The 55862-nt window shown below is 58.0% G+C and carries 52 protein-coding genes, 2 tRNA genes, 3 rRNA genes and 4 pseudogenes (1 of these 61 only partly in view); 30 read left to right on the top strand and 31 right to left on the bottom strand.

From position 1 onward, the window contains the following. Positions 1–237 precede the first annotated feature (237 nt). The 13 genes from ACYZUD_RS18265 (at position 238) to ACYZUD_RS18325 (ending at position 9676) form a co-directional block, all read left to right on the top strand. Positions 238–396 (top strand): hypothetical protein, encoded by a 159-nt coding sequence (locus tag ACYZUD_RS18265; RefSeq protein WP_462019550.1) that lies wholly within the window; start codon positions 238–240, stop codon positions 394–396. Next, on the top strand, positions 393–650 hold the full coding sequence (locus ACYZUD_RS18270) for a hypothetical protein (RefSeq protein WP_462019551.1): 258 nt from the start codon (positions 393–395) through the stop codon (positions 648–650). The genes ACYZUD_RS18265 and ACYZUD_RS18270 overlap by 4 nt, the downstream gene beginning before the upstream one ends. Next, complete coding sequence (locus tag ACYZUD_RS18275) at positions 647–874, top strand: hypothetical protein (protein WP_462019552.1); 228 nt, start codon at positions 647–649, stop codon at positions 872–874. The genes ACYZUD_RS18270 and ACYZUD_RS18275 overlap by 4 nt, the downstream gene beginning before the upstream one ends. After that, positions 871–1215, top strand: coding sequence for a hypothetical protein (locus ACYZUD_RS18280; protein WP_462019553.1), 345 nt, complete (start codon positions 871–873; stop codon positions 1213–1215). Before ACYZUD_RS18275 ends, ACYZUD_RS18280 begins: the two co-directional genes overlap by 4 nt. A 2-nt stretch (positions 1216–1217) precedes the next feature. Beyond that, positions 1218–1490 (top strand): hypothetical protein, encoded by a 273-nt coding sequence (locus ACYZUD_RS18285; RefSeq protein WP_462019554.1) that lies wholly within the window; start codon positions 1218–1220, stop codon positions 1488–1490. After that, positions 1487–3697, top strand: coding sequence for a DUF927 domain-containing protein (locus tag ACYZUD_RS18290; protein WP_462019555.1), 2211 nt, complete (start codon positions 1487–1489; stop codon positions 3695–3697). Before ACYZUD_RS18285 ends, ACYZUD_RS18290 begins: the two co-directional genes overlap by 4 nt. A gap of 355 nt (positions 3698–4052) precedes the next feature. Continuing rightward, positions 4053–4364, top strand: coding sequence for a hypothetical protein (locus tag ACYZUD_RS18295; RefSeq protein ID WP_462019556.1), 312 nt, complete (start codon positions 4053–4055; stop codon positions 4362–4364). Then, complete coding sequence (locus ACYZUD_RS18300; protein WP_462019557.1) at positions 4361–4966, top strand: hypothetical protein; 606 nt, start codon at positions 4361–4363, stop codon at positions 4964–4966. The genes ACYZUD_RS18295 and ACYZUD_RS18300 overlap by 4 nt, the downstream gene beginning before the upstream one ends. Before the next feature lie 112 nt (positions 4967–5078). Beyond that, positions 5079–7844: a phage tail tape measure protein gene (locus ACYZUD_RS18305; protein WP_462019558.1), complete on the top strand. Its 2766-nt coding sequence runs from the start codon at positions 5079–5081 to the stop codon at positions 7842–7844. A gap of 53 nt (positions 7845–7897) precedes the next feature. Beyond that, positions 7898–8185 (top strand): hypothetical protein, encoded by a 288-nt coding sequence (locus tag ACYZUD_RS18310; protein ID WP_204149643.1) that lies wholly within the window; start codon positions 7898–7900, stop codon positions 8183–8185. After that, on the top strand, positions 8182–8541 hold the full coding sequence (locus tag ACYZUD_RS18315; RefSeq protein ID WP_462019559.1) for a hypothetical protein: 360 nt from the start codon (positions 8182–8184) through the stop codon (positions 8539–8541). The genes ACYZUD_RS18310 and ACYZUD_RS18315 overlap by 4 nt, the downstream gene beginning before the upstream one ends. A gap of 38 nt (positions 8542–8579) precedes the next feature. Continuing rightward, on the top strand, positions 8580–9185 hold the full coding sequence (locus ACYZUD_RS18320; protein WP_462019560.1) for a tail assembly protein: 606 nt from the start codon (positions 8580–8582) through the stop codon (positions 9183–9185). 62 nt (positions 9186–9247) lie between these two features. Continuing rightward, positions 9248–9676 (top strand): hypothetical protein, encoded by a 429-nt coding sequence (locus tag ACYZUD_RS18325; protein ID WP_084318218.1) that lies wholly within the window; start codon positions 9248–9250, stop codon positions 9674–9676. Between the two features lie 164 nt (positions 9677–9840). Here ACYZUD_RS18325 and ACYZUD_RS18330 read toward each other — a convergent pair whose 3' ends face one another. Further along, positions 9841–10074, bottom strand: coding sequence for a hypothetical protein (locus ACYZUD_RS18330; RefSeq protein ID WP_462019561.1), 234 nt, complete (start codon positions 10072–10074; stop codon positions 9841–9843). A gap of 1842 nt (positions 10075–11916) precedes the next feature. On the opposite strand from ACYZUD_RS18330, the gene ACYZUD_RS18335 reads away from it, so the two are divergent. From ACYZUD_RS18335 to ACYZUD_RS18350, 4 genes and pseudogenes are all read left to right on the top strand, one after another. Next, positions 11917–12117, top strand: a complete 201-nt coding sequence (locus tag ACYZUD_RS18335) for a hypothetical protein (RefSeq protein WP_462019562.1) — start codon at positions 11917–11919, stop codon at positions 12115–12117. Between the two features lie 636 nt (positions 12118–12753). Continuing rightward, positions 12754–12951, top strand: a complete 198-nt coding sequence (locus ACYZUD_RS18340; RefSeq protein ID WP_462019563.1) for a helix-turn-helix transcriptional regulator — start codon at positions 12754–12756, stop codon at positions 12949–12951. 67 nt (positions 12952–13018) lie between these two features. Next, a pseudogene (locus ACYZUD_RS18345) lies at positions 13019–13282 on the top strand (pyocin activator PrtN family protein); the annotation flags it as partial. Between the two features lie 129 nt (positions 13283–13411). Continuing rightward, complete coding sequence (locus ACYZUD_RS18350) at positions 13412–13552, top strand: helix-turn-helix transcriptional regulator (RefSeq protein WP_462025068.1); 141 nt, start codon at positions 13412–13414, stop codon at positions 13550–13552. Between the two features lie 957 nt (positions 13553–14509). Here the strand turns inward: ACYZUD_RS18350 and ACYZUD_RS18355 are convergent. After that, positions 14510–14665: pseudogene (locus tag ACYZUD_RS18355) on the bottom strand (DUF2817 domain-containing protein); the annotation flags it as partial. Positions 14666–14829: 164 nt separating this feature from the next. On the opposite strand from ACYZUD_RS18355, the gene ggt reads away from it, so the two are divergent. The 3 genes from ggt (at position 14830) to ACYZUD_RS18370 (ending at position 17621) form a co-directional block, all read left to right on the top strand. Continuing rightward, on the top strand, positions 14830–16662 hold the full coding sequence (gene ggt, locus ACYZUD_RS18360) for a gamma-glutamyltransferase (protein ID WP_462019564.1): 1833 nt from the start codon (positions 14830–14832) through the stop codon (positions 16660–16662). Positions 16663–16943: 281 nt separating this feature from the next. After that, a complete protein-coding gene (locus ACYZUD_RS18365) occupies positions 16944–17246 on the top strand; it encodes a type II toxin-antitoxin system HigB family toxin (RefSeq protein ID WP_462019565.1) in 303 nt (100 codons plus the stop codon). Positions 17247–17249: 3 nt separating this feature from the next. Continuing rightward, a complete protein-coding gene (locus ACYZUD_RS18370; RefSeq protein ID WP_462019566.1) occupies positions 17250–17621 on the top strand; it encodes a helix-turn-helix domain-containing protein in 372 nt (123 codons plus the stop codon). Positions 17622–17652: 31 nt separating this feature from the next. Here ACYZUD_RS18370 and ACYZUD_RS18375 read toward each other — a convergent pair. From ACYZUD_RS18375 to ACYZUD_RS18385, 3 genes and pseudogenes are all read right to left on the bottom strand, one after another. Continuing rightward, positions 17653–18080: pseudogene (locus ACYZUD_RS18375) on the bottom strand (TOBE domain-containing protein). Positions 18081–18117: 37 nt separating this feature from the next. Next, on the bottom strand, positions 18118–19212 hold the full coding sequence (gene ddlA, locus ACYZUD_RS18380; RefSeq protein WP_462019567.1) for a D-alanine--D-alanine ligase: 1095 nt from the start codon (positions 19210–19212) through the stop codon (positions 18118–18120). 10 nt (positions 19213–19222) lie between these two features. Further along, complete coding sequence (locus ACYZUD_RS18385; RefSeq protein ID WP_462019568.1) at positions 19223–19864, bottom strand: LysE family translocator; 642 nt, start codon at positions 19862–19864, stop codon at positions 19223–19225. A gap of 153 nt (positions 19865–20017) precedes the next feature. On the opposite strand from ACYZUD_RS18385, the gene ACYZUD_RS18390 reads away from it, so the two are divergent. Both ACYZUD_RS18390 and ACYZUD_RS18395 read left to right on the top strand, forming a co-directional pair. Further along, on the top strand, positions 20018–20827 hold the full coding sequence (locus ACYZUD_RS18390; protein WP_462019569.1) for an AraC family transcriptional regulator: 810 nt from the start codon (positions 20018–20020) through the stop codon (positions 20825–20827). 76 nt (positions 20828–20903) lie between these two features. Next, positions 20904–21272, top strand: coding sequence for a cupin domain-containing protein (locus tag ACYZUD_RS18395; RefSeq protein WP_462019570.1), 369 nt, complete (start codon positions 20904–20906; stop codon positions 21270–21272). Positions 21273–21284: 12 nt separating this feature from the next. Here ACYZUD_RS18395 and ACYZUD_RS18400 read toward each other — a convergent pair whose 3' ends face one another. The 4 genes and pseudogenes from ACYZUD_RS18400 to ACYZUD_RS18415 all read right to left on the bottom strand — a co-directional run bounded on the left by ACYZUD_RS18400 (position 21285) and on the right by ACYZUD_RS18415 (position 24700). After that, positions 21285–21884 carry a flavin reductase family protein gene (locus ACYZUD_RS18400; protein WP_462019571.1) on the bottom strand — a complete coding sequence of 200 codons (600 nt, stop codon included), beginning with the start codon at positions 21882–21884 and terminating at the stop codon, positions 21285–21287. Between the two features lie 57 nt (positions 21885–21941). Further along, positions 21942–22550, bottom strand: coding sequence for a methyl-accepting chemotaxis protein (locus tag ACYZUD_RS18405; RefSeq protein WP_462025069.1), 609 nt, complete (start codon positions 22548–22550; stop codon positions 21942–21944). Next, positions 22530–23258: pseudogene (locus tag ACYZUD_RS18410) on the bottom strand (PAS domain-containing protein); the annotation flags it as partial. The gene ACYZUD_RS18405 and the pseudogene ACYZUD_RS18410, both read right to left, overlap by 21 nt. A 128-nt stretch (positions 23259–23386) precedes the next feature. Continuing rightward, positions 23387–24700 (bottom strand): MFS transporter, encoded by a 1314-nt coding sequence (locus ACYZUD_RS18415; RefSeq protein ID WP_462019572.1) that lies wholly within the window; start codon positions 24698–24700, stop codon positions 23387–23389. 201 nt (positions 24701–24901) lie between these two features. On the opposite strand from ACYZUD_RS18415, the gene ACYZUD_RS18420 reads away from it, so the two are divergent. Continuing rightward, the gene (locus tag ACYZUD_RS18420) at positions 24902–26320 is read left to right on the top strand and encodes a short-chain fatty acid transporter (RefSeq protein WP_462019573.1); all 1419 of its coding nucleotides are present in this window, start codon (positions 24902–24904) and stop codon (positions 26318–26320) included. A gap of 36 nt (positions 26321–26356) precedes the next feature. Here ACYZUD_RS18420 and ACYZUD_RS18425 read toward each other — a convergent pair whose 3' ends face one another. Both ACYZUD_RS18425 and ACYZUD_RS18430 read right to left on the bottom strand, forming a co-directional pair. After that, positions 26357–26701, bottom strand: a complete 345-nt coding sequence (locus tag ACYZUD_RS18425) for a HepT-like ribonuclease domain-containing protein (protein WP_462019574.1) — start codon at positions 26699–26701, stop codon at positions 26357–26359. Then, positions 26698–26988 (bottom strand): nucleotidyltransferase family protein, encoded by a 291-nt coding sequence (locus tag ACYZUD_RS18430; RefSeq protein ID WP_462019575.1) that lies wholly within the window; start codon positions 26986–26988, stop codon positions 26698–26700. The genes ACYZUD_RS18425 and ACYZUD_RS18430 overlap by 4 nt, the downstream gene beginning before the upstream one ends. 142 nt (positions 26989–27130) lie before the next feature. On the opposite strand from ACYZUD_RS18430, the gene ACYZUD_RS18435 reads away from it, so the two are divergent. Both ACYZUD_RS18435 and ACYZUD_RS18440 read left to right on the top strand, forming a co-directional pair. Next, positions 27131–28303 (top strand): hypothetical protein, encoded by a 1173-nt coding sequence (locus tag ACYZUD_RS18435; RefSeq protein WP_462019576.1) that lies wholly within the window; start codon positions 27131–27133, stop codon positions 28301–28303. Between the two features lie 181 nt (positions 28304–28484). Then, positions 28485–29009, top strand: a complete 525-nt coding sequence (locus ACYZUD_RS18440) for an SET domain-containing protein-lysine N-methyltransferase (protein ID WP_462019577.1) — start codon at positions 28485–28487, stop codon at positions 29007–29009. Between the two features lie 5 nt (positions 29010–29014). On the opposite strand, the gene can is transcribed toward ACYZUD_RS18440, so the two are convergent. Next, positions 29015–29659 carry a carbonate dehydratase gene (gene can / locus ACYZUD_RS18445; RefSeq protein WP_462019578.1) on the bottom strand — a complete coding sequence of 215 codons (645 nt, stop codon included), beginning with the start codon at positions 29657–29659 and terminating at the stop codon, positions 29015–29017. Between the two features lie 152 nt (positions 29660–29811). Here can and ACYZUD_RS18450 point away from each other — a divergent pair, with 152 nt between their 5' ends. Continuing rightward, entirely contained in the window at positions 29812–30201 is a 390-nt protein-coding gene (locus ACYZUD_RS18450) for a serine kinase/phosphatase (protein WP_462019579.1), read from the top strand. A gap of 111 nt (positions 30202–30312) precedes the next feature. Here the strand turns inward: ACYZUD_RS18450 and rimI are convergent, their stop codons facing one another. Continuing rightward, the gene (gene rimI, locus ACYZUD_RS18455) at positions 30313–30765 is read right to left on the bottom strand and encodes a ribosomal protein S18-alanine N-acetyltransferase (protein WP_462019580.1); all 453 of its coding nucleotides are present in this window, start codon (positions 30763–30765) and stop codon (positions 30313–30315) included. Next, positions 30758–31498, bottom strand: coding sequence for an energy transducer TonB (locus tag ACYZUD_RS18460; protein WP_462025070.1), 741 nt, complete (start codon positions 31496–31498; stop codon positions 30758–30760). Before ACYZUD_RS18460 ends, rimI begins: the two co-directional genes overlap by 8 nt. A 237-nt stretch (positions 31499–31735) precedes the next feature. Here ACYZUD_RS18460 and mksB point away from each other — a divergent pair, with 237 nt between their 5' ends. The 3 genes from mksB to mksF are packed head-to-tail and all read left to right on the top strand — an operon-like array spanning position 31736 to position 36553. Further along, positions 31736–33025, top strand: coding sequence for an Mks condensin complex protein MksB (gene mksB, locus ACYZUD_RS18465; RefSeq protein ID WP_462019581.1), 1290 nt, complete (start codon positions 31736–31738; stop codon positions 33023–33025). Continuing rightward, positions 33015–33716: an Mks condensin complex protein MksE gene (gene mksE / locus ACYZUD_RS18470; protein WP_462019582.1), complete on the top strand. Its 702-nt coding sequence runs from the start codon at positions 33015–33017 to the stop codon at positions 33714–33716. The genes mksB and mksE overlap by 11 nt, the downstream gene beginning before the upstream one ends. After that, the gene (mksF, locus tag ACYZUD_RS18475; RefSeq protein WP_462019583.1) at positions 33713–36553 is read left to right on the top strand and encodes an Mks condensin complex protein MksF; all 2841 of its coding nucleotides are present in this window, start codon (positions 33713–33715) and stop codon (positions 36551–36553) included. The genes mksE and mksF overlap by 4 nt, the downstream gene beginning before the upstream one ends. Before the next feature lie 194 nt (positions 36554–36747). Here mksF and ACYZUD_RS18480 read toward each other — a convergent pair whose 3' ends face one another. The 14 genes from ACYZUD_RS18480 to ACYZUD_RS18545 form a co-directional block, all read right to left on the bottom strand. Next, the gene (locus ACYZUD_RS18480; RefSeq protein WP_462019584.1) at positions 36748–39051 is read right to left on the bottom strand and encodes a PqiB family protein; all 2304 of its coding nucleotides are present in this window, start codon (positions 39049–39051) and stop codon (positions 36748–36750) included. Further along, entirely contained in the window at positions 39044–39667 is a 624-nt protein-coding gene (locus ACYZUD_RS18485; RefSeq protein ID WP_462019585.1) for a paraquat-inducible protein A, read from the bottom strand. The genes ACYZUD_RS18480 and ACYZUD_RS18485 overlap by 8 nt, the downstream gene beginning before the upstream one ends. Next, positions 39654–40313 carry a paraquat-inducible protein A gene (locus ACYZUD_RS18490; RefSeq protein WP_462019586.1) on the bottom strand — a complete coding sequence of 220 codons (660 nt, stop codon included), beginning with the start codon at positions 40311–40313 and terminating at the stop codon, positions 39654–39656. The genes ACYZUD_RS18485 and ACYZUD_RS18490 overlap by 14 nt, the downstream gene beginning before the upstream one ends. Before the next feature lie 149 nt (positions 40314–40462). Further along, a 5S ribosomal RNA gene (rrf, locus tag ACYZUD_RS18495) occupies positions 40463–40578 on the bottom strand. A 155-nt stretch (positions 40579–40733) separates the two neighbouring features. Then, positions 40734–43625: ribosomal RNA gene (locus ACYZUD_RS18500) — 23S ribosomal RNA — on the bottom strand. A 235-nt stretch (positions 43626–43860) separates the two neighbouring features. Further along, positions 43861–43936 (bottom strand) — tRNA-Ala (locus ACYZUD_RS18505). 28 nt (positions 43937–43964) lie between these two features. Further along, a tRNA-Ile gene (locus ACYZUD_RS18510) sits at positions 43965–44041 on the bottom strand. Between the two features lie 82 nt (positions 44042–44123). Further along, positions 44124–45662, bottom strand: a 16S ribosomal RNA gene (locus ACYZUD_RS18515). Together the 16S, 23S and 5S rRNA genes with 2 tRNA genes alongside form the textbook arrangement of a ribosomal RNA operon. A gap of 544 nt (positions 45663–46206) precedes the next feature. Beyond that, positions 46207–46827, bottom strand: coding sequence for a protein-methionine-sulfoxide reductase heme-binding subunit MsrQ (gene msrQ, locus ACYZUD_RS18520; protein WP_462019587.1), 621 nt, complete (start codon positions 46825–46827; stop codon positions 46207–46209). Then, the gene (gene msrP / locus ACYZUD_RS18525; protein ID WP_462019588.1) at positions 46827–47840 is read right to left on the bottom strand and encodes a protein-methionine-sulfoxide reductase catalytic subunit MsrP; all 1014 of its coding nucleotides are present in this window, start codon (positions 47838–47840) and stop codon (positions 46827–46829) included. Before msrP ends, msrQ begins: the two co-directional genes overlap by 1 nt. Positions 47841–47904: 64 nt before the next feature. Further along, positions 47905–48762, bottom strand: a complete 858-nt coding sequence (gene pssA / locus ACYZUD_RS18530; RefSeq protein WP_462019589.1) for a CDP-diacylglycerol--serine O-phosphatidyltransferase — start codon at positions 48760–48762, stop codon at positions 47905–47907. A 143-nt stretch (positions 48763–48905) separates the two neighbouring features. Next, a complete protein-coding gene (ilvC, locus tag ACYZUD_RS18535; protein ID WP_003212125.1) occupies positions 48906–49922 on the bottom strand; it encodes a ketol-acid reductoisomerase in 1017 nt (338 codons plus the stop codon). A gap of 48 nt (positions 49923–49970) precedes the next feature. After that, on the bottom strand, positions 49971–50462 hold the full coding sequence (gene ilvN / locus ACYZUD_RS18540; protein ID WP_003176102.1) for an acetolactate synthase small subunit: 492 nt from the start codon (positions 50460–50462) through the stop codon (positions 49971–49973). Between the two features lie 2 nt (positions 50463–50464). Beyond that, positions 50465–52189: an acetolactate synthase 3 large subunit gene (locus ACYZUD_RS18545; RefSeq protein WP_462019590.1), complete on the bottom strand. Its 1725-nt coding sequence runs from the start codon at positions 52187–52189 to the stop codon at positions 50465–50467. 400 nt (positions 52190–52589) lie between these two features. Between ACYZUD_RS18545 and ACYZUD_RS18550 the strand changes: the two genes are divergently transcribed. Continuing rightward, positions 52590–53006 carry a DUF4124 domain-containing protein gene (locus tag ACYZUD_RS18550; RefSeq protein ID WP_462019591.1) on the top strand — a complete coding sequence of 139 codons (417 nt, stop codon included), beginning with the start codon at positions 52590–52592 and terminating at the stop codon, positions 53004–53006. Positions 53007–53123: 117 nt separating this feature from the next. Here the strand turns inward: ACYZUD_RS18550 and ACYZUD_RS18555 are convergent, their stop codons facing one another. The 3 genes in view from ACYZUD_RS18555 to mrcB are tightly spaced (at most 16 nt apart) and all read right to left on the bottom strand, a layout consistent with a single transcriptional unit that may run on beyond the window. Further along, positions 53124–53459, bottom strand: a complete 336-nt coding sequence (locus tag ACYZUD_RS18555) for a YqcC family protein (protein WP_462019592.1) — start codon at positions 53457–53459, stop codon at positions 53124–53126. Beyond that, positions 53459–54193, bottom strand: coding sequence for a tetratricopeptide repeat protein (locus ACYZUD_RS18560; protein WP_462019593.1), 735 nt, complete (start codon positions 54191–54193; stop codon positions 53459–53461). The genes ACYZUD_RS18555 and ACYZUD_RS18560 overlap by 1 nt, the downstream gene beginning before the upstream one ends. A 16-nt stretch (positions 54194–54209) precedes the next feature. After that, on the bottom strand, positions 54210–55862 hold the 3' portion of the coding sequence (mrcB, locus tag ACYZUD_RS18565) for a penicillin-binding protein 1B (protein WP_462019594.1). It continues 672 nt past the right edge of the window; the window shows 1653 of its 2325 coding nt (coding positions 673–2325); its start codon lies off the right edge, out of view — the gene reads right to left on this strand; its stop codon occupies positions 54210–54212.

Below are 55862 nucleotides of genomic sequence, written 5' to 3' on the forward strand. Positions count from 1 at the left end.
TGTCACATTGCTGACAACGACCTTGGCGGGTCGACCAGAAAAAGGCGCAACAGCGCCCCCATTACGATTGCAGGCGCTTTTTTTGTGCCCGCATTCTCGCGTTATGGCGGGTTGCGCAGGAGCACCCTCGGGTGCGTCGGGTTCCTTTTTCCCCGATCCGCCAATCCTGTGCAATTCGCCACCCTTCTCTGCTTGGCGGCAGGCCGCGGTGGTTCCTCTGAAAAAGGAGCTACACCAATGACCACCCTCATTCCGTCCAAAATTCGCGCTATTGTTCACCGCCACATGGCGCTGAGCTCACTCCGCGCAAACTATCCGCTGTCCGTCCGTCTAACCCGCTACAACGCCAACATGAGCATTGCCCGCACCTTGGAAGCTGCTGGGGGTGCCAAATGAGCACCAAGCTGAAAGTCGACGTTGTGAATGATGTCGCAAGTGCCGCAGTTGACCAGCTCCACTGTGACAAGGCCTACGCCGTGTGGCTTGATGCCCTGATGCGCACCATCAAACACAACGCAAAACACTGTGAGGGGCGGGACTGCGCGACCCTTGCAGAAATCGGTTCCTACCTGACTGAAGGCATGCTGTCGGGCCTGGGTGACGTAGACGAGATGACCAGAAAGCTGGAGAGCGCAGGGGGTGAAGCATGACCTTCCCCATTCAGCCCATCGCAGCACCAACCCATTGCACTCTCGATGACCTGCGAGACGTGCAAGGCGTCCTTGTATTGCTGAGCCTGGCGCTTGCCGTCATCGCCTCGCCCACCACGCCAATCATCCTTGCCCGCGTTGCCGCCGTAATGGCGCAGCACACCGCTATGGCCTGGGCTGAGTTGCTGAATGGCGTTATCGCTGAGCAAGGGGGTGAACTATGAATGCCGTAGCCAAACGCCCCATCCTATGCCGTGACGACCTGAGCTTCACAAAGCGCGATGACGAAGGCCGACTCATCAACTGGCCTCGGTACAACTACGGGGTGCCGGCAGACTGGAAAAAGGGCATCGCCTGCTTCGATGGCGAAGTTGCCGAGCTGGCTGCTCACGATGAAACCGAAGCGTTCCACGCCATCAAGTCCGCAATTATTGATATGTGCGGTCGCGCCACCTGCCTTGAAATCGGTTTTGCTGATTCAGTAACGAGGGCGGCGGTACTTGGCCTACGCGCTATTCGCAGCGGCGCCGAGCGGTTCGAACCTAAAGACTCCGAGGAGGCTTAACCATGACTAATTTTCAACAGCGCCGCGATGCGCTGGTGGGTTCGCTCACCCCGAAGAAAGCCACCGAACTGTTTTACGTCACCCACCCGAAGGTGCCTAAGGCGCTGCTGGGGCCCTTCCTGACTAAGGCTGACGCGGAAGCTGGCCGCATTGTGATGCGTAGTGCTGATGCTCTGGTGACGGCCTGCCCGGTCGATTCAATCGACGAGATCACTCACTGGCACGCCGTGAACAATGGTCGGGTCTGTCGGGCATTCGCTGGGAGCAACGCATGAGGAGCTCTCCCAAGCTAACCGTCGTCGCCGATGATCCCCTTCATTGCCTTGTGCTTCCCCGGCTAGACGGAGTGAAGAAATCCGGAGCCGATAGCTACATGGCTAAATGTCCTGCGCATCAGGATAAGTCGCCGTCATTAAGCGTCGCGTCCGGCACTGACGGTCGCGTGTTAATTCATTGTTTCGGTGGCTGCCATACCTCTGACGTTCTCGCAGCTGTAGGCCTTGAACTGAAAGACTTGTTCGCTGGAAATTTGAGCGACACAGCACGACTCGACTACCGGCGTAGATCACTTGAGAGCGCTCGCAGCCAAGCGAGACTTATCCAGAGCATCGCTGCCGCGCAGTTGGATCGCGGCGAAGCTCTCAGCGCGATCGATATGGAGCAATTGCAGACGGCTGTAACGAGAGAGCGCGAGGTGTGTGACCAGCTTGCTGGATTCGATGTTGATCGGACGGCGAGAGTAACCCCAGATCGTCCCTGCTGGGCCGTATACGAGCATTGGGTGACCAATGAGAAAGGCCGCAAGCTGCGCCCGGGCGTTTACTGGCATAGCTTTAAGCGCTCTTCGGCCGATCAGGACGACGCTGAAAGCGATGTCGGCGATCGGCCTATCACAGATGAATGGATCTCCAGTCCCGTCACGGTATTGGCTCGCACCACCAACAGTGACGACGGCAGCGAGGGCCGGCTGCTCCGACTGGTGACCGAAGGCGCGATCAAGGAATGGATCATTGCCATGGAAGTGTTCGGCGGCAGCGGAGAGGACGCCAGGCGCGCGTTGTTCGGCATGGGCGTCATCATTGCGCTCAAGAAGCGCGGCACGTTCATGGAGTACCTTCTCGATCAGCAACCTGCAGAAGTATTTGCCACCACCAGCCGGCCGGGCTGGCATGAGTCGGGGGCGTTCGTTCTCCCCGGGCGGACAATCGGCGGTGCCAATGTGCGGTACCAGGCCAGCAACAAGGCTCAGGTGTTATTCAGTCGACGCGGCGAGCTGGCGCTGTGGCAGTCGGAGGTGGCCGTCAAGTGTGCTGGCAACCCGGTACTGACGCTGGCGATCGGCTGCTCATTGGCCGGCCCCCTGTTGAGCCTAGTCGGCGTGCTGGGTGGAGGTGTTCACCTTGTGGGCGACAGCTCGAGCGGCAAGTCGCTGGCGCAACTGATCGGCTCGTCAGTGTGGGGTGACCCGGGCGTGTTCGCCGCCAGTTGGGACATGACCAAGGGCGGGCTTGAAATCGAAGCGTCGAGCCGTAACGACACCATCCTGCCGCTGGACGAGATCAAGCGCGCCGACCCCAAGCGAGTACAGGAAATGGCCTACTCCCTCGCCAACGGCCAGGGCAAAGGCACCATGACCCGCGAACGTGAGGGCCGCGCCAAACTGAGCTGGCGCCTACTGACGCTCTCCAGTGGCGAGCGGTCCCTCTCCGAACACGCCGCCATATCCGGGAATGCAGCCCACGCTGGCGCCGAGCTGCGCATGGTCGACGTGAACGCCGGCACCCGCACGCACCGGGCCTTCGATGAATTGCACGGCCTTGAGGGAGCGGACTTTCACCGGCAGCTCACTGTGGCGGTTGGCGCTCACCATGGCCACCTTGGGCCAGCCTTTGTAGAGAAGCTGATCGAGAGCGATGACCGACCAGGACTACTGAAGGACTTCGCCGGGATTCGCGCCAGCTTTGTGGAAGACAACGCCCAAGCCGGTCGTGTCGCAGACCGGTTCGCTGTGATTGCGCTCGCCGGCGAGATGGCGACCGCTTACGGCCTTCTACCTTGGGAACCTGGTAAAGCCCTTGCGGACTGCCGTTTGTTGTATGGCGAATGGCTCAGCCGGGTTGGCAGCGGCAATGCCGAAGATCGCCAGATCCTAGCCGGCATCCATGACTTCATCGACCGCCACGGCAGCAGTCGCTTTTCCGACGTCGACGACCAAGTACCTGACACCAAAGTGTTCAATCGTGCGGGCTACTGGGAGCTGGTCGGCACCAACCGGTTGTACCTCTTCAACAAGCCGGCGCTTATCGAGGCCGCTAATGGCTATGGCCTGAATCGCATCATCAAGGCACTGGAGGGCGCCAACGTTCTCGCTTGCCATAACACCGAACGCAAAACCAAAAACTACCGACTCCCAGGTGGTGGCCAGGCGCGTCTCTACGTGATCGATCCAGAGAGCATCGATCGTGAAGGAGGTGGAGCATGAACGCCCCCCAAGCACCATCCACCCGGAATGCCCGACTTCACAGGAACCTAGAATCACTGGCAACAGTGGCAACACCGGCAACGGCCTTGTTGGACGGGGCTTGCAGCCGTTGCCACCCTATAAAAAAAGTGGCAACAACTGGCAACACACACATCAGTTTCAATATAAGAGGCCGGCTCCCCCCTTTCATTTGGTTATCACTGTTGCCAGTAAAAAACCGGTGGCAACGGTTTGGCATCATCAGCCACGCCTGGAGACCACGGTTTACGGGACTGTTGCCAGTGTTGCCGCTGTTGCCGGTGTTTTTGAAATCACAGGAACATTGGACTACTAGCGAGCAGGGCGAGGTGTCGCAATGAGCCTACTTTCACCACTGCTCGATCACATGTCGCCAGCCTTTATCGGTACCGAGCCCGAGAAAGCCGGTAAGCCCATGTCACGCACACATCTGGCGCTGGCCAACAAAGTGGAGCGCCCTCCTCAGTTCGTCACCGGCCCGCATGCGAACGCCGCCACCGCCACACCGGAATGGCGAAAGGCTCGCGACCAATACCTCAGCCACGTCATGGTTTGCAGCGCCTGCTATGCGCCTACAGGGCGCCATTGCACGGCTGGCGCCACCCTGCGCGCCAGCTACGACCGCATACCCATGGAGACACATCCATGAACACCAACGTCGTCATCGCCCTACTGAAGATCGCCCAGAAGCCAGGCGCCAGCATGAGTACGAGCCTGATCACCACGCGCCGAATCTGCCGAATCTTCGGGCAGAGGGCAGATTCCATCCGTAGCGAGCGCCAAGCCATGCGCCGCGACGCCAGCAAACTGCGTCACTACCTCCCCTTCACCGCCGACAAAATCTACGAGATCCAGCGGCAGGCCACTGAGCACCGGAGCGCCGAATGGAACGACTTGCGCAAGGTGCTGGGCGCTTTCGGCCGCTCGCTAATGCTGGACACCGAGAGGCTGGCAGATGGCCTAGGGTTCGACCGGTTATGCGATCTGCTGGCAGTCAACGCCGTGGAGCGGGAGGAAGCGCGGGAGGATGGCGCGACCGGTTTGGCTGAGCTGGTATTCGCCTATGCGCTCGAGGACAGCGCCGCACGCCGACGGCAGGAGTGGAATGACGCGCCGTTGTTCAACGCCTGCCAACTCGCTACCGCGACTTTCATCAGCGAATGCCCGGAGCAACTGTTGCCCGACCCATTCGCCCCTGGTGCGCCATTCGGCCCGAAGCTGCCGCCCACCCTGAGCATCGTCGGCAAGTAAGCGACCTGACACGCGACACGTTTTGCGAATAACGAAAACGTGTCGCGGCATCGAGCAACACCAACGGGCATCAGCCCATGACCAGCGCCAGCAGCGCTAAAGAGGTAAAGGTATGACACAAGATATAGCCAGCCTTGGGATCAAGGTCGAAACGGGGGACGTGGCCAAGGCCTCCACGGAATTAGATGGGCTGGCTCAGGCTGGCGCAAAGGCCGAAAAGGCGACGGAGAGCTTGGCCGGCGGGACTAAGAAGGTAGGCATCTCCATCAAAGAGATGGCCGAACAAACCAAAGGGGCTGAGCAAGCCACCGAAAGGTTTACCAAGAAGACCGATCAACTCGGCATGTCGGCGAAACAGACCGCAAACGCCCTTCGCGGCGTGCCGGCGCAGTTCACCGACATCGTGACCAGTCTCCAAGGTGGCCAGGCTCCGCTGACAGTTCTCCTGCAGCAAGGCGGTCAGCTAAAGGACATGTTCGGCGGGATTGGTCCTGCTGCGCGGGCTCTGGGCGGTTACGTTGGTGGGCTGGTTAACCCATACACTCTGGCCGCGGCCGCTGCTGCTAGCCTTGGCATTGCTTATTACAAAGGCTCGCAGGAAGCGACCGCCTATAGCACCTCGCTGATCCTCACCGGAAATGCGGCCGGCACCAGCGCTGATCAGTTGGCATCGCTCGCACGCCAGGTTAGCGCGACGGTGGGCACCACTGGTGCCGCGGCAGAAGTCCTCGCCCAGTTAGCCGGCAGCGGTAACCTCGCCGCCTATAGCTTTGAGGAGATCACCAAGTCCGCCTTGACGATGAAAGACGCTACCGGCAAAGCGGTGGAAGAAACCGTGGCGCAGTTTGCCTCGATCGCCAAGGAGCCGGTATCGGCGTCGATCAAGCTCAACGAGCAATACCACTACCTGACCGCATCGGTTTACGAGCAGATTGTTGCGCTGGAGAAGCAAGGCCGGCAGGCCGAAGCAGTTCGCGTCGCCACTGATGCGTTTGCCGAGGCCATCGAAGGACGTGGCGAACAGATCACTAAGCGCCTGGGATCGATTGAGAGGGCTTGGAGCAATGTGGCCAAGGCTGCAAAGTGGGCATGGGATGCCGCGCTTGATGTTGGTCGCGAAGCCACCTATGAGGAAAAGCTCGCCAATTTGGAGGAGGCTGCTAAGAACGCCGCCCGTCTTGGCGCAGGTCCTCGCGGAACAGGTGCTCAGGGTGCTCAGAGTATTGAGGCGCAACGATCCTCCTTGATGCTTGAGGAGCAGGAACGCCGCAACCGGGTTCAGGCCAACAAGGATGATCAGGACGCTAATGAACGATCGATCCAAGCCCGCCAGCGTCTGAACCTGCTGGTCGACAAAGGCAAGTCGCTCACCCAGCAAACGGCTGACGCTTACGAGAAGATCAACAAGGACGCGGCCGAAGCTGCCAGGAAAGGCACTGCTTACACTGCCGATCAGATTGCTCAAGCGAAGAAAACCGAGTTCGAGCGCATTAACGGCAAGCCTGCCAAGGGTGGCGGCGCCAAGCAACTCAACCTGAGCGGCTACAACGACGCCCAAAACGCAATCAAGGATCTGCAAGCCACCTACTCGAACTCCGAGAAAGAGCTTGAGGCGCGGCAGAAGGCCGGGCTGATCACGCAGCAGAACTACCTTGACCAGCGCACCGCGTTGATCCGGGCAGAGCGTGAAGAGGTCACAGGCGCCTATCAGGCTGAGATTGCCGCACTGGAGGCCGTCAAGGATCGCACCGGAACGACTGGCGCCCAGCGTATCCAGTTGGACCAGAAGATCGCTGACGCGCGCACCAGCATGGTCAAGGCGCAGAAGGATGCCGACGGCCAACTCAACATTCTAGCCATCAATGAAACTGGCAGGGTAAATGCCCAGACAGCGGCCTCTGAGGCGTATGTCGCTCAGCTTGAGCGTCAACGCGCCGCGCTCGAAGCATCTGGCACACGTGCTGCTAACGGGCTAGGGCTGGGCGATCGTCAACAAGGCCTGCAAAACAGCCTTGATGGTTCCACTGACAAGTTCAACGAAGAGCGCGCCAAGCTGCTGGATCGTCGCCGTACGGCCCCGGACAAGTACAGCAAGGCAGACTACGAGAAGGATCTCGCCAGCCTTGAAGTTGCTGAGGACAAGTATCGAGCAACGGTTGTTGGCAACTACGACAAGATGTCCGTAGCCCAGACTGACTGGCAGTCCGGTGCGACATCAGCGTGGGCAAACTACCTAGACTCGGCGAGAGATGTGTCGGGCCAAACGAAAAGCCTCTTCACTAATGCGTTTGGCGAGATGGACGACGCTTTGGCAAATTTCGCGTTGACCGGGAAGCTGTCTTTCAGTGACCTCGCCAAGTCGATTATTTCGGATATGGCGCGCATTGCCGCGAAGCAGGCCAGCTCCTCGGCCTTGAGCGGGTTGTTCGGCTTGGCAGCCAGCGCAGTCGGGTCATATTTCGGCGGCTCTACTGGCGCCACTCAGGGCGGCTACACCGGATCGGACTACTCGAACTGGGTGAAAGCTCAGGCCAAGGGTGGGGCGTGGTCCGGCGGCGTGCAGATGTTCGCCAATGGCGGCGCATTCACCAACAGCGTTGTCAGTTCGCCAACCGCCTTCGGGATGTCTGGCGGGAAGACTGGCGTCATGGGTGAGGCCGGTCCTGAGGCGATTGTCCCGCTTGCGCGCGACTCACAAGGGCGCCTCGGTGTACGTGGCGGCAGCAGCGCAACCCCGATCACCATGACCTTCTACATAGACGCTGCCGACAACGGCGCTAGCACCATCCCAGACCCCGCTAAGCTGGCTGAAGCGATGAAGACAGTCGCCCGACAGGAGATCGCCAACCAAAGGCGCAACGGCGGTCAACTAGCCTAATAGGGCTTGGGTTATTAGGCGGCTCCCGCCATCCAATTCAATGGAGATAAGCGATGACAATTGAGTACGACAAGCAGGTCCTCGTCGGAGTAATAAGTGACGCAGTGACCAATCACTTCCTGAAAATGCTGCCCAAGCAACCGGACGCTATTCGGGTTCGGGAGATCCTAGAGGAGGCGATCGAGATCGTTGTTCGGACGACTTCGGTTCTACATGAAGACTTTGAAACGCGCCCCGCGGAGATCCTGCAAGAGGGGCGAGAACACTCGAAAGCTAATGTAGACCGATACCTGAAGATCATTTTAAGCCCAGGCAGCAAAGCATGGAGACCTCGAAAATGACTGGTCAAGAACGCTTCGCCGAGGCGTGCAAGACAAGCCGCTTTGAGTCGTACCCATTGAAGCAGGGGCCGGATTCTGGATACCTGGTATGGGACGTCCAGCATGTCCGTGATGGGCAGAAGGTGCCCATCGACGGTCCTTTCTTCACCGAGGAAGAAGCGCGGGTATCGGCCGATCTGCTTCGCGGGACATTCCGCGGCGCCCGGGCCTATAAGACGATCCGCGATCGGATTTGGAATTATGACCCGAGGGATGAACAGGTGACATTCGATCAGGCGCGTATGTCGCGATCTCTTCTCGCCATTCGCCTTGGCGTGAAAGCCCCCACCAACAGCGCCGCCGGCGCACCGGAGTAAATCATGACCCTTTCCATGAACCAGTTTGAGGTGACGCGATGAGCGCTATCGTTAACCCACCGATGACCCGCATCCTTTTGTCTGGCAGCCTGGCCAAAACCTTCGGCCGCGAGTTTTTCCGTCAATTGGAAACGGGCACCACTCGCGAGGCGTTCAGCGCTTTGCAGCACACCGTCGAAGGCTTCGCCGACTTCATCCGCGACTCGGCTCGCCGCGGCCTTCGTTATGCCATTTTCCGCAACCGAGAGAATGTCGGTGAAGACAGGTTCACCATGAGCGGGACGACAGAGATTCGCATCGTCCCGGTCATCGCTGGCAGCAAGAACGGCGGCCTGTTTCAGACAGTTTTAGGTGTCGCACTGATCGTTGTCGGCGCATTCCTATCGGCAACACCATTCGGCCCACCATTAATCGGCATGGGCATTTCATTGGCTCTCGGCGGCGTCATGCAAATGCTGTCTCCGGTACCCAAGTCGCCGAGTCAACAAGACCAGGCCGGCACTGAAAACAAACCCAGCTACCTATTCAACGGCGCGTTCAACTCGACGCAGCAAGGCCTGCCAGTGCCTGTGGTTTACGGCCAGATGCTGGTCGGCTCAAGCGTGGTTTCGGTCGGCACCTGGGCGGAGGCTATTCCGACATGAGGTAAGGCCTGCAATAGGTCGAGGCGAGTGATACATTCGCTCTTTTCCAGGAGAGAAAAGCCATGCAAAGGATTATCGCGGCTGGACTAGTCGTACTGGCTTTGGGCGGATGCGCAACGTCACCAATGCCGGTTTCCGAGGCGAAGCCGGTTCCCTCCGATGAGATTTATGGTTTCAAAGGCCCAGCCTCGAAAGACTCGGGAGGCCTCACGGTTTTCAGGGATGATGGTTTTGTTGGATCAGGTTGCGACATCATTCTGTACATCGATGGACAGCGCGCAGCTAAGATCGGACCAGGCCAAAAGGCGTCTTTCAATCTGCCCACTGGAGATGTGAATCTCGGCACCGGGCTCGCCGAATCAGGGCTATGTGCTGGCGCTGCAATCAAAACCGTCGCAGCCAACATCAAATCTGGAAGGGAAGCCATCTATCGAATCAATGGGGATATGCAAGGTTTCTACCTCGGCCCATATGTTGATTACGGTCGGTAGGGTAAAGCGTACTAAATCCGCCTACGGGCGGTTTTTTCATGCCTTGAGATAGATTATATGATCCCACTGAGACGATATCGTCTGTCTCGCTGCCGGAACCGCAAGATGGTAACCACTCCGGCAACCACCAAAAGTAACCAGTTGGGGGTGGCTGCCGGCTCGCATTAAACCCGTTTCAACCTCTCGCCACTGAGAAAAACTACGAACTCTGAATCACTGATTTGGCCAACCGGGCCAAAATTCACCGCTCTAAAAAATCTGGAATCGTCCGCCCAAAGCGTCCTGCCATCCTTCGTTGCATCCATTGAGATCTGCTGTGTTGACTCAATGATTGTGTAGCGCTGTCCGGACTGTCCTACTGCCTCAAAGCGGTTGGTTTCTTGAAGTCGAGCTGCCATTCCATAAGCCTCCTGTCGATTGCAAGAAATTCAAACGATAGCATCGGCATAGCACTCTGCCTTTGCGCTCACTTCCTGACCGACAGATGGCGCCGCCCAGCGCCTCCCAACCTTAACAATTGTTAACAGGCTGACACCGTGCTCATGGGCCAGTAACGCCCCGCCAGGCCGTGATGACGCGGATTCGATGTCAACATTTGTCACCATCCCGCTGGGCTGCCACGCCTCAAACTGCTACTTCCGTAGCATTTCCCAACGTTAGGTTTTGTTAGGTTCTGGTGCGCGCTCGATGTCAGGTTTTGTCAGGTTTCCACGCCGATCAGATGTCAAGTTTTGACAAGTTCTAGAGTCGGCAGAACGTTAAGTTTTGATAAGTCGCTGGCGCAGGCCAAGTCGCCCGGTATCCACTCTGGTATCCACGGTTTGGGGGCATTCCGGGGCGGATACCCTGGCTGGTGACCAGGCGCGGTGACCACCATCAGTGACCACTTTTCTCTGGTCACAAAACCATCAAACCCATTTGGGGAAACACAACCCCATGAATGACCCGCGTCAAGTGCCTGTCGGGGGTGTTTTAACGCAGTCGTCACGCACGACCATCACGCACCGTGAGAGCCGGCAGCCTGTTATGGATTGTTATGGTTCGCACCCAAGGTTCGCACGATAAGTTCGCACTTCTGGTTCGCACCCTCCATGGCGCGAACCTGGCTGGCGGTTACCAGTGCGGTTACCAGCAATAGTTACCAGATCGAACGGTTACCAGGCGCGAGGTTTCCACGGTGGTTTCCACTGTTGGTTTCCACCAAAAGCAGGTGTTTTCACTGGCCAAACGCAGGTTTGCGAAACAACCCCATGGATGAAGTGCAAAGGACGCGAAAGCTACGTTGAATGAGCGTTGCGAAAACAAACCCCATGAATGAAACCAGCTCTGCGAAAACCGAACCCCATGAATGAGGCTGATCTAGGTCGAATGCCCCCGTTGCGGAAACACCCCATGAATGACCAGCGCTAGCCGTTCCGATGTCAGGTTTTATCAGGTTCCAGCGTGTTGAAAACAACACACTGTGTAGGAATCAACACGGTGTCGAGCGCCCGCTACTTTGACCACGCTTTGACGGAATGTGAGACAGGCATGAGACGAAACCCGCACCGTGTAGACGTCTGAGGCTTATTCCACGCGGGAGCCGTCAAACAAGCCGCCCTAGACGTCTCATACCCCTGACAGACCCCAGACAAATTCTGGACAGGCTTTAGACGGATTGTGACCCTGCCGAACAGCCCGACCACCCGGAAAGCAGCGCCCCACCTGATGCGCGAAGGATCACGCCGCATCCGAGCACCGCACCCCGTCAAGAATGCCAAAAACCTTGACCAGCCTTGACGAAATTTTTGACAGGGTTGGACGGATTTCTCGAGCGCCACCACCGGCTGGCGCGCTGAAAGCCACGCAGTACAATGCTTTGCGAGCATTCGCACAGCTTGTCCAGCACCAGCCCCGTCTAAAATTCTGGAGGTGGCGGTCAAGGAAGCTGCTCTATCGATTGCCAGGCCCTCGCTGGCGAGTTAGACAGGTGAATACCGGAGCAGATAAACCCTTAACGCACCAAGCAATACTAGACAGGCCCTAGACGGATTCCCTCCAACAGATACCCTCGGAATCGTCCGCAGCCCAAGCATTGCGCCGCCTCCAGCGTGATAGCTGCGCGCTAGCGCTCAATACTCGTCAAGTATTAACTGGGGCGTCTGATGACCTGATAGCAGGTCGGAACAGGTAATATCTGCCGGCAATAGTTGGCGTCATCCAAATAGCGCCAGCTTCAGCCGCACACCGAGGATTAACCCATGTCCGTTATCGATTGCGACTACCTGCCCGCCGACAAGGTAGTGTTTCCGCCCGAGCTGGCGTTGCTGATCGTGAGGAAGGCCGCGGCTATGGCAGCAGCCTTTGAAGACCAGGCGCTTGACCAGCTCACCAAGGACGCCAGGCGAGCGCTTTCCCAAGGCGTGGAACCTAGGCGAGTCATCCGGGAAATGCGGTTGTAGTCGGCCCGCCGGGGCTCACTCAACCGCTGGGCAGCTAGTCGTCCCGTCTTCCGAGGCAGTGCTAGATTTGAAGCTGGTGCGACCTCCAGCCACTTAATCAAGCGGGGCGCTCGCTGCGGAGCTCGAGGGGGTCGTGCCCAACCTTAAAGCGTACGCATACATGAGCAACCTCCTCATTCAGCCTAGAATTCTTAGAGCTAGCGAAGCACCGAAGTATTTGGGCATGTGCCGAGCCGTGTTCGAACAAACAGTTAGGCCTTACGTGAACGAGTTCCCTATCGGCACACGCGGGGTAGGCTTCGACCGAATTGAGCTGGATAAATGGGCAGACGCATACATCTCGGCGCACTCGATCGATAAAAGAACGAAGGTAGAGTCATCGTCGACTCCGATCGTCACTCCACAATCGGGGCGTAAAAAGCGCGGTCCGGTTATGGCAGGCTCGGCCACTGGCAAAGCTACCTATAAACCACCCACATCAGAGGACTTCTACAAATTGGTGGATGGGCTCCTGGGGAGGTCGGCGGACAAGAAAGATCGTAGGCGGAAAAAGCATGAGAACCAAAAGCCACCCACTGAGGAATAGCTCATCACTGTTTTTCGACAGCAACCACCCGCTTCGACGAGGTGAAGGGTATGGCCACGACGGAAAGCATTGATCGTTTCCTGCGTCTCGACGAAGTGCTTCACATCACCGGCTTGGGCAGAAACACGGTTTATCGTCGGATCAGGGAAGGCACCTTCCCCAAACAGATCAGGATAGGGCCAAACTCGGTGGCTTGGCGTCAGTCAGCAATCGCTAAATGGATGTCCGATCTGAGCCCGAGCGACTGACGGATTTGGCGGCGTGAATTTATCGGCTCGCACGTGGGTTAACGACGTTGTTGCGAGGAGTAGACCGATGAACACCCTTTTCCTTCTGATGGCTCAGTATGACGGCCGGGTCATTGTTCCCTTGGACCAGGTGTGCGCCGACTACTTCACTCACCTGACGCCTGAGAAGCTGAAAGCGAAGGTGGCGGCCGGCCAGATTGACCTCGTAATTGTTCCCATTGAGCAGAGCCAGAAGTCTGCGCGTGGAGTACACGTGAACGACCTAGCGGACTATCTGGACATTCAGCGCGATAAGGCCAAAACGGAGCATGATCGGCTGATGGGACGCCGCCCCAAAACGCTGCCCCGTCAATCGGTCAGCAAGGTGGGAATGAAGACTGATCGACCTGTTGAACCTGTTGAACCTGTTGAACAATCAATTCAGTTCATCAGGCTGCCCGAAGTGAAGCGGCTTACGGGAATGAGCACTACCACGATTTATGAGATGGCCAACGCCGGCCTTTTCCCTAGACAGGTAAAGCTGGGCGGGCGGGCTGTGGCCTGGGTCAAGTCAGACGTGCTGGCCTGGAGCAAGGACAAGATCGAAAAGGCGAAAAAGTAGAAACTCTGGCCAGAAGGTAAAGCTGATCGAAACTGCAGAGTGCGAAAAATGCGTTATTTGACCGTGAGAAAGTTTTCCAGTGAGTCGGGATACACAGAGGCCGCGACTCGCTCAAAAATCGCAGACGGCACATGGGTGAAGAATTATGTTTGGCGGAAGGCGCCTGACGGGCGCGTGCTGATCGACGTTGATGGCTACGAAGCCTGGGTAGAGATGGGCGCACCATCCAAGGCTGATCGAGTGCACAGGTACCAGTCCGAAACGTGCTCCGCCCCGCCAATGAGTAAAGCTTCAAAAGTCGGAAGTCCAAAGCCGCTGGTGTGATGCCGTTCGTCGGAGCGGCCCGGATAACCAAATGGTCACTTTTGGGTACCTTCTGGATAAAAGAAAAAGCGGCCAAAATCCACCTAGCAGCGGGCATCGTGTATCCCCACATGTATCCCTTACACAAACAACATAACAAATATCTAGTAAATACATACTCTTAAGCGATCAGTTCAAATGCCTGTGTACCACCAAGTACTAAAAACGGCTTACCGAAAGGTAGGCCGTTTTTTTATGCCTCGAGAAAAGTGCCCCGAACCACAGAGCGGTAAATGTATGCCTGTAGCGGTTCTCTCCTACAGTTAAGGCCAATGACTGAGCGCAGCGAGACCACCCTATGCACGGGGGGCCTGGACGAAATCATTCTGTTTTTCATCGTGGTCGCCATCTTCTGCGTGGTGCTGGAACTCGCTTTTCGTCTCGGGCGTCATCACCGGACCCGCAGCAGTGATTCAACCCGATCCCACCTCAGTGCATTGCAAACCGCCCTCCTCGGTTTGCTGGCGTTGTTGCTCGGTTTCAATTTCGCCATGGCGACCTCACGCTTCGAAGCACGCAAAACACTGATTCAAGATGAAGTCACAGTGATTGGCTCGACCTATCTGCGGGCGAAGTTACTGCCGTCTGACCTGCGCCGAGCACGGCCACATCGGTGCTCAGGGATTCACCGAACGGTCCCTTGAGTGGATGCGGGTACTCGGTCAGCGACGCACCGGCCGCAGTCGCCGCCGCCAGAAATTGTTCACGCTGGGTGCGGTAGCCGGGCTGGGTGGGGAACTCGGTCTGCATGTCTGCCTCGTGTTGATTTTCTGGTCAGTCTGATGCCCTCGACCCTACAGAAAATCCATCGACTCATGAAGGACAAAAGCGTCGTTGCCATAGGCCATGGTTTGCGTCACTCCCTGTCGGCCGATAAAGTCCCCAGTACTTTTCCCACGGACGGAGTGCCGCGCGTGTTCTCAGCCTTTCACTTGAGCCGCTATCGCCTGTCAGCGCTTTCGCTGATCGCCACGGCGTTGACCCTCGCCGCGTGCAATGTTCCGCCCTCTTCGACGTTGCCGCTCGCGCCGGAAATCGCTTCGGGTTATCGCACCGATCTCCAGACCCGTCATGCCGCTAAACACATGGCAGCAGCGGCCAATCCACTGGCGGCCGAGGCCGGGCGGGAGATGCTGCGTCAGGGCGGCTCGGCGATCGATGCCGCCATTGCGATGCAAGCGGTGTTGACGCTGGTCGAGCCGCAATCCTCAGGCATCGGCGGCGGCGCACTGATCGTCCTGTGGGATGGCAAAACCGTGCGCACTTACGACGGTCGCGAAACCGCGCCGGCCGGCGCCACCGAGAAGCTTTTCCTGCAGGCCGACGGCCAACCGATGCCGTTCACCCAGGCGCAGATTGGCGGCCGCTCGGTGGGCACCCCAGGCGTATTGCGTGCGCTTGAATTAGCGCATCAGAAACACGGTCGCCTGCCTTGGGCGCAGTTGTTCGAACCGGCCATCAAACTGGCGGAACAAGGTTTCGCTATCTCGCCACGCCTGCACCGGTTGATCGCCTCGGACTCGTCCATCCGGCGCTCGCCAGATATGACTGCGTACTTCCTGAATACCGATGGCAGCCCGAAAGACGCAGGCACGCAATTGAAAAACCCGGCACTGGCCGCCGTGTTCAAACGCATCACCAAGGAAGGACCTGATGCATTGTACAAAGGCGCCATCGCGCAAGAGATCGTCACCAAGGTTCAGGGCCACGCCAACCCTGGCAGCCTGTCGCTGAATGATCTTCAAGGCTACAGCGCCAAGGAACGCGCGCCGCTGTGCACCGACTACAAGCGCTGGCAGGTCTGCGGTATGCCGCCACCGTCGTCGGGCGGGATCGCCGTGGCGCAGATCCTCGGCACGTTGCAGGCCCTGGAAACCCGCGACCCGCGTTTCGCCCTGGCGCCACTGAAGCCGGTCAAGAGCACAAAACCCGCCGGCATCGAACCGCCCCCTGAAGCCGTGCACCTGATATCCGAAGCCGAGCGTCTCGCGTATGCCGACCGCGCCTTGTACCTCGCCGACACGGACTTCGTGCCCGTGCCCATCAAAGGTCTGGTGGACCCGGCCTATCTGGCCGGCCGCGCAGCCCTGATCGGTGATCACAGCATGGGCATGGCCAAACCCGGCACCCCGCCGGGCATTCAGGTCGCCTACGCACCGGACCGTTCACCGCTGCGAATCTCTACCTCGCAAGTGGTGGCGGTCGATGACCTGGGCGGTGCGGTGTCGATGACCACCACCGTCGAAGCCGCGTTCGGCTCGCACCTGATGGTCCAGGGTTTCCTGCTCAACAACCAGATGACCGACTTCTCGTTCATCCCCGAAGAGAACGGCCAGAAGGTCGCCAACCGCGTCGAACCCGGCAAACGCCCGCGCTCGTCCATGGCGCCCACCCTGATTTTCGACCGCCAAAGCGGCGAATTCCTCGCCACCCTCGGCTCCCCCGGTGGCTCGCAAATCATCGAATACGTCGCCAAATCCACCATCGGCCTGCTCGACTGGAACCTCGACCCGCAAGCCGCCATCAGCCTGCCCAACTTCGGCAGCCGCAACGGCCCGACCGAGCTGGAACAGGGGCAGTTCAGCGCGGAGCTGATTCAGGCGTTGAAGGACAAAGGGCACAGCGTGAACGAGATCGACATGACCAGCGGGACCCAGGCGATTGTTCGGGTCAAGGACCCGCAGGGGAAAGCGTCGCTGGCGGGTGGGGCCGATCCGCGGCGTGAGGGGGAGGCGCTGGGGGATTGAGTCCTACGTGGGAGTGAAGAAGGGCTTACCGGGAGGTAGGCCCTTTTTTATAGACATTGTCCCGTCCTGATCGGCCACCTCGCGCTGCCCTTTCCTACCCGCAAATGACTGCTTCAAGGATAGAGTTTGAAGATTGGTTTTTCCCAACGCTGTCTCAACCCCGGCTCATCAAATCAACTGTCGGGGCAGCCATTGATTACAAACCTCGAACTCGCTCCCCCGCACATCGGATGTGCCTCCACAGACTTGCATCAGTCCCACCACGGGACTAGGATCATGCCATGAGAATCATCGCTATCAGTCAGCTAAAAAGGTTTTGGGAGAAGTATCCGGACTCGGGACAATCTTTTCTGGCCTGGATTGACGAGGCAAGAATTGCTGAGTGGAAAACGCCAGCGGACATAAAGGCGCACTTTGCGACCGCCAGTATTCTCAAAAGCCGCAGAGTCGTGTTCAACATCAAGGGCAATGACTTTCGGTTGGTAGTCGCTGTGGCCTATCGCTTCGGCGCCGTATACATAAAATTTGTCGGCACTCACAAGCAGTACGACGCGATCGACGCTGATACCGTCGAAATGGAGTAACCCATGAACATTCGTCCGATTCACACCGACGAGGATTACCGCGCAGCCCTCAAGAGCGTGTCAGCGCTGTTCGACAACGAACCAGAGCCAGGCACCTCTGAGGGCGATTACTTCGACATCATGATCACGCTAATCGAAGCCTATGAATCGAAGCAGTTTCCGGTCGAGCTACCCAATCCGATCGACGCGATCAAATTTCGTATGGAGCAGTCCGGCCTGTCCGCTGCGGATCTTGCACCGGCCATTGGTCGGACAAATCGGGTCTACGAAGTGCTCAATGGCAAGCGCGCATTGACGCTCCCGATGATCTGGAAACTTCATGATTTATTCGGGATACCCGCTGAGAGCTTGATCAAGCCGGTGAAGCAGGCTTGATCTTTATCCTATTTGTTGCTGAAACCTCAAATCACGCCGGCACACCCAAAATGATATGCGACGCCTTGATCACCGCCGTCGCACTCACCCCCGGCGCCAGGCCCAGCTCTGCGACGGCCTGGCGTGTCACGATCGAATAGACCTCGGTGCCGCCGTCGAGCTGGATGACCACTTCGGCGTTGACTGAACCATCGATGACGCTGGTGACCTTGCCTTCGAGGCAGTTGCGCGCCGAAAGGCGAATGTCGCTGGATTCGGTCATCAACATGACCCACGGGGCCTTCACCAGCGCGATCGCTTCCTTGCCGACCGCCAGGCCGAGGTTTTTCACGCTTTCCATGGTCACCACGGCCACCAGTTCATTACCGCCCGACAGTTTCAGCGAAACTTCGGCGTTAACCGCGCCTGCTGCAATTGACTGATGGTGCCTTTGAATACGTTACGTGCGCTGACTTTCATGATGTCGTCACCTCGATTACCCGTTTTGGTATGCAGCTTAGCGAGTGATCTTCAACGCTTGCCGCGCCTTGTGCTTATCCAGCGCCAGCTCGATCAGACGGCTGACCAGTTCGCTGTAAGTCATGCCGGTGGCCTGCCACAGCTTGGGGTACATGCTGATGCGAGTGAAACCGGGCAGCGAGTTGATCTCGTTGATCAATACTTCGCCGCTGTCGGTCAGGAACACATCGACCCGCGCCAGACCGGAACAGCCTAAAACCTGAAACGCCTCGACGGCCAAGGCACGAATGCGTTCGCTCGCCTCGACACTGATGTTAGCCGGGACCACCACTTGTGCCGCTTGATCATCGATGTATTTGCTGTCGTAGGAATAGAACCCGCTGCGCACCACGATTTCGCCACAACCGCTGGCGATGGCCTCTTCGTTGCCGAGTACCGCACATTCGATCTCGCGACCGCTGACAGCGGATTCAACCAGGACTTTCTCATCGAAACCCAAGGCCATTTCGACCGCCACCACGTACCCGGCTTCGTCGTTCACCTTGCTGACGCCTACCGAAGAACCCTGGTTCGCCGGTTTGACGAACAGCGGCAGACCGAGCTTGCCCTGGACCTCGGCGAACCCGATGCGCGCCGCCGTAGCGCGGGTCAGCGTCACGAATGGCGTGACGGCCAACCCGGCATCGCGCAACAGGCGTTTGCTGATGTCCTTGTCCATGCACACGGCGGAACCGAGTACGTCCGAGCCGACAAACGGCAAGTCGGCCATGCGTAGCAAGCCTTGCAGGCAACCGTCTTCGCCCAGGGTGCCGTGGACGATCGGGAAAATCACATCGACGTGACCCAGCAGTTCCTGGCTGGAGGTTTCCACCAGTTGCTGACTGGCCTTGCCCGGCACCACGGCCAGTTCGCGGTTGGACTGGTTGAGGGCGATCAGCGCCGGGTTTTCCTGATTGAGCAGGAAGTTCGACGGGTCGTTGAGGTGCCAGTGACCTTGCTTGTCGATGCCGATCAGCACCGGCTCGAAGCGCGACCGATCCAGCGCGTCGACGATGTTCTTCGCCGACTGCAACGACACTTCGTGTTCAGCCGAACGGCCGCCAAAAATAATCCCTACACGCAACTTGCTCATTAAAAACTCCTCAACGATTAGCCACCAGATGTGCACCAAACAACAGGTAGCAACTGCCGGCAAAGCGATCCAGCCATTTGCGCGAACGGTCATAAACCCCCGCCACCCGACGGCTGGCAAACAGCAGCGCCACGCTGCAATACCAACCGAAGGACAAGGTCACCATGGTCAGCACCGCCAGCGCCAGCAACATCGGCGGTACGGAAGCGGGCATGGCCGTCGCGAAGATCGTTGCGACGAACAGTGCGGATTTTGGATTGGTCATATTGCCCAGGAAGCCCTGGCCATACACCGACAACAACGTGCGCCCCGCTCCGTCAACCGAGCCGCTATCACCCGCAACCAACGGAGGCTTGCGCTTGAACTGCTTCAAGCCCAGATAGATCAGGTAACAACCACCGGCAATCTTGAAGCCCAGGTAGAGCGTCGGCGCCGCACTGAACAGGGACTTGATTCCCAGCCCGCCTGCAAGACCCCAAAGCACCGTGCCTGTCGCCACGCCCAGCGCAGCCACCACGCCGTGGCGCTTGGATTGACTGGCCGCCAATTGCGCGATGTTGAAAAAGTTCGGCCCCGGCGTCACCACCGCAACCGTCCACAACAGCGCAAGCGATAACAACGGAGCGGCGTAGCTCAGGTGGGACATTTCCATGGTGGAGATCGCCTTCGCGGCTCTAGAGAATGTGCAACACATTGCTACATTTGCCCCCGGTTTTCTACTCGCACCGTGGGTTCTATCGGCAAGAAGACAGCCGACCGTTCCCTGGGTTAACGTGTTCTGCACCGAGCCCAAGACCACGACACCATGGCCAAGCACACGCCTCCCATCGACTGGTTCCACCGCGCGCCCGACGTCGGCGGGCTACAGCGTTTCGAGGCGTTTTTTGCAGGCCACGGCTACGACCTTCATCGCCATGACACCTACGCCATCGGCCATACCCTGGCCGGTGTGCAAAGTTATCAGTACCGCGGTGGCTGGCGACACAGCCTGCCTGGCGCGACGATGGTGTTGCACCCGGACGAAGTCCACGATGGCGAAGCCGGTACCGAGACCGGGTTCCACTACCGGATGATGTACATCGAACCTGCGCTGATCCAACAAATGCTCGGCGGCCAGCCGCTGCCGTTTATCAAGAACGGGCTGTCGAACGACCCGCGCCTGTTCGCCGCCACCACCGTGCTGCTGCGAAGTCTGGATTGCCCCCTCGAACCGCTGGAGGAACAGGATGCGCTGTTCGATCTGGCGCAAGCCTTGAACAGCGTCTGCGCAGTCACCACCCGCCGCACGAGCTTCGACTACGTGGCAGCAGAACGCGCGAGCGAGTACATCCACAGCGCACTGGATCGCACCGTGACGCTGGAGGAACTGGCTCGACACAGCGGCCGGGATCGCTGGAGTCTGTCGCGGGATTTTCGCCTGCTGTTCGGCACCAGCCCTTACCGTTACCTGACCATGCGCCGCCTCGACCTGGTCCGCTCGCTGCTGATCCAGGGCCAGCCACTGGCCAGCGCGGCGCTGATTGCCGGTTTCACCGATCAGAGCCACATGACCCGTCAGTTCAGCAAAACCTACGGTCTGTCGCCGGCCCGCTGGATGAAAATGCACCGCCGCTGAGCCACGCACAATCGTACAAGAAGCATGACAATACGCTGGCTATCGTGGGTTCACGATCAACCACGAGAGCAGCTTCATGAAAGCGTACGAAAGTCTGAACTTCGCTGAGAAAATCGCCCGGATCGACCCGCACTGGACACCTCGGGTCATCGCCGAAATGAACGACTACCAATTCAAGGTGGTAAAGCTGCTGGGGGATTTCATCTGGCACAGCCACCTCGATACCGACGAAACCTTCATCGTGCTCGAAGGGCAGTTGCGCATCGACTTTCACGATGGCCACGTGCTGGTGAACGCTGGCGAAATGTATGTGGTGTCAAAGGGGGTCGAGCACAAGCCGTTCGCCGAGCAGGAAGTGAAACTCTTGCTGATCGAGCCTAAGGGTGTGCTGAACACCGGCAGCGAAGGTGGTGAGCGCACGGCGCAGAATGACGTGTGGGTGTGAAACGCAGACGGCTTACGACGCTAACGTCTTGCCGTCCACCGGGTCGCCGATCTTCAAGAAGTGCCCGCCAGCCACGTGGTGCAAGGTGCGCAACGCATCTTGCCCCTCGAAGTGCCAGCGTCCGTCACTGAACACCCGCTCGTCCGCCTGGGCGGCAATCACCTCGGCCAGGAACAGATCGTACTGCTGGTGATTACCGGGCTCGGGCAACAGTCGACATTCCAGCCAGGCAACGCAGCCTTCGAGCATCGGTGCGTCGATCAACTCGGCGCTGAAGGTCGGCAAGCCATAGACCTGGAACTTGTCCAGGCCTTGGCTCTGGGTCAATTCCAGGCCGGAGGTCGAGCCAACGGTTTGCACGATGTCGGCCTGGGCGGCGCAGGGAACGTTCAGCACAAACGTACCCGAGGCTTCCAGCAGTTGTCGGGTCCAGGTGGACTTGTCCAGCACCACGGCAATGTTCGGCGGCTCGAAATCCAGCGGCATGGCCCAGGCCGCCGCCATGATATTGCGCTGCCCGTCATGGGCCGCGCTGACCAGCACGGTCGGCCCATGATTGAGCAGGCGATACGCCTTGGACAGGGGAACCGGGCGGCGGTGGAATGCGCTCATGAGGTCTGCTCCAGGGAAAAGACCCGATTGTAGCGATTTACGCCGCGATGGCAGCCATCAAGTCGCCAACTGATTGGCAAACTGCCCGACCGCGTTCACCACTTTCTGCGCGCCGTCCTGGATCTCGACAATCACCGTACCCGCTTCCGCCGCCAGCGCCAGCCCCTGTTCGGCCTGGAGTTTGCCGTCGGTCATCAGGGCCACGGCATTGCGGGCCATGTCCTGGTTCTGACGCACCACCAACACAATTTCATCGGTGGCCTGACTGGTGCGCGAAGCCAATTGCCTGACCTCGTCCGCCACCACGGCAAACCCTCGACCCTGCTCACCGGCACGGGCCGCTTCGATGGCCGCGTTGAGCGCCAGCAAGTTGGTCTGTTCGGCAATGCCGCTGATGGTTTTAACGATGGTGCCGATCACCAGCGACTGCTCGTTCAGGGCCTCGATACCCTCGCCGGCGGTTTGCATGTGCTTGGCCAGGTCGCGCATCACGTTCACCGCCTGAGTCACCACGGCCGTGCCGCGCTGGGCGCTTTGATCGGTTTGCTGCGAGGTGCCGTAGGCAATGTTGGCCGCTTCGGCGACGGCCTGTTCCTGATTGACCTGATCGGTAATCACCGTGGCGAACTTCACCACCTTGTAGAGGTTGTTGTTGGCATCGACCACCGGGTTGTAGGAGGCCTCCAGCCAGACCACACGACCGTGGCTGTCAATGCGTTTGAAGCGACCGGCCACAAACTCACCGGCATTCAGACGACGCCAGAAGTCCTGATACTCGGCGCGGTTGTATTCTTCCGGCTCGCAGAAGGTGCGGTGATGTTTGCCCTTGATCTGCGCCAGGCTGTAACCCATACCGTTGAGGAAGCGCTCGTTGGCCGCCAGCACGTTGCCAGCAAGATCGAACTCGATCACCGCCGTCGAGCGCACCAGCGCACCGATGAGGTTCTCGTGTTCACGGGACGCCTCGATGGTGCGGGTCAGGTCGCTGGAGTAAATAGAGAAATGCTTGATGCGCCCGTCCGCAGAGCGCACCGGCTGCAAAATCGAGCGCAACCAGGCTTCCTGGCCATTGCCACGCAACAGGCGCACCGTACCGGCAAAGTGCTCGCCACGGGTCAGTGCGGCCTTGAAGCGGTGGTGAAATTCGTCGGACTTCACATGGGCCGGGACGATCTCTTCGATGTGCCGACCGATCAGATCGTTGCTCTTGTAGAGCATCTCATTGATGAAGTTCTGATTGGCCGTTTGAATCCGCCCGTCGGTATCAAGGGTCAGGACCAGCATCTCGCTTTCCAGACTTTCCTTCACTTGCTGAAGGCTGGAGAGTTCTTCGCGAAGAGCCGACAACTCTTGCTTCAAGCGTTTGTTGAACATGGGGATACACCGATGGACAGGGATAGAAAGCGATATGCTGCCTAGCCATCGGCCTTGGAGACGTTTTCTGAATAGTGTTTCAGAGTTGTCCTACAAAAATAGTTGCGGCACGCCTACCGCCCTTTCATTCAAACCGCGCCAGCCGCTGAACAACCGCCGACTCTCGGCATTCGCGTCCCGAAATACGCCGCGCTGCTCACGCCCACCGCCCCCATCACCGCGCAGAAAATCACGCAGATCCACGGACTCCACGGCATCAGACCGATCAGCAACAGCGGTGTGACACTCGCCCAGGCCGCGTAGGCAATGTTGTAGGTGAAGGAAATGCCCGAGACACGGATTCGCGCCGGGAACAGGCTGACCATCACCGACGGTACCGCGCCGACCACGCCGCAGCTCAGGCCGGCTATCGCATACGCCAGACCGATCCAGCTACCGCCAATGATCAGGCAGGTGTAGAGCACGCCGATGCCCAACGGCAGCAGCAGGCTGTAGAGCATGACCGTGCGCCAGGCGCCAATGCGGTCGACGAGCAACCCCGCCAGCACGCAACCGATGTTCAGGAAAACGATGCCCAGCGCACTCAGGCCGAATGTGTAGCTGGCAGTCATGCCGAAGGTTTTCTGCATCATGGTCGGGGTAATGACCACGAATACCACCACCGCCGACGTCAGCACGCAGGTGAGGATCATTGCCGGTAGCATGGCCACGCGATGTTCACGCAAGACCGTGCGCAGCGGCAATTCGACGGCCGCCTCGCGCTTGGCCTGCATCGCCATGAACACAGGGGTTTCGCTGAGCCAGCGGCGCAACCAGACGCCAATCACTCCGAACGCGCCGCCCAGCAGGAACGGGTAACGCCAGGCGTAATCGAGGATCTCTGCCGGGGTAAAAGCCTGAGCCAGAAACGTCGCCGTCAATGCGCCGATCAAATAGCCGAAGGTCAGCCCGGCCTGCAGAAAGCCCAGGGCATAACCGCGATGCCCGACCGGCGCGTGCTCGGCGACGAACACCCAGGCACTCGGCACTTCACCGCCCACCGCCGCGCCTTGCAGGATCCGCAGGGCCAACAGCAGCAAGGGTGCGAAATAGCCGATTTGCGCGTAGGTCGGCATGATGCCGATCAGCAGGCACGGCAGCGCCATCATCAGGATACTCAGGCTGAAGACCTTCTTGCGCCCCAGCCGGTCGGCGAAATGCGCCATCAGAATCCCGCCCAGCGGTCGCGCCAGGTAACCGGTGACGAAAATCCCGAAACTCTGCAGCAGCCGCAACCACTCGGGCATTTCCGGCGGGAAGAACAGCTGGCTGAGGGTCAGCGCGAAAAATACGAAAATGATGAAGTCGTAGATTTCCAGCGCACCACCCAAAGCCGCAAGGCCCAGGGTCTTGTAGTCCGAGCGGGTGAACGGCGCCGGGCGCGAATAGGTGTTGGCAGTCATGAAAAGAACTCAGGCATGGGCAAAAAACCAAGGCGCCCATGGTCTACGCAAACGCGCCCACGGACAACCCGTTAGACCAAAGTCCCAAACTCGTAAAACTTCGTCACAAAAAAATATCGATTGATTTACTGTTGGCAGCTGTCCAGACGGGCTTGTGCGGCCCTGAGGACCACAACAAACATAAAAATTCGAGGTACTCCCGTGGCCGCTGATATCGAAGATACCCGCTCTGCCCGTTTTGCCCTGCGCTGTTCAAGCTTTGCCGAACGCTGGTTCCCCGATTCCTGGGTGTTTGCTGCACTGGCGGTCATTATCGTCGCCGTCGCCACCCTGTTCATGGGGGCCAAACCCACCGACGCCGCCATGGCGTTCGGTGACGGTTTCTGGAGCCTGATCCCGTTCACCATGCAGATGGCCTTCGTGGTGATCGGTGGTTACGTGGTCGCCAGCTCACCACCGGCAGTGAAGCTGATCGACCGGCTGGCGCGGCTCCCGAAAAACGGACGCTCCGCGGTAGCATGGGTGGCGCTGATCTCCATGGTCGCGTCGCTGCTGAACTGGGGCTTGTCGCTGGTGTTTGGCGGCTTGCTGGTACGCGCCCTCGCCCGCCGTGCCGACCTGAAAATGGACTACCGCGCCGCGGGTGCCGCCGCGTATCTGGGTCTTGGTGCGGTATGGGCCTTGGGCCTGTCGTCTTCCGCTGCACAATTGCAGGCCAACCCGGGCAGTCTGCCGCCGTCGATTCTGTCGATCACCGGCGTGATTCCGTTCACGCAAACCATCTTTCTCTGGCAGTCCGGCGTGATGTTGCTGGCGCTGATCGTGATCTCGCTGATCATTGCCTACGCCACCGCGCCCGGCCCGAACTCGGCGCGTGATGCCCAGGCCTGTGGCATTGACCCGAGTTTCAACCTGCCACCATTGCAACCGCGCACCCGCCCCGGCGAATGGCTGGAACACAGCCCGCTGCTGACCATTTTGCTGGTGCTGCTGGCGGCCGGATGGCTGTTTCATGAGTTTTCGACCAAACCGGCGATCAGCGCGATTTCCGGGCTGAACACCTACAACTTCCTGTTCATCATGCTCGGTGCCCTGCTGCACTGGCGCCCGCGCAGCTTCCTCGATGCCGTGGCGCGTGCGGTGCCGACCACCACCGGCGTGCTGATCCAGTTCCCGTTGTACGGCTCGATCGCTGCGCTGATGACCACGGTCAAAGGCACCGATGCCCAGACCCTGGCTCACCACATTTCGACCTTCTTCGTCAGCATCGCGTCCCACGACACCTACGCGCTGCTGATGGGCGTGTACTCGGCGATCCTTGGTTTCTTCATCCCGTCCGGCGGCGGTAAATGGATCATCGAAGCGCCGTACGTGATGCAAGTGGCCAACGACCTGAATTACCACCTGGGCTGGGCCGTACAGATCTACAACGCCGCCGAGGCCCTGCCAAACCTTATCAACCCGTTCTACATGCTGCCGCTGCTGGGCGTGCTGGGGTTGAAGGCACGGGACTTGATCGGCTTCTCGTTTGTGCAGCTGCTGGTGCACACGCCGATCGTGTTGTTTTTGCTGTGGGCGTTGGGGACGACGCTGACGTATACGGCGCCGGTGATGCCGTAACCGGAGTTGATTGCACCTGCTGCGGAGCAGGTGCAATCAGATTTGATCGGTGGGTAACACCTTCAGCAATTCAGGCAACGCTGACTGAACCGTATCCCACACCACGTCAAGGTTGATATCGAAGTAACCGTGAGCAATGCGGTTACGCATACCCCGCATGCTGCGCCATGGCACTTGAGTGTTCTGCGTGGCGTACTCGGCGTAGCGATCCATGATTTTGGTCGCTGCCTCTCCAATAATAATGAGGCGCATGATGACCGCTTGCTGGGTACGCTTGTCCTCGAAGAATTCTTCATTACTCAATCCGTCAACAAAGATCAACGCATCACCGGCGGCCTGACGCATATGGTCAAGATAGTCGCCAAAACGGTTATCGGTCATACAGGACGAGCCTGTTCAAGCACTTGCTGACGAAACTTCAATGGAAGATCGCCAGGAGTCAGCAGGTCAACGCTCACTCCCAGCAGATCTTCAAGTTCAACTTGAAGCCCACCAAGATCAAAAAGCGTGGCGCCTGGCAAGGCATCTACCAGCAAATCAAGGTCACTCCCCTCTTTATCCGTCCCCAACAATGCCGAGCCAAATACACGGGGATTGGCGGTACGAAAGCGGCCTACAACTTCGCGAATGGCTGCTCGTTGTAAATCAAGAGCGGTGGAGGGCTTCATATTTCACCTGTACCCAGTGCAGTATTGCGCCAGTCTAGCAGTGCTTGAGTGAGGTAAACACTGCGCCACTTGTAACCCGCCTGTCGTATCCAACTGTACCCGCCTCCGCTTCGGGGGCCCACACGCTGAAAAGGATCTGAGCATGTTCAAACTCGCAGGACTCACCCTCGCCGCGCTCACCCTGAGTGCCGCCGCCCATGCCGATGTCGACCTGAAGCTGGGCAGTACCGAACGCGTCACCCGGCTGTTCGCTTACCCCAATAACTGCAATGTGATCTGCTTTCGCAACTGGACGCTGGAGCAAACCGTCGAGCATTACCTGACCCAAAGCGTACAACGCGATGGCTACAGCGCGGCGAAAGTGCGGGTTAAAACCGATAACGATCAGCTCTACGCCGACATCAGCGGCGTACCCGACGGCTATGAAAAACCGTTGGCCGCGCTGCTCGACGCCGGCGAACTGGCCTACACCGGCGCCCGCAAACTGAATGCCGACGGCAAGTGGGCCTATAGCTGGTATCTGTTCCTGCCACTGGGCATGGCCCTGGAAAACCGCAAAAGCGTTGAGCTGCTGCACTTCCCGCCGGATTATTCGTTGACCCAGGCTCAGGATTACCTGAAGTCTGCTACCACGGATCGCTGGGCCACACTGCTCACCGTCAATGGAATCCCGGCCGATCAGACGCCGGGTTACCAGACCATCATCGACATCGCCCCGATTGCCGCGCCATCCAATGCCGGCAAGGACCTGGAAGGCGTCTACGACTACTTCAAGGACTACCAGACCACCATGGTCAAGGAAGTCAGCCAGAACGCCAAAGGGGCTGCATTGCCAATGGTTGCCTTCGGCGCGCCGGTGCGTAACTGGATCAAACAGCAATACGGGCCGACCGTGGACGTTCTGGGGCTGGCCACCATCAGCCCGAGCGAAGGAGTGAAGGTGCCCGTGCTGGGTTCCAACCATCCGAGTTACATCTGGTACGCCGCCAACCCGGACAGCTACACCGGCGACGATACCCAGGCCAAGGCTGACGCCGCGGGCCTGAAAGTCATGGGGCAGGATTTGAGCGCCGCGTGCTGGCAGGCCGGAATGGGCAGCAAACCGGGCAGCGACCCTAACGTTCAGCTCAAAAGCTGCACCCAGACCTGGCAAGTGACCCAGAAGGAAAAAACCTGCGAGCTGTTCTACACCTCGATCCGCGACCTGACGCCCGAACAAGCCGCCGCCAAGTGCGCGACGCCACCGGTCAAGTCCCAGCTCAAACAGCTGCAAGCGCCGGCCCCTGTGACCGCAATCCCCGCCCCGCTCCTGTAGAACGACGAACGGCTTTTCCGCGTGAGCCATGGCTGACGCGGAAAAGCGCACTTTTCTCCTGTCAATTATGCCAGTAGACCGGTTGTTTGATTTGCGAGAGGCTTGAAGCGCACCCAAGTGTTGCAGAGCTGACAGGACGTCAGTTGACGGAGGTCGCAGCACCCAGTCGACAAGGATTGTTATGAGAACCCACGCTCAACAAGAACCAACCTCACCGCCATCCAATGGCATCTACCCATTTGCAGAGTTGCCCCTGCGCCTTGGATTCCCCTCCAGGGACGACTTTGAAATCATCTACAACACCCAGGAATCGGCAATGGCCGTCGCCGCACGGCGCGAGTTCCCGCGCATCAGCCGAATCTGCCGGGTTTCCGGACATCTGTTGCCCTATCGCTGCCGGCATACCCGGCAGCTTGCGCCGGGCATTCATGTCTACGATCCGCGTTTCTGCGGTCTGCTCAGCCACTCCTGCGACCCCAATGTCTTTCTCGACATGAGTGAGCTGTGGTTATGGGCGCTGAAAGACATCAAAAAGGGTGACCGGCTGACGATGGATTTCGCCGCGACAGAAGACAAGCTGCTGCGGCAGTTTGCCTGCCGCTGCGCTTGTCCCGATTGCCGTGGCTGGATCACCGGCTACGACGAATCGCCGAATGCCAACGGCCAGCTGTTTTTTCAACACTGGCGCCGACGAAGCCTGATCTGAAGGCTTTACAACGCTTCGACCGGACGCAGGCGGTACTGCGGCGGCAACTGTTCGAAACCGCTGATGGTCGCGTTCAGGCTTTTCCAGCGTCCGTCCTTGATGCCGTAGATACAACCGTGAATCGACAGGCTCTGCCCGCGATGCCAGGCGTTTTGCACAATGCTCGTATGCCCGACGTTGGCCACTTGCTGGACCACGTTGAGTTCGCAGAGACGGTCAACCCGCTCTTCTTCGGTGGGCAACTTGGCCAGCTCTTCGCGCTTTTCATAATAGAGATCGCGAATCGAGCGCAGCCAGCCGTCGATCAGGCCCAACTGGCGATCCTGCATCGAGGCACGCACGCCGCCGCAGCCATAGTGGCCGGTGACGAGGATGTGTTTGACCTTGAGCACGTCCACCGCGTACTGAATCACCGACAGGCAGTTGAGGTCAGTGTGCAGCACCACGTTGGCCACGTTGCGGTGGACGAACAAGTCGCCGGGCAGCATGCCGACAATCTCGTTGGCCGGCACACGTGCATCGGAACAGCCGATCCACAGATATTCCGGCGTCTGTTGACGTGCCAGCTTGGAAAAGAAGTCCGGATCTTCCTGTTTGATCGCCTCGGCCCAGCGTTCGTTGTTATCAATCAGATCTTGTAATTCGTTCATGCTGTGAAGCCTCAAGAATGATGCGCTTCTTTGACAGACAACCGCCTGTCGGGGTCACGCGCAAGATGCAGATACCCGGTGTTCCATGCCGGTGGAATTCTGAGCAGTCCAGTGGGTCCACCCTAGTAAGGCCCACAGTATGAGGAATTGCCATGACTGATTCACGCCGTCCGTACGATGCGGTGCAACCCGAGCCCATCGACGACAACGAAGACCGCATGGGCTCGATGCATGAACTGGATTTCGATGAAGAAGAACCGAGCGCCAAAATCGGCGATGAGCTATCGCAAACAGAGCGCGAGCGACTGATGCCCCAGCACCGCGTGCGTGAAGCCTCAACCGATGACAATGAATCCACCGACGATGACATGAGCCCGGAAAACCTGATCCATGAAGATGGCGCAAGGGACGCCCACGAAGCGGGTGAAGGTGAACAGGCGGATTGGGAGTTGAGCATTGTCGATGAAGACGACATCGGCGGTGGTAACGGGCTGGATGAGGCAGAGATGGCGCAGCGCGATCCGATCGATGGCAATCGTTGATGCTCTGGCGCCTGACAAAACGCCATCGCGAGCAGGCTCGCTCCCACAGGTTTTATGTACGACACAAATCCATTGTAGGAGCGAGCCTGCTCGCGATGCTTTGAAGGGCCATCAATCGACGAGGGTGCATGCCATGACAACGGCGTCTTCCCGCCCGCCAACGGCCGGGTAGTAATCGCGTCGACGGCCAATCTCGTTGAACCCATACCGCTCATACAACCGAAACGCCGACCGGTTACTGTCGCGCACTTCCAGAAAACACTCTCGCGCCTCTGCCTTATAGGCAATCGACATCAAATGCTCCAACAGCGTCAAACCCAGGCCACGGCCCTGATTTTCCGGTTTGACCGTGATGTTCAGCAGATGCGCCTCATCGAGAATGATCTGCACCACACCATGACCGACCTGTTGCTGGCCTTCGAACATCAGCCAGATCTGGTACTTGCCCAGGCCATCAAGAAAAATCCCGCGGGTCCAGGGATGGCTATAGGCCGCGTATTCGATTTTCAGTACAGCGTCCATGTCCGCCTCGGTCATCGGGCGGAACGATACAGCGTCACTCATTTGATTCTTTCCAGCGCGCCATCAGCCGACGCATGGCTTGCCAGACATCAGCCTTACGCTGTGGCTCTTCCATTAAGAGTTCCAGACCCGGCAGGGCCCAGACCGAGCCCAGGCCTTCGACCTGGAGTTCACGGTTGTAGGATTCGGCGTTCGCCTCACCGGCAAAGCGCACCGCCGGCAAGCCGATCAGCCACAGGCAGACGCACGGCGCATCTTCCAGCCGGGCCGAGAGGAAACCCTGGACGAAATCGCGGGCCGCTTCCGGGCCTTGATCCATGGTGCCCCGGGCCAGCAGCGGCCAGCGTACCGGTTCGCCGACGATCTGCGGGCTGTCCGGCAGACCGGCGGCGCGCAGCATGTCTTTGAGCAACAGGTAGGCGGGATCGCGAGTCTGAAAGGTTTCGCCTGTGGGTAACTCCACCAGCAGCAGGCAGCGCCCCGCGCGCAGCAATTGCAGGGCGAAACGCGGTGGCGGCACGATCGGCGCCTTGACCGCGACTGGCGCCTCCTCTTCTTCGACCTTGGCGTTCGTGCGCGTGCTGGCCAACGATGGCCGTGGCACGTCGATCTTCACCCGTTCGGCCGGTTTGGCCACAGGTTCCACCGGTGCATCGGCCACAGGCGCCGGCACAACCGGGGCGACGACCAACGGCTCGGGCATCTCCAGCAGTTCGGGGCGCGAGGGCGCAGCAAAGGGCAATTCGGTGCGCGGCAGCCAGTTGACCACCTGCATGGCGGTCAAATAAGCGCGGCGACGAGACTCGATAAGCAAAGGTCGGCCACTTGTGGATAACTAAAGTGCGGTGATTCTACCGCCCTTCGCTCAAGATCGCGCGCTGTTGATCGAATAGACTTCACCGATAGTCTTTCCACCTATGAAAAATGGCGACAGCCCGTCCCGAGAGTGAATCGACACGCCTGCGATGCAGTACAATCGCGGCTTTTAATCGTCAACCAGCCGGCCATTCCGATGATCGAACCCAAGCGCGTCTTGCGCGCCCTCGCTGAACACTGGGCACTTCTGGAGCCACTGTGCGAGCACTTCGACCAAGGCACCTTGAGCCTCAACGAATTGCGCACGCAACTGGCCGCCCAGCAACTCGACAGTACGCCGCAGGACATCACCAGCCTGCTGGACGTGTGGATCCGCCTCGACATTCTGGTTCCCGTGGCGAAAAGCCCGAACCGTTTCGAGCTCAACGCGCAGATTCACGACTTCCTCGCTTACCTGCGCCGTGAGCACCGCCTGGGCCTGTGCCTGGAAATCGAAGCCTATTTGCGCCACCTCGAACGTCTGGCCGGTTACATCCAGGACGCCTTCGACATCCGCGACGGCAACGATCTGGCGCGCCAGTTGCGCCTGCTCGACATGCGCGTGCGGGACGTTCTGAAGAAACTCGCCAACGACGAACAGGCCCTGGTGGCCGTCGCCGAACGCGCCAAGACCAGCGACCGGCAGATTCCGCTGCGTCAGCGATACGCTGAAGTGCTGGCGACCTGGGACGAATATGTCGAGCCGATGATTCAGCTGGTGAACGCCGACGGCGCCTTCGAACAAGGCGTGCGCAAGGTCGAGAACGTACTGCTGAAGATGCTCACCGAACAGCAGCGCCTCGGCCATCTGGTCGATGACGACATGCTGCTGCGCACCCACGCACGCATCCTCGAAATGCAGACCAGCGCCCAACTGACCCTGCGTCATGCCCGCGAGCTGCTGTTGCCGCTGCGTGAAGAAGCCCGCCGTCACAACGCCGTCACCCGTGGCGCCGCGCTGGCCCTGGCGGCCATCCGTCGCAAAGGTATCGATGCAGTGCCGCAAGCGGCGATGCCGATGTTCACTCGCCCGCAAAGCACGTTCCTGGGCAGCGCCAGTCAGGTCGAAGCCTACGTTTACGCCCTGGCCCGTTTCGAGCCGAAACCGGCGCGTTTCCCCAAGGCCCACAAGACCCAGAAAGGCGAGGCACCGCGCGCGCCACGCACCGTTCGCGAAATGCTCGAACGCTGCGAAGACGCCCTGCCGATGCCCGACCTGATGACCTGGTTGCTGGAGCAGGAACCGGACGGCGCCACCGACGAATTGCTTTACTGGTTCTCGCGCCTGTCGCGGGAAAAACGCTTCAAACGCGAGCGTCTGGAACGCCGCGATTACCACACTCATGAGCACCAGGTCAGCCTGCGCTCCTTCGCCCTGCTCTCGGCCCGCGACAGCGCCGAGGATTCTGCGAGCACCCTCTATGCAAGTACTCCACATGCAACTTGATCTATCCGAACTGTCCCAGCTGGCGCCGATCTTTCGCGAGCTGTTCAAGGGCTACCACGTCAGCCGCCGCGACCCGGAACTGTACGCTCAACTGTCGAACTTCCAGGACCAGTACCGCACGCTGTTCAAGGCACTGGGCTTTGAACTGGTCTGCGACACCCGGGGTTTCTACTACTTCGTACCGGATCTCGCCGCAGCGGCGGTGAACAAGACCGCGCAACGTCTGGCGCTGTTCACCTTCATCCTCGTCGAACATCTGGCCGACCAGGGCCGCGACCCCATTGCCGTGCTCGACGGTGGCAGCCTCGGTCGCGATGAACTGCCGTCGCTGCTGGAAAAGTACCGCGACCTGTTCATCCAGGCCGAAGTGCAGACTGTCGAAGAACTTGAAGAAAAAATCATGCGCCGCATGACCCAGCTCGGTTTCGCCAGCGAAGAGAACGGCATTTACCGTTTCCTGCCGCCGATGCACCGCTTCCTCGATGTCTGCCTGTCGGTTCAGCAGGACCGCGATCTGGCGGCCAGCCTGCACAGCGTGTTGCCGCTGCCGGTTCCGGTGTTGATCGACGACGATAGCGACGAACAATTGCTGCAAACCGATGATCCGCTGGACTTGAGTGACTTCGCGGAAGAAAGCGAAGAAGACGCCCTGGCCCGCGCCATTGCCGAAGAACAGGAGACCGACGCATGAGCAAGGAACGCTACGGCATTCGCCGCTTTGCCCTTTTGAACACCGCCGGTTACAGCCTCGGTCTGTTCCCGCTGGAAGAACCGTTGTCGGTCTACGGCGCGAACAACCTTGGTAAATCCGCCTCGATCAACGCCTTGCAGTTCCCGATCCTGGCGCGCATGTCGGACATGAGTTTCGGCAAGTACAGCCTGGAACAATCCCGGCGTTTCTACTTCGCCTCGGACACCAGTTACATCCTGGTCGAAGTCTCGCTGCCCCACGGCCCGCATGTGATCGGTGTGGTCGGGCGTGGCCCGGGCGGTGGTTTCGGTCACCAGTTCTTTGCCTACGCCGGCAAACTGGATCTGGCCCACTACCAGAAAAACGACACCTGCCTGCGGCAGAAAGAACTGTTCACCAACCTTGAGCGCGAAGGCCTGAAGGCCTACGAACTCAAGCCGGATGAACTGCGTCGTTTGCTGGTCGGTGGTCACACTTCGATCCCGCTGGACCTGACGCTGATCCCGCTGCGCTCCACCAGCGAGCAGAGCCTGAAGACCTTCCGCGCGTTGTTCATCAACTTGCTGCACATGCGCGAAATTACCGCGGCCAAGCTCAAGCAATTATTCCTCGATGCCTTTGAGCACAGCCTGCGTTCCGGCAGTGTCGACTACATCGCTGCGTGCGAAGAAGCCTTCCGCGATGTACGTCGCATGGAACAGGACTACAACTCGCTGGTCGCAGCCGGCCCACTGGTCGAAGCCTTGGCCAACGGCGTGAAACAGCGGGACATCCTGCGCGGCAAACTGCATCGCCTATCGCCGCTGCTCGATTCCCTGCTTGGCACCTGGTCGGACTATGCCAGTGCGCGCAAGGAAGAACTGACGATTCAGGCCGAGCACTACCGCAACGAGCAGGACGCCCTGCAAAACGATCAGCGCGGCGGCACTCAGGAACTGATGCGCCTGGAGCGGGAAATCACCGGTATCCAGCGCTGGCTCGGCGAGTTGTCGGTGCTCAAGCATCGCTTCGCACTGGTCGATGACGTGAAAGTCCTGGAGCAGCAACTGCTCGCGGCCAAGGATGCACACGACGAACTGGCCGGTGCGCTGGCTCAGTCGCGGCAGTTCAGCGCCGAAGACCTGGACGAGCGTCTGCGCGATCTGGAAAAACGCCTGAAGTCGGTCAAGCAGCAACTCGATCACGCCGACAACAACAGCTACGCCCGCCTGCGCGAAGAATTCTCGCAGCAGGACGTCGAGCGCCTGATGCGCCTGTTCAATAGCGCACTGTTCAGCCTGCCATTGGGCGAGCACGGGATTGCGCTGGACGAGGACGGTCAGTGGGTCAAATCCATGGAGCTGATCCTCGACGGCTTCAAAGGCGAGCGCTTCGAAGTGCCGGGGCTGTCCATCGATCTCTCGCACATCGAGCCGCCGGCCCTGCAAGCCCTGGCTGACCGTGCCGCGCTGCGCGATCAGAAAGAGCGTCTGGACAAAGAACTCAAGCAACTGAAAACTCAAGCGGCCGTGGCCGCTGACCGCGCAGCCAGCAAGACTCAGACCGAAGCGCTGTACCAGCAAGTGCTGGATGCGCAGAAAGCCCTGGAAGACTTCCGTCGCTCGCAAACCCTGAGCGCCGAGGAAGGTGACAAGCTTGAGCAGTTGGCGCAGATGGAAGCGGCACAGGAAGAACTGAAGCGCTCCAGCGACGCCTTCACCGAACGCGTCCAGCAACTGTCGGCCAAGCTGCAACTGGTCGGCCGGCAGATCGGCGACATGGAAGCCAAGCAACGCACCCTCGACGACGCCCTGCGCCGCCGCCAACTGCTGCCGGCAGACCTGCCGTTCGGCACGCCGTTCATGGACCCGGTCGACGACTCCATGGACAACCTGCTGCCGCTGCTCAATGACTATCAGGACAGCTGGCAAGGTTTGCTGCGCAGCGACGGTCAGATCGACGCGCTGTATGCTCAGGTTCGCCTCAAGGGTGTGGCCAAGTTCGACAGCGAAGACGATATGGAACGTCGCCTGCAATTGCTGATCAACGCGTACGCGCACCGCACCGACGAAGCGCTGACCCTCGGCAAGGCGCGCCGTGCGGCGGTCACGGACATCGCCCGGACCCTGCGCAACATCCGCAGCGACTACGACAGCCTCGAACACCAACTGGCGCTGTTCAACCGCGAAATCAACAAGCGTCAGGTCTCCAACCTGCAGAGCTTCCGCATCGTGCTTGCGCCGAACAAGGAAGCCCTAAAGCACATCGACCAGATCATCCACAGCGCTGGCCAGTATGAAGAAGGTGAAACCCTCTCCGTCTTCGACCTCAGCCAAAGCGCAGATCAGGACAACAAGAACGAAGAAGCCAAGGAATACCTGGCGCGTCTGGTAGCGGCGAACCACAACCAGCTCGGTCTCAAGGACTTGTTCGAACTGGCGTTCGAGATCACCAAGGTCAACGGTCAGCCGGTGATTCACACCGACATCGATGGCGCGGCGTCCAACGGCACCACCATGACCATCAAGGCGCTGACCAACATGTACTTGTTGCTGCACTTGATGGACCGCGACCAGGCCGGGCGTGTGCGTCTGCCGTACTACCTCGATGAGGCGGCGGACATCGACGAGAAAAACCAGGCAGCCTTGCTGGAAACCAGCCTGCAACTGGGCTTCGTGCCGATCCTGGCCAGTGTGAAGCCGCAGGTCTGCGCCAGTGTCGCCATCGACCTCGAAGGCGGCAGCGGACCGAACGGGATCTACATCGACGAGGCGGACTGGAAGTACATCCGTCGTCACGATGAAGTGAAGGCTGCCGTTAACGTTGAGGCAGATGAGCCGGAGCTGGATTCGGTTTGATTTGACGTAATCCAAGGCAAAAAAAGAGGCCGCGATCTGAATGGATCACAGCCTTTTTTGTTCGTGCCTTTTAGGTTTTCAGTGCGTTTGAGGGCCTCTTCGCGAGCAGGCTCGCTCCACACTGGTTCGGTGTGCACCGGACTTAATGTGGGAGCGAGCCTGCTCGCGAAAGCGGCGGCTCAGACACCAATGGACTATTTACCGAGTGAAATCTTCGGTGCCCAGGTCAGCCATTCATCTTCGAACTTGTCGAACAGCGGAAATGTCTGCTCGGGCCGCGCCGGGCTGCCCATTCGGTCCCCGTCCGGCGTAGCAAAAGCGATCCCGCCCTGAATCAGCGTCTCCAGCGATTCGGTGCGTACCGTGGCGCCTTTGAACAAGCCGTAGTCGAAACCGAAACCGCTGGTGTTCCAGAAACGCGTGCCGCTGCGCACCAATGGCGCGTACTTCGGCTCGATCAAAATGTGCACCAGCACGCGATCAGCAGTCTGGCCCAGTTCATAGCCCGTCACCTTGCCCACGGTGACTTCGCGATACGTCACCGGCACACCGGTTTTCAACGAACCACGGCGAGCGGCGCTCAGAACCAGACTTAAACCGGCTTCCTGTTTCGCGGTTTCCGGCGGGGTAGTCAGGGCCACGAAGTTCTTCTGCGGACCGAGGTTCTTCGGCGCGGGTTGCACTTCGATGTATTGGCCAGTCACCAGGGTTTCGAGGTTCGACGTCTTGAGCAGGCCCAGTTCAGGCTTGACCACCCAGAACTGACTGCCGACCCGAGCGATTCGCTCCGGCACTTCAGTGATCCGCGCGGTGAGCATCACCGATTGCAGGTCATCAGTGAGGTCAACGTCTTCAATCTTGCCGACATCCAGACCTTTGAATCTCACCGGTGTGCCGCTGTGCAAGCCATCGGCGCGATCTACCTTGATAGTGACGACGGTGCCTTTCTGATTGGCTTCTTCATGGCTGGCGAACAGACGGAAACGTGGGATTCTCTTTTGCAGCGGTGCCTTTGCTTCCGGCGTTTCGAACGCGATCCCCCCAGCCATCAGGCTTTGCAACGATTCACTTTTGACCTGAATTCCACCGGTCAATCCACCCGTGAGGGTTATGCCGCTGGCATTCCAGAAACGTGTCGAGGCGTTCACCAACCCTTCGTATTCCTTCTCGATGTGGACGCCGATCACCAACTGTTTCTTGGTGCGCGAGAACTGATAGCTCTGCACCGAACCGACCTTGACCTGCTTGTAGAGAATAGGACTGCCGACTTCCAGCGAACCGAGGTTTTCGGTGAACAACACCAGGTGCAGCCCCGGCGAACGCAAGTCCAGCGGCGGCGCCTTGGGCCGTGCCACAAACTCGCGTTGCGGTGCAGCACCTTTGTCGCCGGGGCGTACGGCGATGTAGTTACCCTTGACCAACGCTTCCAGGCCGGTGATCCCCGCGAGGGAGATCGACGGTTTGACCACCCAGAACTGAGTGCCTTCGACCAGGTAATCCTCGGCCAGCGGATCAAGGGTCAACTCAGCACTGGCACCGGAGAGATCCGGATCAATCTTGAGTGCTTTCAGTGTACCGACCTGGATGCCTTTGTACATCACGGGCGTGCGACCGGCCTGCAGGCCTTCGAAATCGCTGAGTTTGACCTTGACCCGAATACCGGCGGCGGCTGCATCGAAGTCTTCGTAAAGACGGAACGGCAGGCTCGGATCGGTGGGTGGGCTGTCCTTGCGGTTTTCCGGCGTGGCGAACGCAATACCACCGGCGACGATGCTGGCCAGGGACTCACTGCGCACTTTCACACCGGACAGGTTAGCGTCGATACTGATGCCGCTGGCGTTCCAGAAACGCGTGTGTTTGCGCACCAACTTGGCGTAGGTCGGCTCGATGAATACTTTGAGTTCGACCGTGCTCTGGTCTTCGGACAGCAAGTAACTTTTGATCTGGCCGACCTTGATCTGCTTGTAGAACACCGGACTGCCACGGTTCAGCGAGCCGAGGCGATCAGCCTTGATCGTCAGGTGCAATCCGGGCCGCGCGTCCGACAGCGGCGGTTCTTCGGCCAGGGCCTTGAACTTGCGAGTGGGCTCGCCCTCCCCCGGGCTGATTGCCACGTAGTTACCCGAAACCAGGGTTTCCAGGCCGGTGATGCCGGCCAGTGACACGCTCGGTTTGACCAGCCAGAAGCGCGTGCTGGTCCTGAGGTATTGCTCCACGTCCTTGTTCATCTCGACGGTGGCGATCACACCTTTGGAAGCGCCCTCGTCGTCGAGTGTGAGGGTTTTCACCTTCCCGACCGACATGCCCTTGTAGACCACTTCGGTCTTGTTGGCCTGAATGCCTTCACCGCTTTCAAAACGCACCTGAATCTCGATGCCGGTCTCGTTGTAGGCACGCCAGCCGAGCCAGCCACCGATGATCAAGGCGATCAGGGGCAACACCCAAATGGCTGACCAGTTCGAGGCCGGTCGGGTTTTCGCTGTAGGCAGATCAGTCATGGTCGTCGTCCGACTCCGTGTTATCCCAAATCAGTCGGGGATCGAAAGTAACTGCGGCAAGCATCGTCAAAATCACCACACTGGCGAAAGCGATGGCGCCAAGATTGGCTTCGACACTGGCGAGCCGTCCGAAATTCACGACCGCCACCAGGATGGCGATCACAAAGATATCGAGCATCGACCAGCGGCCAATGAACTCGATGAAGCGGTACATCCAAATGCGTTGGCGAGCCGAGAGTGGCTGGCGGCGCTGCACGGAAAACAGCAGCAGTGCGATGCCCACCAGTTTGAACGTCGGGACCAGGATACTGGCGATAAAAACCACGGCAGCGATTGGAATCATTCCGTGCTGAACCAACTGGATCACACCGGACATGATGGTGCTGGGATCGCCCTGCCCCAAGGAGCTAACGGTCATGATCGGTAGCACGTTGGCCGGAATGTAGAGGACCGCGGCAGTGACCAGCAGCGCCCAGGTCCGCATCACACTGTTTGGGCGACGGGCATGGACCAGCGCACCACAACGATTGCAGACTTGCTCGTCAGTGTCGGCTTCCTGCTTGTTTAATTCGTGGCATTCAGTGCAAATCAGAATGCCTGCATCAATCGCCCGCATGGGCATCCTCTCCTGATAGAGCCTGCCAGATCTGATGAGGCGACATCACAACCTCCAACCAGACCTGGACCAACAACAAACTGATAAAGCATGCCAGGCCAAGACCTACGGTGATTGCTGCCATATCTGCCAGTTTGACGATCGCCACCAGTACGCCCATGAGGTAGACCTCGAGCATCCCCCAATCTCTTAAATGGTGATAAATACGATAGAGCAGCAAACCGTAACTACGGCCGATATCAAAACGAATACTCAGGAGCACGGCCAGCTGGCAAAGCAACTTGAGCAGCGGGATTCCCATACTGCACAAAAACACAATCACCGAGACGCCTTGCATGCCGGTATCGAAAAGGCCGACAACGCCGGTCCAGACCGTATCTTGCGACGACTGCCCGAGTAGATTGAGCTGCATGATGGGTAAAAAGTTCGCCGGGACATACAACAACAGAGCGGTGATAACCAAGGCGAGACTGCGTTGCACAACGTTGTGCCGATGGGCGTAAAGCTCGTAACCGCAGCGCGGACAAAGCGCTTTCTCGCCATGGGCGAGCTCGGGCTTTCGCATCAGCAAGTCGCACTCATGACACGCAACCAAGTCGTCCAGCGGTAATTCTGACAGCCTGCGGGCGTCAACCAGGTCTGGCATAAAGGCTCTGGCTCCGAAAAAGTTGGACCTATTCTAGTGTCATGAGTCGAAAATAACTGTGCAAATTTGTGCTGCGACCGGACCGTGCTTTTATTCAGGACAAAACAAAACCCCTACCTGCATACGCAGATAGGGGTTTCGGAATTTAATCTTGACGATGACCTACTCTCACATGGGGAAACCCCACACTACCATCGGCGATGCATCGTTTCACTGCTGAGTTCGGGATGGGATCAGGTGGTTCCAATGCTCTATGGTCGTCAAGAAATTCGGTAGCCAGTTCGTGTTCTCTTGCGAGATCACGCGCCAGCGAATGGGTATGCGATAGATTTGTGTGTTTGTACTCGAACTTTCGGTTCGTTTCGTCTTCACACACCGCAATCTGGCCTCTTTCGAGTTCACAAATTGCTTGGGTGTTATATGGTCAAGCCTCACGGGCAATTAGTATTGGTTAGCTCAACGCCTCACAGCGCTTACACACCCAACCTATCAACGTCGTAGTCTTCGACGGCCCTTCAGGGGACTCAAGGTCCCAGTGAGATCTCATCTTGAGGCTAGTTTCCCGCTTAGATGCTTTCAGCGGTTATCTATTCCGAACATAGCTACCCGGCAATGCCACTGGCGTGACAACCGGAACACCAGAGGTTCGTCCACTCCGGTCCTCTCGTACTAGGAGCAGCCCCTCTCAAATCTCAAACGTCCACGGCAGATAGGGACCGAACTGTCTCACGACGTTCTAAACCCAGCTCGCGTACCACTTTAAATGGCGAACAGCCATACCCTTGGGACCGGCTTCAGCCCCAGGATGTGATGAGCCGACATCGAGGTGCCAAACACCGCCGTCGATATGAACTCTTGGGCGGTATCAGCCTGTTATCCCCGGAGTACCTTTTATCCGTTGAGCGATGGCCCTTCCATACAGAACCACCGGATCACTAAGACCTACTTTCGTACCTGCTCGACGTGTCTGTCTCGCAGTCAAGCGCGCTTTTGCCTTTATACTCTACGACCGATTTCCGACCGGTCTGAGCGCACCTTCGTACTCCTCCGTTACTCTTTAGGAGGAGACCGCCCCAGTCAAACTACCCACCATACACTGTCCTCGATCCGGATAACGGACCTGAGTTAGAACCTCAAAGTTGCCAGGGTGGTATTTCAAGGTTGGCTCCACGCGAACTGGCGTCCACGCTTCAAAGCCTCCCACCTATCCTACACAAGCAAATTCAAAGTCCAGTGCAAAGCTATAGTAAAGGTTCACGGGGTCTTTCCGTCTAGCCGCGGATACACTGCATCTTCACAGCGATTTCAATTTCACTGAGTCTCGGGTGGAGACAGCGCCGCCATCGTTACGCCATTCGTGCAGGTCGGAACTTACCCGACAAGGAATTTCGCTACCTTAGGACCGTTATAGTTACGGCCGCCGTTTACCGGGGCTTCGATCAAGAGCTTCGCGTTAGCTAACCCCATCAATTAACCTTCCGGCACCGGGCAGGCGTCACACCCTATACGTCCACTTTCGTGTTTGCAGAGTGCTGTGTTTTTAATAAACAGTCGCAGCGGCCTGGTATCTTCGACCGGCATGGGCTTACGCAGTAAATGCTTCACCCTCACCGGCGCACCTTCTCCCGAAGTTACGGTGCCATTTTGCCTAGTTCCTTCACCCGAGTTCTCTCAAGCGCCTTGGTATTCTCTACCCAACCACCTGTGTCGGTTTGGGGTACGGTTCCTGGTTACCTGAAGCTTAGAAGCTTTTCTTGGAAGCATGGCATCAACCACTTCGTGTTCTAAAAGAACACTCGTCATCAGCTCTCGGCCTTAGAATCCCGGATTTACCTAAGATTCCAGCCTACCACCTTAAACTTGGACAACCAACGCCAAGCTGGCCTAGCCTTCTCCGTCCCTCCATCGCAATAACCAGAAGTACAGGAATATTAACCTGTTTTCCATCGACTACGCTTTTCAGCCTCGCCTTAGGGACCGACTAACCCTGCGTCGATTAACGTTGCGCAGGAAACCTTGGTCTTTCGGCGTGGGTGTTTTTCACACCCATTGTCGTTACTCATGTCAGCATTCGCACTTCTGATACCTCCAGCAAGCTTCTCAACTCACCTTCACAGGCTTACAGAACGCTCCTCTACCGCATCACCTAAGTGATACCCGTAGCTTCGGTGTATGGTTTGAGCCCCGTTACATCTTCCGCGCAGGCCGACTCGACTAGTGAGCTATTACGCTTTCTTTAAAGGGTGGCTGCTTCTAAGCCAACCTCCTAGCTGTCTAAGCCTTCCCACATCGTTTCCCACTTAACCATAACTTTGGGACCTTAGCTGACGGTCTGGGTTGTTTCCCTTTTCACGACGGACGTTAGCACCCGCCGTGTGTCTCCCATGCTCGGCACTTGTAGGTATTCGGAGTTTGCATCGGTTTGGTAAGTCGGGATGACCCCCTAGCCGAAACAGTGCTCTACCCCCTACAGTGATACATGAGGCGCTACCTAAATAGCTTTCGAGGAGAACCAGCTATCTCCGAGCTTGATTAGCCTTTCACTCCGATCCACAGGTCATCCGCTAACTTTTCAACGGTAGTCGGTTCGGTCCTCCAGTTAGTGTTACCCAACCTTCAACCTGCCCATGGATAGATCGCCCGGTTTCGGGTCTATTCCCAGCGACTAGACGCCCTATTAAGACTCGCTTTCGCTACGCCTCCCCTATTCGGTTAAGCTCGCCACTGAAAATAAGTCGCTGACCCATTATACAAAAGGTACGCAGTCACCCAACAAAGTGGGCTCCCACTGCTTGTACGCATACGGTTTCAGGATCTATTTCACTCCCCTCTCCGGGGTTCTTTTCGCCTTTCCCTCACGGTACTAGTTCACTATCGGTCAGTCAGTAGTATTTAGCCTTGGAGGATGGTCCCCCCATATTCAGACAAAGTTTCTCGTGCTCCGTCCTACTCGATTTCATGACCAAGAGATTTTCGCGTACAGGGCTATCACCCACTATGGCCGCACTTTCCAGAGCGTTCCGCTAATCTCAAAGCCACTTAAGGGCTAGTCCCCGTTCGCTCGCCACTACTAAGGGAATCTCGGTTGATTTCTTTTCCTCAGGGTACTTAGATGTTTCAGTTCCCCTGGTTCGCTTCTTAAGCCTATGTATTCAGCTTAAGATACCTAACTTATGTTAGGTGGGTTCCCCCATTCAGACATCTCCGGATCAAAGTCTGTTTGCCGACTCCCCGAAGCTTTTCGCAGGCTACCACGTCTTTCATCGCCTCTGACTGCCAAGGCATCCACCGTATGCGCTTCTTCACTTGACCATATAACCCCAAGCAATCTGGTTATACTGTGAAGACGACATTCGCCGAAAATTCGCGATTAAACTCACAAATTTTACCTTAGCCTGAGCCGTTACCAGTGAAAGTAACGTTCAGTCTATCTTTCTATCACATACCCAAATTTTTAAAGAACGATCTAGCCAAAGACTAGAAATCAACATTCACCATCTCGCGATGGAATGCTCATTTCTAAGCTTTACACAATCAGAAGCAGTAGTGGTGGAGCCAAACGGGATCGAACCGTTGACCTCCTGCGTGCAAGGCAGGCGCTCTCCCAGCTGAGCTATGGCCCCGTATTGCTACAGGATCCCACACAAAAATTGGTGGGTCTGGGCAGATTCGAACTGCCGACCTCACCCTTATCAGGGGTGCGCTCTAACCAACTGAGCTACAGACCCAATTTCGGGCTGCTTCTTATCGTCTTCTTCAATGAATCAAGCAATTCGTGTGGGAACTTATGGAGCAGCTGATGTCGTCGATTAAGGAGGTGATCCAGCCGCAGGTTCCCCTACGGCTACCTTGTTACGACTTCACCCCAGTCATGAATCACACCGTGGTAACCGTCCTCCCGAAGGTTAGACTAGCTACTTCTGGTGCAACCCACTCCCATGGTGTGACGGGCGGTGTGTACAAGGCCCGGGAACGTATTCACCGCGACATTCTGATTCGCGATTACTAGCGATTCCGACTTCACGCAGTCGAGTTGCAGACTGCGATCCGGACTACGATCGGTTTTGTGGGATTAGCTCCACCTCGCGGTTTGGCAACCCTCTGTACCGACCATTGTAGCACGTGTGTAGCCCAGGCCGTAAGGGCCATGATGACTTGACGTCATCCCCACCTTCCTCCGGTTTGTCACCGGCAGTCTCCTTAGAGTGCCCACCATTACGTGCTGGTAACTAAGGACAAGGGTTGCGCTCGTTACGGGACTTAACCCAACATCTCACGACACGAGCTGACGACAGCCATGCAGCACCTGTCTCAATGTTCCCGAAGGCACCAATCCATCTCTGGAAAGTTCATTGGATGTCAAGGCCTGGTAAGGTTCTTCGCGTTGCTTCGAATTAAACCACATGCTCCACCGCTTGTGCGGGCCCCCGTCAATTCATTTGAGTTTTAACCTTGCGGCCGTACTCCCCAGGCGGTCAACTTAATGCGTTAGCTGCGCCACTAAGAGCTCAAGGCTCCCAACGGCTAGTTGACATCGTTTACGGCGTGGACTACCAGGGTATCTAATCCTGTTTGCTCCCCACGCTTTCGCACCTCAGTGTCAGTATCAGTCCAGGTGGTCGCCTTCGCCACTGGTGTTCCTTCCTATATCTACGCATTTCACCGCTACACAGGAAATTCCACCACCCTCTACCATACTCTAGCTCGACAGTTTTGAATGCAGTTCCCAGGTTGAGCCCGGGGATTTCACATCCAACTTAACGAACCACCTACGCGCGCTTTACGCCCAGTAATTCCGATTAACGCTTGCACCCTCTGTATTACCGCGGCTGCTGGCACAGAGTTAGCCGGTGCTTATTCTGTCGGTAACGTCAAAACAATTACGTATTAGGTAACTGCCCTTCCTCCCAACTTAAAGTGCTTTACAATCCGAAGACCTTCTTCACACACGCGGCATGGCTGGATCAGGCTTTCGCCCATTGTCCAATATTCCCCACTGCTGCCTCCCGTAGGAGTCTGGACCGTGTCTCAGTTCCAGTGTGACTGATCATCCTCTCAGACCAGTTACGGATCGTCGCCTTGGTGAGCCATTACCTCACCAACTAGCTAATCCGACCTAGGCTCATCTGATAGCGCAAGGCCCGAAGGTCCCCTGCTTTCTCCCGTAGGACGTATGCGGTATTAGCGTCCGTTTCCGAGCGTTATCCCCCACTACCAGGCAGATTCCTAGGCATTACTCACCCGTCCGCCGCTCGCCACCAGGTACAAGTACCCGTGCTGCCGCTCGACTTGCATGTGTTAGGCCTGCCGCCAGCGTTCAATCTGAGCCATGATCAAACTCTTCAGTTCAAACATCTTTGGGTTTTTAAGAAACCCTAAACTTGGCTCAGCAATCGTTGGTTACATCTTTGATTTCTCGCGGAGTAACTTGTGATGCTGATAATCTTGTTGACTATCAGTCTGACTCCACAAGCACCCACACGAATTGCTTGATTCAGTTGTTAAAGAGCGGGTGGTTAAGATCTTTCGTCTCAACCGAGGCGCGCATTCTACAGCGTCCTCTGTATCTGTCAAGCGGTTATTTTCAGAAGTTTTCAAAGTTTCCTCTGCAACTTCAACCACTTGCGCTTCCGATCTCTCGTTAGCGGGAGGCGAATTCTACAGCGTTACTCGCTGCTGTCAACACCTATTTTTCACCGCTTTCGACCGAGAAGATCGAATCGTCAATAAGACGAAAACACACGGCCTTACCAACTCCTTCCAGGCTTCGATGAACTGAAGCAAGCCACTGTCGAAAACTGCGTAACTCTTTGTTTACCAAGGAGTTTTCCGTTTCGACTGCGCCGGAAGTGGGGCGAATTATAGACTTCCAGAATCTGCCGTCAACCCTTAATTACGCCTTTCTTGCAGAAGGTGCCTTTTTAGCGGTTAAACGGGGAATTCGGCGAGCTACAGCCGGTAGACGCAACACTAATAGCAACGCACCTATAGAGGCATACACCGCCCACTCCTTCAGATCGGCGCGAACGATCCACAACATATGCAGTAATCCAAGACCAAGAACCCCGTAGACCAGCCGATGCAACTTCTTCCAGCGAGATCCCAAACGCCGCTGACTGTAGCGATTGGAGGTCACTGCCAACACCAACAAACAAAGGAACCCCAGCGCGCCGACAATAATGTACGGCCTCTTGCGCAACTCGACACCCAGCTGCGACCAATCAAAGCCAAGAATGAATGCCGTATAACCACTCAAATGCAGAACCACATAAGCGAAGCACCACAACCCCAATTGCCGCCGGACAGCAATCCACCCCGCCCAACCGGTCAGCCTCTGCAAAGGCGTCATGCTTAACGTAATAAGCAACAGCACAAGCGTACCCAGCCCCAACCGGTCAACCAGCACCTTGCCTGGATCAGGCCCCAGCACATCCTCCCAGGCTTGATACAACCAAAGCAGCGGCCACACCGCGGCAGCGATGAAGACGCCAACACGCCAGAATGGATATCGCATCAGTAGTTCTTCCGAAGATCGAGCCCTGTATATAAAGAAGCGACTTCATCCGAGTAGCCGTTGAACATCTGCGTGTCACGCACATTGGGCTTGAACAGACCGCTCGGTAAACGTCGCTCGCGGGCCTGAGTCCAGCGCGGATGATCGACAGTGGGATTCACGTTCGCATAGAAGCCATACTCGTCCGCGGCAATACTTTGCCAGGTCGTTTTCGGCTGCTCGCTGACCAAGCTGATCCGCACAATGGATTTGATGCTCTTGAAGCCGTACTTCCAGGGCACCACCAAACGCAAAGGTGCGCCGTTCTGATTAGGCAATTCCCGCCCGTACATGCCCACAGCAAGAATCGCCAACGGGTTCATCGCCTCATCCAGACGCAGCCCTTCAACATAAGGCCAGTCGATCAAGGCAAAGCCTGAGCGCTGCCCCGGCATGGTCTTGGGATCCTGCAAGGTTTCGAAGCGAATGAACCTGGCTTTGGACGTCGGCTCGACTTCCTTGAGCAACGCCGAGATAGGAAAACCAATCCATGGAATAACCATCGACCAAGCTTCCACGCAGCGAAGGCGGTAAATGCGTTCCTCCAACTGATAAGGCTTCATGAAGTCTTCCAGCGCGTATCGCCCCGGTTTACCTACCTCCCCATCCACCACAACGCTCCACGGCTGCGTTTTCAACGCGCCGGCGTTGGCGGCTGGGTCACCTTTATCGGTGCCGAACTCATAGAAGTTGTTGTAATGGGTCGCATCCTTGAACGGCGTGATCGCCTCATCCTTGACGTTGACCGCCCCCCACTTGGTAGACGGAAGTTTTTCGGCAAACCAGGAAGGCGCATTGCCAGGCTCGACATCTGCATAACGAGCAACATCATCAGCACTGGCCCAACGTGGCAGGCTGCTCACAGCCAGACCGGCAACAGCGGCACCCAGCACATTGCGGCGAGATAGATAGAGGGATTCAGACGTGACGTCCGACTCATGACAGTCAGACGCTTTGGGAATTTTGATCAGCATGGCAACTCCGCAGCATTGGAGAACAGATACACCCAATAGACTGCGGAGTATGAGGGAAATTACGTCATTCGACGCTTTTGTGCCGACGAAGACGTAACAGATATTGCACCGGGCCAGACGCTGCATAGGCGAGGAAAACCAGCAGCAGGATGCGCGGCGGATCACTGAACACGACGGCGAACACCAGCACTACAGCGAGGATCGCCACGAAAGGCACGCGCCCTTTCAGATCCAGCTCCTTGAAGCTGTTGTACTTGATGTTACTGACCATCAGCATGCCAGCGGCAGCAACCATCAGCGCAACCAGGAAGGACATCTTGGAACCCTGGATGCCGTAATCACTGAACGCCCAGACAATGCCCGCGACCACACCCGCGGCAGCAGGGCTGGCCAGACCGATGAAGTAGCGTTTGTCTGCAGTGCCGACCTGGGTATTGAAACGCGCCAGACGCAGCGCCGCGCCAGCGACATAGATGAAGGCGACCATCCAGCCGACCTTGCCCATATCGCCCAAGGCCCAGCCAAATGCCAGCAATGCTGGCGCGACACCGAAGGCGACCATGTCCGACAGCGAGTCGTACTCTGCACCGAAGGCGCTCTGGGTGTTGGTCATGCGGGCGACGCGACCATCAAGGCCGTCGAGCACCATGGCGACGAAAATCGCGATCGCGGAAAAAGCAAAGTACTTGCTCGCGCCGATCGCATCGCCGGCACTCAAGGCGCTCTGGGCGCTCATCGAGTTGATGATGGAATAAAACCCTGCGAACAGATTCGCAGTGGTGAATAGATTCGGCAGAAGATAGATACCACGATGCCGGACTTTACGACCTTCAGCGTCATGCCCTTCTTCGATGTGCTCATCGACGGGCAGCAGGCTTTCGGCGTCAGAAGCCTGGTTTGGCTCTTCGGGACGTTCGCTCATGGACATTACCTTGCAACGGGGTGGAAAGTTCGACAGGTGTCTGGGACGACAGTTCGGCCGCAAACGATGCAGCTTTATACCAGAACCGGCCTCCCAAACGAAAAAACGCGGCCTAGGCCGCGTTTTCCGTACAAGTGCGCGACTTAGTTTTTGGCTTTGTCGACGATCTTGTTGGCACCGATCCACGGCATCATGGAGCGCAGTTGCTCGCCGATGATTTCGATACCGTGAGCGGCGTTGTTACGGCGCTTGGCGGTCATCGAAGGATAGCCGGTCGCGCCTTCGCTGATGAACATCTTGGCGTATTCGCCGTCCTGAATACGTTTCAGGGCGTTGCGCATGGCCTGACGGGATTCAGCGTTGATCACTTCCGGACCAGTCACGTATTCGCCGTATTCAGCGTTGTTGGAGATCGAGTAGTTCATGTTGGCGATACCGCCTTCGTACATGAGGTCAACGATCAGTTTCAGTTCGTGCAGGCATTCGAAGTAGGCCATTTCCGGCGCGTAGCCAGCTTCAACCAGGGTTTCGAAACCGGCTTTTACCAGCTCAACGGTACCGCCGCACAAAACGGCTTGTTCGCCGAACAGGTCGGTTTCGGTCTCGTCCTTGAAGGTGGTTTCGATGATGCCGGTACGACCGCCACCAACGCCAGCAGCGTAGGACAGCGCAACGTTTTTGGCGTTGCCGGAAGCATCCTGATAGATAGCGATCAGGTCAGGGATACCGCCGCCTTTGACGAACTCGGAACGCACGGTGTGGCCCGGTGCTTTCGGCGCGATCATGATCACGTCGAGGTCTGCGCGCGGAACAACCTGGTTGTAGTGGATCGCGAAGCCGTGGGAGAAGGCCAGGGTGGCGCCTTTCTTGATGTTCGGCTCGATTTCGTTTTTGTACAGGGCAGACTGGAACTCGTCCGGGGTCAGGATCATGACCAGGTCGGCAGCTGCAACAGCGGAAGCAACGTCGGTCACTTTCAGGCCGTGAGCTTCGGCTTTGGCAACGGTGGCCGAACCTTTGCGCAGGCCAACGGTAACGTCAACGCCGGAGTCTTTCAGGTTGCACGCTTGAGCGTGACCCTGGGAGCCGTAACCGATGATGGCAACTTTCTTGCCCTGGATGATCGACAGGTCGCAGTCTTTATCGTAATAAACTTTCATGAATTTCCCCTATATATCCAGGCCGTTCAGGCCATTCGCTAATTTGGTTTAGATGCTGAGTACTTTGTCGCCGCGGGCAATACCGGTTACGCCGCTACGGACGGTTTCCAGGATCGAGGCGGTGCCAATGGACTGAATGAAGCTGTCGAGCTTGTCGCTGGTACCGGTCAGTTGAACGGTATACACGCTAGCGCTGACATCGACGATCTGCCCACGATAAATATCGGTGGTGCGCTTGATCTCGGCGCGCTGGGCGCCGGTAGCCTTGACCTTGACCAGCATCAGTTCGCGCTCGATGTGAGCACTCTCCGACAGGTCGACCAGTTTGACCACTTCGATCAGCTTGTTCAGGTTCTTGGTGATCTGCTCGATGACCTCATCGTGGCCAACAGTGGTCAGCGTCAGACGCGACAGGGTCGGGTCTTCGGTGGGTGCCACGGTCAGGCTTTCGATGTTGTAGTTGCGCTGCGAGAACAGGCCGACTACACGAGAGAGAGCGCCAGGTTCGTTTTCCAGAAGCAAGGAAATAATGTGCCGCATGATTAAGTACGCTCCGTCTTGCTCAGCCACATATCGCGCATGGAGCCGTCTTTGATCTGCATCGGGTAGACGTGCTCGCTGGTGTCGACCGAAATATCGATCACCACCAGGCGGTCCTTCATGGCGAACGCCTCTTCCATCTTCGACTTCAAATCTTTCGATTCGGTGATGCGCACGCCGACGTGACCATAGGCCTCGGCCAGCTTGACGAAGTCAGGCAGCGATTCCATGTAGGAATGCGAGTGACGGCTGCCGTAACTCATGTCCTGCCACTGGCGAACCATACCCAGCACACCGTTGTTCAGGATGACGATTTTTACCGGCAAACCGTACTGCAGGCAGGTGGACAGTTCCTGAATGTTCATCTGGATACTGCCCTCGCCCGTTACGCAAGCGACGTCAGCATCCGGAAAACTCAGCTTGATGCCCATGGCCGCCGGGAAACCGAAGCCCATGGTGCCCAGGCCACCGGAGTTGATCCAGCGGTTCGGCTTGTTGAACTTGTAGTACTGCGCCGCGAACATTTGGTGCTGGCCCACGTCGGAGGTCACAAAGGCATCGCCCTTGGTCACTTCGCACAGGGTTTCGATCACGGTCTGCGGCTTGATGATGCTGCCGTCGCCCTTGTCGTAAGGGAACAGGCCACGGTCACCGCGCCACTCATCGACCTGCTTCCACCAACTGGCAACGGACTCCTTGTTCGGGGTCTCGCCGATTTCCTTGAGGATCGCGACCATTTCGGTCAGGACGCTCTCGACCGGGCCGACGATAGGCACGTCTGCCTTGATGGTCTTGGAGATCGAAGCCGGGTCGATGTCGATGTGAATGATCTTGGCGTTCGGACAAAACTTGGCCGGGCCGTTGATCACGCGGTCATCGAACCGCGCGCCGACGGCAAGGATCACATCGGCATGATGCATTGCGAGGTTAGCGGTGTAGCTGCCGTGCATGCCGAGCATGCCGATGAACTGACGGTCGGTGCCAGGGTAGGCGCCCAGGCCCATCAGGGTATTGGTCACTGGCAGGTTGAGCATCTTCGCCAATTCGGTCAGCGGCGCGGAGCCACCACCGAGAATCACGCCGCCGCCTGCATAAAGCACAGGACGCTTGGCCGCCAGGAGCATTTCTGCCGCCTTGCGGATTTGCCCGGAGTGACCACGAACGGCCGGACTGTAGGAACGCAGCTTGGCTTTTTTCGGGAAAATGTATTCGTACTTTTCGGCCGGGTTGGTCATGTCTTTCGGGATATCGACAACGACCGGACCAGGACGACCGGATTGCGCCAGGTAGAAGGCTTTCTTCATGACTTCCGGGATTTCCGACGCGTGCTTGATCATGAAGCTGTGCTTCACGATCGGCCGGGAGATACCGATCATGTCGGTTTCCTGGAACGCGTCGGTGCCTACCATGGTGCTAGGCACCTGGCCGGAAATGACCACCATCGGAATGGAGTCCATGTAGGCCGTGGCAATACCGGTGATGGCGTTGGTTGCGCCCGGGCCGGAAGTCACCAGTACCACGCCGGCTTTACCGGTGGCACGGGCATAGCCGTCAGCCATATGGGTCGCAGCCTGCTCGTGACGAACCAGGATGTGGGTCACTTCCGGTTCTTTGAACAGGGCATCGTAGACATGAAGAAGAGCACCACCCGGGTACCCGTAGATGTATTTGACGCCTTCGTCACGCAAAAAGCGGACGAGCATCTCACCGCCAGATAAAAGCTCCACGTTGTTCACCTCTAAAACGCCAGAATACCGCCCACATGAAAGAGGACGGGTCTTAATAGGTTTACTTCTCAGCAGAGCATGAGCGACGGTGGTCGCCGACTACGTCAGCACTGACTGAGCAAGTATTGGGATCGTCCCAAGTGTTGCGGGCCTTTCCCACCCAGCGCGAGGTAACGCGTTGCGGGTGTAACAGGTCGGCGCGGATGTGCGCCTCATGATCTGCTGAGTGGGTCTGCTTCTGGCAGTCCCTCTACAGCGGACTTTGGATTCTTCTGTTTCGCCCTCTCCAAGTCAAGTCGTCAATGTGCTTTATTGAAGTAAGCACATGAGAAAGCAAGAAAAAACCGCTAAACAGCAAGTGTGTTAGCTTCAATTGCGCAACCCAGGACAAGGAAATGGCATGCGAACGATCCTCTTCATGGCCAGCCTGCTGATCAGCCCTTTGTGCATGGCAGGTCCGATCTACAAATGGGTCGACGCCCAAGGCGTTACCCACTTCGACGCACAACCGCCTCAAGGCCGAGAAGCCACTACGGTGATGACTCCCTCTGCGCCTGCCGGCAAACCGGCCACGCCAGCACGCAGCGGAGCGATTGGCGATCAGCAGGCCATCGACAGCACAGTGAAAAAGCAAGTCGCCGAGCAACAAACCCAGCTGAAGGTGTTTTGTGAGCAGGCGCGAACGAACCTGGCTCAACTACAGAACAATCCCCGACTACGGGAGGATGTCGACGGTGAGATGCGCCGCCTGACCGACCAGCAACGTCAGGAGCGCATCACCGAAACACAAAAACATATTGGGGATAATTGCCAATAAACGCCTGTAGGAGCTGTCGAGTGAAACGAGGCTGCGATCTTTTGACTTTGCTTTTAAAAAATAAAATCAAAAGATCGCAGCCTCGTTTCACTCGACAACGCCTACAACGGTTCGGGGTTAGCGAGACGCTGTGATCAGCAGATCAAACTCTTTGAGCAAAACCTGCAACTGCCGATCCTTGCCCTGGACATTGCGGGCCGCGAAGACCATTTCGGCCATCTCCTGAATCCCGGAGGCATTGGGCAGCGGTAAATCCTGCTCCAGGATCGCCTTCATACGTGGCAGGAAGATCCATTGCAGCCACTGTTCGAAATCCAGCGTATCGACCGAAAATGGCTCGACACTGGACAGTGCTTCAGCGGATGGCGAGACGTCATCCCACCAACCCTGAACCCGCAACTCCCGCTCGATCAACAGCAACTGCTCGGCAATCTTCGGAAAGCGTGCATCCATCACAGCGCAACCTTGGCCTTCTGACGGGCCAGTGTGGCGCCAGCGGAATCACCTTGTTTCTCACGAGCCTGGGCAATCAATTCCCACAGGCTGGCTTGAAGTGCCGGACGACCATTGGCGAATGTCAGCCCACGACGAGCGAACTGTTCGGCTTGTGCCGCATCACCTTGAGCCATGCGGACTTGAGCCAGACGATAAAGCACTTGTGGCTCACGCGGCGCAACACGTTGGGCGCGCTCAAGACTGGAGGAGGCACCGTTGAGGTCACCGCCAGCCTGTTGCTGCTGAGCAGTGGTCAGAAGAGCCAGTACCGGACCGTCCAGTTGCTCGTCGGCAGACAGGCCGCCGGAGCTCGACGAAGGAATCCCGCTCGGCGTAGACGGCATGCTGTAGCTGCCCTGATTGATCGGCGCGGACTGAACCGGCGAGGTGTCGATCGGCCCCGAGGTAATCGGGCCAGGCGTAATCGGTGATGTGCTGATCGGTGCCGATGCCACGGCACCGCCACCCGGCACCATCACGACAACGCCGCTGTCACCTTGCGGAATTGCCTGAGTCTGGGACTGCACAGGACGTTGTGTCGTTGTCTGACGGAAGCCGCCATTCGCCGAAACCCGTTCACTGTTGGAAACGGCGCTACCGGAATCCACAACCGGAATCGAGCCGCGCTGTACGCTGGAGCAACCGCTGAGCAAAGCCACGGCGGTAACCGCTGGAATCAACCACTTGTTCACTTGAAACCCTCTTTGCTTAATTCATCCAGCCCTTGACCCAATCCATCACCGTTTCGCCGGAAGCAGGGCTGTCGCCACCGCAAGCAGCGCCGGGAGGCGGTTCGCTGCCGCGAATATACGGCATCTGCACGGCGCCTGGGCAGTTGGCATCGGAGCCTTGCCCGGTACGTGAATCGACCCAGGCCTGAACAATGTTGTCCGGCTGAGGCATGTCCAGCGGCAACGGATCGGCCTTGCGCATGAAACTGGTCCAGACCTGCAACGCGCCGGTGGCACCCGTGAACGGTGTCTTGCCGTTGTCGTCGCGACCCAGCCAGACCACTGCCATCAGGTCCTGACTGAAACCGGCGAACCAGCTGTCTCGCGAATCGTTACTGGTACCGGTCTTGCCGGCCAGGGTCAGGGTTTTGGGCAGCACGTTATAAACCGAACTGCCGGTACCTTCACGCATGACCCGCTGCATGGCGCTCTGGATCAGATAAATGGAGGCAGGATCGAAACGCTGCTGAATCTGGAACGGATAACGCTTGAGCGGTTCGCCTTCGGCTGTCAGTACGCTACGGATCCCGCGCATCGGTGTATTGAAACCACCGTTGGCCAAGGTCTGGTACATAGTCGCCACTTCGATCGGGGTCATGCCGCCGGCACCCAGCAACATCGACGGGAAGGCCGGAAACTCGCGCGTCACGCCCAGGCGCCCCAGCGTCTTCAGGACATTCGGCACACCCACCGCCAACCCGAGGCGCGCGGTCGACAGGTTGTAGGAATGCGCCAGGCCTTGATAAAGGAAAACCGTGCCATGGGAACGGCGATCATAGTTCTGGGGTTTCCAGACCTGACCGTCAGCGCCCTTGACCGAGAAGGACTCGTCCGACAGCCAACTGGTCAAGGTGTACTGGGTCGGCTTCTCAAGAGCTGTCAGATAAACCGCCGGCTTGATCAACGAACCGATCGGTCGTACCGCGTCCAGCGCCCGGTTGAAGCCGGCAAAACTCGCCTGACGACTGCCGATCATGGCCTGGACTTCGCCGGTTTCCGGGTTGGTCACGACCATGGCCGCTTCGACGTCATCGGAACCCTTGCGCCCGGACAGACGCTTGAAAGTGTCGTTGACCGACGCTTCGGCCTTCATCTGCAGGATCGGGTCGAAACTGGTGAAAATCCGCAGGCCTTCTTCAGTCAAGTCTTCGTCGCGATAGTCTTCGCGCAACTGACGCTTGACCAGGTCGAGGAAGCCCGGGAACGAACTGTCGGCCAACTTGCCGCGAGTCGTCACGCCCAGAGGCATTTTCTTCGCAGCAGCGATCTGCTCGGCGGTGGCGACACCTTGTTGCTCAAGTACATCGAGCACTAGATTGCGTCGCTCGAGAGCCCGCTCCGGGTTGCGGCGCGGGTTGTAATAGGAAGGCCCCTTGACCATGCCCACCAGCATGGCGACTTGATGCAGTTTCAGTTCGGACAACGGCTGCCCGAAGAAGAACTGACTGGCCAGACCGAAACCATGCACTGCTCGCTGGCCATCCTGACCGACGAACACTTCATTAAGGTAAGCCTCAAGAATGTCCCGCTTGTCGTAATGCAGCTCAAGCAGCATCGCCATCATGGCTTCGGTGAGTTTGCGGGTCAGGCTGCGTTCACTGGTCAGGTAGAAATTCTTGACCAACTGTTG

Source organism: Pseudomonas sp. XS1P51, from assembly GCF_054897845.1.

What these genes read in the sequence shown, in the direction of transcription:
- ACYZUD_RS18390 (WP_462019569.1), top strand. Translation starts at nt 20,018, where the DNA reads ATGGCCAAGCACACGCCTCCCATCGACTGGTTCCACCGCGCGCCCGAC.
- rimI (WP_462019580.1), bottom strand. Translation starts at nt 30,765, where the DNA reads ATGAGTGACGCTGTATCGTTCCGCCCGATGACCGAGGCGGACATGGAC.
- ACYZUD_RS18460 (WP_462025070.1), bottom strand. Translation starts at nt 31,498, where the DNA reads ATGCAGGTGGTCAACTGGCTGCCGCGCACCGAATTGCCCTTTGCTGCG.
- mksE (WP_462019582.1), top strand. Translation starts at nt 33,015, where the DNA reads ATGCAACTTGATCTATCCGAACTGTCCCAGCTGGCGCCGATCTTTCGC.
- ACYZUD_RS18365 (WP_462019565.1), top strand. Translation starts at nt 16,944, where the DNA reads ATGAGAATCATCGCTATCAGTCAGCTAAAAAGGTTTTGGGAGAAGTAT.
- ACYZUD_RS18350 (WP_462025068.1), top strand. Translation starts at nt 13,412, where the DNA reads ATGAGCACTACCACGATTTATGAGATGGCCAACGCCGGCCTTTTCCCT.
- ACYZUD_RS18435 (WP_462019576.1), top strand. Translation starts at nt 27,131, where the DNA reads ATGTTCAAACTCGCAGGACTCACCCTCGCCGCGCTCACCCTGAGTGCC.
- ACYZUD_RS18305 (WP_462019558.1), top strand. Translation starts at nt 5,079, where the DNA reads ATGACACAAGATATAGCCAGCCTTGGGATCAAGGTCGAAACGGGGGAC.
- ddlA (WP_462019567.1), bottom strand. Translation starts at nt 19,212, where the DNA reads ATGAGCAAGTTGCGTGTAGGGATTATTTTTGGCGGCCGTTCGGCTGAA.
- ACYZUD_RS18265 (WP_462019550.1), top strand. Translation starts at nt 238, where the DNA reads ATGACCACCCTCATTCCGTCCAAAATTCGCGCTATTGTTCACCGCCAC.
- ACYZUD_RS18325 (WP_084318218.1), top strand. Translation starts at nt 9,248, where the DNA reads ATGCAAAGGATTATCGCGGCTGGACTAGTCGTACTGGCTTTGGGCGGA.
- ACYZUD_RS18315 (WP_462019559.1), top strand. Translation starts at nt 8,182, where the DNA reads ATGACTGGTCAAGAACGCTTCGCCGAGGCGTGCAAGACAAGCCGCTTT.
- ACYZUD_RS18280 (WP_462019553.1), top strand. Translation starts at nt 871, where the DNA reads ATGAATGCCGTAGCCAAACGCCCCATCCTATGCCGTGACGACCTGAGC.
- msrQ (WP_462019587.1), bottom strand. Translation starts at nt 46,827, where the DNA reads ATGCGATATCCATTCTGGCGTGTTGGCGTCTTCATCGCTGCCGCGGTG.
- ACYZUD_RS18285 (WP_462019554.1), top strand. Translation starts at nt 1,218, where the DNA reads ATGACTAATTTTCAACAGCGCCGCGATGCGCTGGTGGGTTCGCTCACC.
- ilvC (WP_003212125.1), bottom strand. Translation starts at nt 49,922, where the DNA reads ATGAAAGTTTATTACGATAAAGACTGCGACCTGTCGATCATCCAGGGC.
- ACYZUD_RS18555 (WP_462019592.1), bottom strand. Translation starts at nt 53,459, where the DNA reads ATGGATGCACGCTTTCCGAAGATTGCCGAGCAGTTGCTGTTGATCGAG.
- ACYZUD_RS18430 (WP_462019575.1), bottom strand. Translation starts at nt 26,988, where the DNA reads ATGAAGCCCTCCACCGCTCTTGATTTACAACGAGCAGCCATTCGCGAA.
- ACYZUD_RS18310 (WP_204149643.1), top strand. Translation starts at nt 7,898, where the DNA reads ATGACAATTGAGTACGACAAGCAGGTCCTCGTCGGAGTAATAAGTGAC.
- ACYZUD_RS18330 (WP_462019561.1), bottom strand. Translation starts at nt 10,074, where the DNA reads ATGGCAGCTCGACTTCAAGAAACCAACCGCTTTGAGGCAGTAGGACAG.
- ACYZUD_RS18275 (WP_462019552.1), top strand. Translation starts at nt 647, where the DNA reads ATGACCTTCCCCATTCAGCCCATCGCAGCACCAACCCATTGCACTCTC.
- ACYZUD_RS18300 (WP_462019557.1), top strand. Translation starts at nt 4,361, where the DNA reads ATGAACACCAACGTCGTCATCGCCCTACTGAAGATCGCCCAGAAGCCA.
- ACYZUD_RS18485 (WP_462019585.1), bottom strand. Translation starts at nt 39,667, where the DNA reads ATGCGGGCGATTGATGCAGGCATTCTGATTTGCACTGAATGCCACGAA.
- ACYZUD_RS18450 (WP_462019579.1), top strand. Translation starts at nt 29,812, where the DNA reads ATGACTGATTCACGCCGTCCGTACGATGCGGTGCAACCCGAGCCCATC.
- ACYZUD_RS18490 (WP_462019586.1), bottom strand. Translation starts at nt 40,313, where the DNA reads ATGCCAGACCTGGTTGACGCCCGCAGGCTGTCAGAATTACCGCTGGAC.
- mksB (WP_462019581.1), top strand. Translation starts at nt 31,736, where the DNA reads ATGATCGAACCCAAGCGCGTCTTGCGCGCCCTCGCTGAACACTGGGCA.
- pssA (WP_462019589.1), bottom strand. Translation starts at nt 48,762, where the DNA reads ATGAGCGAACGTCCCGAAGAGCCAAACCAGGCTTCTGACGCCGAAAGC.
- ilvN (WP_003176102.1), bottom strand. Translation starts at nt 50,462, where the DNA reads ATGCGGCACATTATTTCCTTGCTTCTGGAAAACGAACCTGGCGCTCTC.
- ACYZUD_RS18480 (WP_462019584.1), bottom strand. Translation starts at nt 39,051, where the DNA reads ATGACTGATCTGCCTACAGCGAAAACCCGACCGGCCTCGAACTGGTCA.
- ACYZUD_RS18425 (WP_462019574.1), bottom strand. Translation starts at nt 26,701, where the DNA reads ATGACCGATAACCGTTTTGGCGACTATCTTGACCATATGCGTCAGGCC.
- msrP (WP_462019588.1), bottom strand. Translation starts at nt 47,840, where the DNA reads ATGCTGATCAAAATTCCCAAAGCGTCTGACTGTCATGAGTCGGACGTC.
- ACYZUD_RS18295 (WP_462019556.1), top strand. Translation starts at nt 4,053, where the DNA reads ATGAGCCTACTTTCACCACTGCTCGATCACATGTCGCCAGCCTTTATC.
- ACYZUD_RS18415 (WP_462019572.1), bottom strand. Translation starts at nt 24,700, where the DNA reads ATGACTGCCAACACCTATTCGCGCCCGGCGCCGTTCACCCGCTCGGAC.
- ACYZUD_RS18340 (WP_462019563.1), top strand. Translation starts at nt 12,754, where the DNA reads ATGGCCACGACGGAAAGCATTGATCGTTTCCTGCGTCTCGACGAAGTG.
- ACYZUD_RS18550 (WP_462019591.1), top strand. Translation starts at nt 52,590, where the DNA reads ATGCGAACGATCCTCTTCATGGCCAGCCTGCTGATCAGCCCTTTGTGC.
- can (WP_462019578.1), bottom strand. Translation starts at nt 29,659, where the DNA reads ATGAACGAATTACAAGATCTGATTGATAACAACGAACGCTGGGCCGAG.
- ACYZUD_RS18370 (WP_462019566.1), top strand. Translation starts at nt 17,250, where the DNA reads ATGAACATTCGTCCGATTCACACCGACGAGGATTACCGCGCAGCCCTC.
- mksF (WP_462019583.1), top strand. Translation starts at nt 33,713, where the DNA reads ATGAGCAAGGAACGCTACGGCATTCGCCGCTTTGCCCTTTTGAACACC.
- ACYZUD_RS18290 (WP_462019555.1), top strand. Translation starts at nt 1,487, where the DNA reads ATGAGGAGCTCTCCCAAGCTAACCGTCGTCGCCGATGATCCCCTTCAT.
- ACYZUD_RS18385 (WP_462019568.1), bottom strand. Translation starts at nt 19,864, where the DNA reads ATGGAAATGTCCCACCTGAGCTACGCCGCTCCGTTGTTATCGCTTGCG.
- ACYZUD_RS18320 (WP_462019560.1), top strand. Translation starts at nt 8,580, where the DNA reads ATGAGCGCTATCGTTAACCCACCGATGACCCGCATCCTTTTGTCTGGC.
- ACYZUD_RS18400 (WP_462019571.1), bottom strand. Translation starts at nt 21,884, where the DNA reads ATGAGCGCATTCCACCGCCGCCCGGTTCCCCTGTCCAAGGCGTATCGC.
- ACYZUD_RS18270 (WP_462019551.1), top strand. Translation starts at nt 393, where the DNA reads ATGAGCACCAAGCTGAAAGTCGACGTTGTGAATGATGTCGCAAGTGCC.
- ACYZUD_RS18440 (WP_462019577.1), top strand. Translation starts at nt 28,485, where the DNA reads ATGAGAACCCACGCTCAACAAGAACCAACCTCACCGCCATCCAATGGC.
- ACYZUD_RS18395 (WP_462019570.1), top strand. Translation starts at nt 20,904, where the DNA reads ATGAAAGCGTACGAAAGTCTGAACTTCGCTGAGAAAATCGCCCGGATC.
- ACYZUD_RS18335 (WP_462019562.1), top strand. Translation starts at nt 11,917, where the DNA reads ATGTCCGTTATCGATTGCGACTACCTGCCCGCCGACAAGGTAGTGTTT.